Here is a 57,671-nt window from a genome sequence, read left to right as displayed (position 1 = left end):
CGATTTGTGTGAATATCACTTTATCCGAAGCTGGGATAAGACCAGCGGCTGCATTACCCGATTTGTAAAACTCATCTTCCAGATATTCGAGTGTCAAAGCATAGTTCAACACGTCAACTGCCTTTGCAGACTGCGCATATGCTTTGTTTACGATCGAGGCAAATACAGTAGGAATTGCAACCGTTGCAAGCTTACTGCCAATTCTGTTCATAAAATGACGACGTGTAGCGTACTCCAAACGGCCAGCTGCATCTCCGTCAATTTTTTGAAAGTCATCTATAATTTTGAAAATATCCATTGTTTCTGAATCGAATTTGTGTTGAAATTATTTACCTACGTTCGCTCCTGTGATCGTATCTTTCACATAACCTTTCACAGCTGCAATGAATGTCTGCAGGTGCAACAGCTTTGTCAAATCCGTCACCGTTGATGATATCATCACCAGCAAAGTCAGCGGATTTAGGATTGATCAGGTCACGGATAACTGCCGCATGACGCGCTTCCACAGAAACGATCTTTCCGGCCAAAAGCAAATAACCTCCGTCTTTGATAAGCTTGCCTGCTCCATTGTAAGCAGCAACGCCTGTATCTTCAAATAATTTTGCAGCGCCCAAAACCGCGTCGCGCTTTGTAAAGTCGATTGTTGCAAAATTTGGTGTCAGACCTTTGATAGCCTTGTCGCCCAATGCTGCTTTGAAAAAATCGCGGTGAATTACTTCGTGGTCGCGGATGTCCGTAAGAATGGTTTTCTCAGCGTCCGTCATCCCAGAATATGGTGTGGCAATAACTTGTGTATAGAATGCAGCTTCCAATTGTTCAAGCGCATATGCATAGTTCAACACGCCCACGTCTCCTGATCCCAAATCTACTGCATCACCTGTTCCAGGGATCATTGGATCCGGATCGTCATCATTACATGCAGCACTTATTACGATTGTTCCCAAAGATGTGGCCAACCCAGCAGAGCGCAAAAACAAACGTCTGTTGACTACTGACGTGATTTCCCCCTCTTTCTCTCCGGAGTTGTTTTTTGATTTCATTGTTCTGTTCATAGCAATAAAAGGTTTCTTGTGTCCCTTCCGTTTTTCGAAAGATTTAACAGACCTACGACCTTCTATTTGCTTTAGATCAATGCGGTGGAAAAAGGAGAGCAGTTTCGTGAAGGGCTTATAAACAAAAAGGAGCCTATTGCTAGACTCCTGATGTTTTCAGACTAATCGATATTTGATTAACAACGCTGAGTAAATAATATCTGCAAACGGATGTAATGTTTATGTGAATGTCGCTGTAGGAGAAACTTTTAATGTAGAATTTATTCTATTTTTTCGCTACTTAAAAGTTCTACGCAAATATAATGTAATTAGCGGGAAACGGAAAACTTCCTTCAAAAAGTTTGAAAATTTTTTTCTGCAAAAATCGGAGCTCGCTGCCTGATTTACAGACTACATAGCACTTTTACATTGACGCTTAATCGTACAAGTTGTAGAAAGTTTAGACAACGCAGCGCAAACTCACGTTTATACTGAAATTTGTTAATATCTGATTATCAACTTAATTTGTAAATGGTAATCAATGGCATTGTAATGGCTCAGTTGCCATTATGAATAACCAAAAACGTATATTGATGATCTTATGAAAAAATTGATATTATCTGCACTGCTATTAAGTGTAACGGCAATCACGAATATGCAGGCTAATCCCTTGAAAAAAATTGCATCCGTATTGCAGGATAAAGTTGCTGTAAGGCCGGATGATCTTCCGGAAGCAGTGAAAAATACATTGTCTAGCGACGCCTATGCGGGTTGGCAAGTTACCAGCGCATTTTTGATCACCAGAGAAGATAACTCCCAGTATTTTGAGATTAATGCAAAGAAAGCCGATCAGACGACGGTGATTAATCTGGACAAATACGGAAAAAAAGTTGACTAGAATTTTTTGCCAATATTTGTTGGCACAGCATGAAAAGCCGGAGATTTCTCCGGCTTTTTGGTGTTTGTTTTTATAATTTTACATTCCCCGACTCGTTAATTAGTATTTATTTTTGAAAATTGAAATCCCCATGGCTAACCTGCTCCTCGTTGAAGACGACACCACATTTTCTAAGCTGCTAAGCAATTTTCTTGGCAAGCATGGTCATCAGGTGAAAGTCTGTTCAAATATAAAAGAAGCCAGGGAAGCGCTGAGCAGCAGTGATTCCAATGAACCTTACGAAGTGCTGATGCTGGATTATCGCCTGCCTGATGGCAATTCGGTCGATTTTTTGAAAGCATTGAGAAGTGAAGGAAACAGGACCGCTGCATTTATAATGACAAGTTTTCACGATGTCCGCACTGCTGTAACGGCCATGCAAATCGGCGCTTTCGATTACATAACCAAACCCGTTAACCCGGAGGAATTGCTTATGGTCTTGAGAGAAGCACTTAATAAATCGGAAACAGGCAGCACAAAGGCAGCGCCGAAAACGAGATCTAATGCGAAGGCTGACAAGCAGGCGTTGGAGTTTATTGAAGGAAAAAGTAAAATCTCTAAACAGCTTTATGAATATGTCCGGCTGGTTTCTCCAACGGACATGTCTGTGATCATTCAGGGCGAAAGCGGCACTGGAAAAGAACATGTTGCCAAATCCATACACAGATTGAGCAAACGCAGCAGCGGGCCTTTTGTGGCCATCGATTGCGGCTCATTATCAAAAGAACTGGCTGCGAGCGAATTGTTCGGACATAAGAAAGGCGCATTTACCGGTGCATTGCAAGATAAGATCGGCCAGTTTGAGGCGGCTGACGGCGGAACATTATTTCTGGATGAAATCGGTAACCTGGGTTATGATGTCCAAATCAAGCTTTTGCGGGCTTTGCAAGAGCGGATCATTGTGCCGATCGGTGCGACGCAGCAGATCAAAGTGGATGTAAGACTTATTGCTGCAACGAATGAAGATTTAATGGTTAATGCTGCCAATGGCGATTTTCGCGAAGATCTTTATCACCGTTTAAATGAATTTAAAATTGAGGTGCCGCTGCTTCGCAAAAGAGGTGAGGACCTGGGCATATTTATTCAACATTTTGTAGAGAAAGCGAACGAAGAGCTTGGTCGTAATGTGCGCGAGCTGTCCAAGGAAGTGATGGACGTTTTCCACAAATATGATTGGCCGGGAAACTTGCGCGAGCTTAATAATGTGATCAAACGCCTTGTATTGCTGTCAAAAGAAGAAGTGGCAACGTTAAATGCATTGCCTGCGGAGATGATCACCGCCATGGAGGATCAGCAAAAGCCAACTGGCTCAGACTTGAAAGCATTGCAGGAAACGCACGAAAAAGAAATGATTGAAAAAGTGCTTCAGGAAGTGCGTTATAATAAAAGTAAAGCTGCAAAGTTGCTAAACATTGACCGTAAAACGCTTTACTATAAAATCGAAAAGTATCATATTGAGTAAGCCAGAGCTCGTTCTTCGACTTGCTCAACAACGGCAGCCGCATTTCTGACAACCTGCCTCATTTCGGCAACCGAAACCTTTGCTGGATTTTCCCGTAACGCAATTTCATATTGTCTGAACTTGGTAGAAAGTTCGCGCGCGCCGATCTGTCCCGTGCGGCCGGCCATGCGGTGCATCAGTTCCTGCACTTTGTAAAATTCATTGACATCGATATATATAGCAAGGTCAGCGACGTCTTTTCTTGAATCTTTTACAAACTGTTCCAGGATCTCACGAAGAAGACTTTCATCGCCAAATGTCATTTCATTGAGCATTGTAAAGTCCAGCGAAGGAAGGTCAATTGTTTCAATATCGGCTTGCGGAATAATGTCCGGAGACGATGCTTCCAACAGTTCAAGCAATTCATTGGAATGAAATGGTTTCATCAGGAAACCGTCAAATCCCATTCCTAGCAAGCCTTCCCGCTCTTCCGGGAGCGCCTGCGCTGTTAATACGAAGAATTTGACATCATCATTTGCATCCTGGCGAAGGCGCTTACAAAGTTCAGCACCGCTCATGCCGGGCATGCGCATATCTGTTAGTACGAATTTTACCTGCTTGTCCCAAGGTCTGCTGAGGACTTCTTCTGCCGAAGAAGAAGCAGGTGCGAGGAATGCCGTTCATTTCGAGGACCGAAGAACACCATTTAAGGATAAAGGCGTCATCATCCACCAGCCAGACTTTTCCGGCGACGTTATAATTTCTTTCGTGTGTTTCCTCTGGCGTTATTTCCAGCGTTTGTGCTTTTTTCATACGGGTGGTTACAAAAAAAGTCGTGCCCTTACCCAATATGCTCTTCACTTTAATATGGCCCGACATTCCTTCCACCAATGCCTTCACAATGCTGAGACCGAGGCCCGTGCCGCCATATTTCCGCGAAATGGATGGGTCGGCCTGCTCAAATTGGTTGAATACGCGTTGAACCTGATCTGGCGATAAGCCTATGCCGGTGTCAACAACCTGGAATTCAATTTCAATGTCATTTTCGCCTTCAAAATTATTGACACGAAGCACCACTTCACCCGTTTCGGTGAATTTGATTGCATTGGTCAGCAGGTTATAAAGGATCTGACGAAGACGGAAAGGATCGCCTTTCAAGTATAAATTTGTCGAGAGACTATTTTCAAGCGAAAGTCCGAGCCCTTTGGAGGTTGCCGTGGGACGCAGCATTTGAATCACTTCGTTAAGCAACGGCGTGATGGCAAACGTTCTTTCCTCGAATGTGAAACGGTCAGAAATAATGCGGCTGTAATCAAGCACTTCATTTACTAAATGCAATAAATGTTCTGAGGCGGAATGCAGCGTTTCAAGATCCTGCCGCTTCGGTTTTTCGTCCTTTTTTAATGCTTCCGTATAACCAATGATTGATTGCAGCGGCGTCCGGATTTCGTGGCTCATATTGGACAAAAACCGTTGTTTGGCCATGCTGTGATATTCGGCCTCTTCTTTTGCCTCTTCAAGCTGAGTGCGATATTCGTTGCTTTTTGTAATGTCGGTAAAGATCAGGTAAGCGAGCAGGGCTGTGAGGAAAAAGAAGCCCAGCATAATGTATTCCAGTTTATGGATAATGTCGTAAACCATGAATTGCGACTGGGATCCTTCCTCATTGGACTTCGTAAGCACGTCTTTTTCCACTTCCTGCATTACGCCCAGAAGCTGCTGAACGAGCGAATTGCCTGCTGATGCAAGCTCTTGCTCGCGGTCGACAAAACTGTTTGTCCTTACTTTTTGCGATTTTTCGATGGCATGCACAGCCTCGCCCACTTTTTCAATGGCACTGTCTTGCTTGGCAATGGTGATCATTGTATCCACCTGCACAGCAACTTCCTGCTTTTGGACCACCTTAGGAAGCACAACAGGCGCATTTTTCTTGGCTTTTTTCGAACCTCCGAAAACGCGGTTGAAGAAACCTTTTTTCTCCGCCGCCGCCTTTTGCATGGAATCCGGCAGCTCTGTATAAACTGTGGTGGTTGTGGTTCGTTTTTCAGTTTTGACAACGGTGCTGTCGGGTCTGAGCTCGGTCGTGATTAATCCGGAAATGGTCTTCACTTCATCTTCTAAATCCTTGTTATCGACCAGTTTGGATCGCACTTTTACATAATTTCCATAGATTTTTTCCCGCTGTTTGAGGATCGTTTTCATGGAATCAATGCGGATCATTTGCAGCGGATCGTCATAACTCATGTCACTTAATGAGTCCAGCGTCGCGACGAGTTCCTTGGATTGGGCCAAAACTTGTTCGTTTTTTTCTTCGCCTTTTAATGTGCGCGTATTTTGTAAATGATCAAGCTAAAGAATGTTTTTGAAGCATCTTATTCACCAACCTGAGCTGATCATTTGGCGCAGAGCATAACTTCCAGCTTCGTCAACATGGTCTCAAAAGCCTTTTTACTGATAATCCAGGAAGTGCCCAAAGCCAGCGACGCAAGGAAAAACGCCAGCACGACCTTACCTTTTACGGATTTCAGGAAAAACAGTTTACGAAAAGCGGACATATTGAATGTTTGTATGCAATGTCTTTAACGAATTCACAATCGCAAAAAAGGCACACAATCAGCTGCATGTGTCTGATTTATAACGTGAATATAACGCATTATCAATAATTTTTGCATCAATCCCAGAATGGAAAAAGGCTGCTCCTGATATGGGAAGCAGCCTTTTAAACTTATATTATGAAGGAACAATCGCCTCAGCGAAGTTTCTTTTTTTATTTGGCAAGAGAATTAATCCAGGCAGCAATTTTCGCAGCCTCAGCTTTTGGAACTTGCGGCATAGGAGCCATTGGCGTTGCAAAATCCGGCCAGTTTTCAGGCTTAGGGTTGTAGATCAGATCAACGATTTTCTCATTGCTGTATTTACGCTTTGCAACATCCTGGTAAGATGGGCCAACCACTTTTTTGTCAGCTGCATGGCAGGCCAGGCAAGTGTTTTTTTCCAAAAGCGGTTTCTACTTCCGCCCAGGTTGGTGCTTTTGCAACCGCAGCTTTACCCGCTGGCGCTTTGCCTTTTCCGTCAGGAGAAACGTGTTCTTTTTCAGGCGTAGTAACTGTTGCAGCAGCTGCATTTCCAGAACGGGTTGTTTTCAATTCGGAAACTTTCAGTTTTTCGCCGTCCGGACTGTTGTTCAATGTGTAGTAAGCATCCGCGTGTACAAGCGACCAGCTGTTTGTAGCAGCACGAACGCCTTCCAACTGGATCTTATGCACATAATACTGACGCATGCCATCCAAAACGATCCTTACTTTCTTCGCATCATCCGAAACTTTTACGCCCACCACTTTCACATCTTGTGTGTTGATCGGAGGACTTCCGTAAACTGGATAATGTTTGTACAAATAGCTGCTAACTTTGTAAGAATCAAGATCTTCTGCTGATTTGCGATCCACAGGCATGGTGAATTCGATTTCAAAACCGTCAGGCTGCGCTTTCACCGTGTACATTTCAAATGGCATTTTACCATTCCAAACCAAACGCTGTAAACCTTGATTCGCATCTCCGGCTGATCCCCATCCGCGGTTTGTTTCACCCACGAACATTGAACCGTCTTTGTCAAAAGCCATACGCAACACGCCTGACTGGAAACCGCTGCGGAAACCAATGCTCGCGCCCTGATACTCGCCTTTTACTTTTTCCAAAACAATGCGCATAATGTTGCTTTGTCCCTGGTCACCCACGAAAACCTGTCCGGTAAATGGTCCGAAGTTTCCTTGCGTGTTGTCCATAATCAACTCAGATGTAGAAACACCGTGAACGCCATATGGTAACCAAACAGCCGGAAGCTGCACCATATCGTATTTTTCTTTCAATTGATAAAGAAACTGAGGCGTCTCATTTCCTGTGTTTTCAGGCTTGATCGCACGGCCATTTGAATCTTTGTTCTGGCGGTTGTCACGCTCAGCGAAGAATTGCTTTTCAGTCAGCTTAACAGGAGAATTAGGCAGTCCAGCCCATTTCAAACCAGCCGGGTGGCCCATAAAGCCTCCTTTTTTAACCTGGAAAATAGCACCGGTTCCCATCCAGTCACCCTGGTTATCTGTATAAAACAATTCACCATTCAACATGCTGATTCCGGCCGGCGAGCGAACGCCTGTTGCGTAAGGCTCGAATTTGCCATCATTAGTAATGTGAAAAATCCAGCCACGACCAGGAACACGGCTTTCGCCTCTCCACCATTCTTCGTCACCAAATGCTACGTTACCACTTACAAAGAAGCTTCCGTCTGGTGCCAGTTTCGGACCAAAGAGAATATTCATGATAATGTCCTGACAAAGGCCATGCGTAAACAGTTTCGTAAACATCCGCTTTGCCATCACCGTTTTTGTCAACAAGCTTTGTAAGCTCACCGCGTTGTGCGCAATACAATGCACCTTCTTTGTAAGCAAGGCCCAGGATTTCGTGCAAGCCTGTTGCGAACTTTCTGAAATAAGGCGTGCGGCTGGTCGGGTTATCCACGATCCACACTTCACCACGGCGTGTAGAAATGGCCAGTGAACCGTTTGGCATTGTAGTCAGTCCACCCACTTCTAGGATAATTCCTTCCGGAATGGGCGGGGTAATGATTTTGTAAAAGTCTTCTTCTTTCGGGGACTCCTGCGCTTTAAGCACCGAAAGTGTTGCCAGAAGAGCAAAGGCTATGTGAGCAATTTTTTTCATTATGTATTGAATAATAGGGGATTAATCAGAATAGGATCGAATATTTAACTTCACCGTTTGTAACAGGCACCAGCAATTCCTGCATGCCGTCGGCGCTTCTGATCTCAGGTTTCACACTTTTATCAGCCAACTGAATGTAATATGACTTGTTATCAATGGCATAAAGTCCGTCCGACACTTTTTCAATGTTCGTTCCGTCTGCCAGGCGAGCTACAAGGTCCTTTGCAGGGTTGTTAACCTTAATGATCCTTTCGAAAAACTGGTTGTTAACCACTGAAATGTAATCCGTTACATTAGAGCCGAATGCCTGATATTGGAAAGTAGGCACATCCTGCTCGTCCAGAACATAGCCTTTTGGACGGTAACCGCTGCCGGTTGTGTCCGCCTGCCATTTTCCTTTGGCCGATTTGCCAAGCACCATATCATTGCCCAGCAATGTTACGCTTCCTCTCGGGCGGGAAGATCCGTCACCGCGATCGTGCCACATTGGAGTTGCGTCCAGAAATTCGCCGCGCCAAACTTGCAGAACAGCACCCTTATCCAGATCATATGTATAATGCAGATTTGTAGGGCTTCCCACAGAAACCGCATGCACTACACGCTGTCCTTTTCCTTTGCCTTTTTTGAAATCCATAAAACTCCGCGTAACATTGTTTGTTCCGGCAGAGATCAGGATCGGGTCGTTAACGCCGCCTGCCATTGCAGAGCTTTTGGTATGATAAGCCACTTCTCTGAAACCAGGGCCATTTACCCAAAGACCAAGAACCGGACGCATCCAGCCATCTTTTTTATTATTAAAGATCTCAATGGTGTGATCACCCGCTTTCAAATTTACTTTTCCTTCACGGAATTCATTGTTCGATTTCCAAGCCGCATCGATCACATATTTGCCATCGATTTTCAGGTAAGAATTGCCCGAAGCCTGTAATCTGAAATTGTAATCACCTTCCGTAGGCGCATTGTAGCGTCCTGTATATACGTAAGAGTAATTGTTGTTCTCTTTCAGGATTTCCCAGCTCAATGCTTCCGATTTTCCGGTTTCCGCAGCAGTCAGTTTGGAAAGATCTTCTGTCTCCGACAAAGCGCCGTAATATGTCTTGTAAGTAAGCTCCGATAACGTACCCGGCTTTTTATCAAAATTATTGATGATAATGTTTTTGATAGCCAATGATCCGTGGTCACCCTGGATGCGGATAGGGCCCATAGCCACATCTTCCGCAGTCAGTGAACCGCGCGTAGGACCGCTAACTTCCACATTTTCATGGATTGTAACGCCGTTCAGCACGATAGAAAGAAACACTGCATTGGAGATTTTCTTGCCATTTGCGTCAAAGCGCGGAGCTTGGTAAGAAATCTTAATGTTTTGCCACAAACCCGGTGCTTTGGCAACATTGAAACGTGGCGCATAGCCTTCGTAACCTTTTTCGCCTTCTGGTTTTGAATCGTTCCAACGCTCGTAAATTCCGCCGTTGTCATTGTATTTAGCAGATTTTTTACCCCAGCTGTCGAAAAGCTGCACTTCGTAATTGCCTTGTAAGTAGATTCCGGAGTTGGATCCTTTGGTGAGCATGTAATCCATCTCAATGTCCAGATCGCCGTGTTTGAAATTGGAGATCAGTTCATATTGGTTGCCGTATTTTCCTTTTTCGTGTGTACAGGCCAGCACGCCTTTTCCTGGCGTTGTGATCAATACATTTTCTTTGGAAATGTCAGCAGAAGCATTGCCGACGATCTTCCAATTGTCGGATTTTGTAGTAAACGCACTGAGGTCGTTAAGAGGGACAGGTTGCTGTGCATAAGCGGATTGCATCGTAAAGGCAGCAATCCCGCCCGCAAAGAGCTTGAAAAATGAACGGTTAATTTTAAACATACTTGAAGTAAGCTTATGTCGGTTTATTTGAAATGCCGCGCAGCCTGGGGCATACGCGGCTGCAAATTACGTGATAAGAATCCGAAAAATTACATTTAATTAGGTGAGAACCGCGTTTGTTAGTGCTTTTTACTTAATGTTGTGTTTTGATATTATTTCAATAGTTATTAGACTAAAAGTTAAGTTTTAAAATGAAAAAACTAATCCTGACCGCATTCAGCCTTGCAACGGCATTTGCTGCACATGCACAGTTGCAACCTGCCAAGCAAACTCCTGAATCGAGTGAATTGTGGAGCCCGGTTCCACGCGTTGTAACGCCTGGCAAACTGTCAACGGCTGTTTCTGGTTTTACCGCACCTTCTGATGCAATCGTTTTATTTGATGGAAAAAATCTGGATGCATGGGTTTCTGGCAAAGACGGCAAAGCGGCTGCGCCCTGGACTGTTGGGGACGGCGCAATGACTGTTGCTCCTAAATCCGGTGACATTCAAACCAAACAAACATTCGGAGATTACCAGCTGCATATTGAATGGCGCACACCTGCGAAAGTGGAAGGAAACAGCCAGGGACGTGGAAACAGCGGGATTTTCATGCAGGGAATTTATGAATTGCAGGTTTTGGACAGCTATAATAACCCAACTTATTCAAACGGACAAGCGGGTTCAATTTATAAGCAAACAATGCCTTTGGTAAATGCAACCGTAGGACCAGGCGAATGGCAGACTTACGATGTTGTTTACACAGCGCCGCATTTCAATAAGGATGGTCAAATGACGATTCCGCCTTACATTACCGTAATCCACAATGGTGTTTTGGTTCAAAACCACACCATGATCCAGGGAACGACTCCTTACGTGGGCCAGCCTACTATTGAGCCGCATGGAAAAGGTCCTATCAAATTGCAGGATCACAATAACACGACAAGTTTCCGTAACATCTGGATCCGCGAGCTGTAAGCAACGTGCGACCTGAATTTCGGGTACAAGGATCGAAGGGCTTAAACGGTTTAAAACATCGTTTAAGCCTTTTTTCATTTTTAAGTTATTCGTATATTAATGTAGTTATTGCCGAAAGACATTGTTGACATGCAGGAGATTGAGCCATATTACAATTGGGAAAAACATTATGTAGCCAGCCACGACGAGAAATCGCCCTTTTACGGCCGGACTTATAATCTGGATTATTACGAAAATGCGATTTACGGTTACTACATTCATCCGTTATGGGACGAAATAGGCTCAGAGACGCTGTATGTAAAGATTATTTTCGCGGATTACAACAAGCGCTATGCGGTCATTGAAATGTTTGGCGAGTGGAATGACGCGCTGCATAATGACATTATGTTGTTTAAGCGTCAGGTTGTGGATCCGCTTGTGGATGAGGGCATTAACCAGTTTATTTTAATGGGTGAAAATGTGCTGGACTTCCACGGAAGCGAAGATGATTACTATGCCGAATGGTTTGATGACATTGAAGACGGCTGGATCGCGGCGGTGAATTTCAGGGAGCACGTGGAGGAGCAGTGGAAGAAGTTCAGGCTGGATTATTATATTAATTTCGGAGGCACATTGCAGCTGAATAACTGGCGCACGATGCAACCCGAGCCGTTCTATGAATTGATTAAAAAATTGATGATTAGAAGGTTAGAGTAGGAGAAAGCTGCATTGAAACTAGGAACGTTCCGAACTCCTTTGTAGATTTCGAAATCAACTGTTACAAATTTCCCACCTAAATTCCTTTCCAATGGCTGAAAACGAAAACCCCACACCCGAGGAAGTGACCGAATCGCTTCAAAAGAAAGTTGAAGAATTGAAAGAACAAGCTGCTGAGGAGAAAGAGGAGATCGTGAATGAAGCACAGGAAATAAATGAAGATGCGGCATTGTTTGAAACGGACAAAGCAGACGAGCTCGAAGTAAAAGCAGAAGAAAAAATTGAAGAAGCCGGCGTTGCCGCTGATGGAATCAAGTCCGAAGTGTATGAAACATTGGACGATCTGAAAGCCGCCGGCGAATCGACATTCGACCAGACAAAAGACGAGGCGCTTGAACTGGAAGCGGAAGCAAGCGAAAAAGTGGACGAAGTGAAAACCTACACAGCAGATAAAATTGATGATTTCCAGGTTGCAGCGGCCGACAAGACGGAAGAAGCCAAAGAAATTGTGGCAACGATTAAAGAAGAAGCCGCAGTGAAAACGGAGGAAGTGAAAGAGGAAGTGATCGAACAGACGGAGGAAGTGAAATCGGGATTTGCTCAGAAAACGGAGCAGTTGCAAAACGAAGTTGAACTGAACATTTCAGCCGGAAGAGTGAAAGCAGAAGAGTTTATCACGGAGTTTAGCGCGAAAGCGGAAGACGTTAAAGAAGTTGCTGCTGAGAAATACGAGGATATCAAAGAGGATGTGCAAGAAAAATTCGAAGAAGCCAAGGCGATTGCAGCCGAAAAGCTTGCCGAAGCACAAATCAAAGCGGAAGAACTGAGGATCAAAGCTGCCGAAGAATTTGAGGACATCAAAGAAGTGGCAACCGAAAAATATGAAGAAACCAAAGTAAAAGCGAAGGGCTTCTGGGCGCGCTTGTTTGGTAAGTAATTAGAGAAAAATCATTTGTTGAAAACCTGTCGGCGCTCTGTCCGACAGGTTTTTTTATTTGCTCAAAAATTTAAAACAAATGGTTACAACTAAATGAATTTCAATTGGATCATGCTATTAAATGCTTACTAACCTTAACAGATAACATTATGAAAGTCTCAAAATCAGTATTAAAAGCCGTCGCTGTTGCGGTTACCGTTACAACATTGGCATCTGCGTGCACCGACGGCTTTATAAAACCAAATGGTGAGAAGACGAGTAAAAATAAAACCATAGACAATTGTCCTGGCTGTGGAATGGGTTGATTGACATTGATCTTGCTTCGTTATGTCTGAAATATTCGCTTCTATTGCCTGCAACCTCGATGCGCACATTTTACAAGCATCGCTTCCTTTATTTGAAGAAGAAAAGGTGGAGGCGATTGAATGGTCGTTCGACTCTTTGTTTAAATTCAATGAGATACCGTCCTGGTTTACCGATCTTGTCAGGGAATTTAGCGACCATAACAGGCTGATCGGACATGGCGTTTACTTTTCACTTTTTTCGGGGAAATGGTCAGCGGAGCAGCAGGAATGGCTTGATAAGCTCAGAAAACTGTCGTCGGAGTTTAATTTTGAGCACATTACTGAACATTTCGGGTTCATGACCGGAGCTGATTTTCACAAAGGCGCTCCGATCGGGATTCCATTTACGACCCGGACATTGGCGCTGGGAAAAGACAGGCTGCTCAGAATTCAGGATGCATGTCAATGTCCCGTCGGCCTTGAAAATCTGGCCTTTTCCTATTCTATTGATGAGGTCAGAAAACATGGGGACTTTCTCGACCAATTGGTAGAAAGTGTCAACGGTTTCATTATTTTGGATCTGCATAACATTTACTGTCAGGTCCATAATTTCGACATTGCATTTGATGAAATTGTTAAATTATATCCGCTGGACAAAGTCAGAGAAATTCACATTTCAGGAGGCAGCTGGGACGATGGCCACGCGAATGGAAGCAAAAAAATCCGGAGGGACACACATGACGAGTCTGTTCCGGAAGCAGTCTTTACATATTTACAAAAAGCAATATCTCTGTGTCCGAACCTGAAATTCGTTGTGATGGAGCAAATGGGCACGGCGCTCAATACGATCGAAAGCCAGCGGCTGTTTCAGCAGGATTTTTTGCGGATGAGCGACATTATCAAGGCGGCGGACAGGTTTAGGCCGGATCATGCTCCGAATGCGTTCACTCCTACTAAGCGTTTAATTTCTAGTAAAAGTCCGCTCGAAGACCTTTTCCTGCACAGCCAGCAAATGGAATTGTCCCGCATTCTGGAAACCGCCGGAAACCTGGAAGAAGCGCGTGCAATGCTCTGTGCTTCTGATCTTCGCAACAGTGCGTGGGAAGTTGAAAAGTGGGCGCCTTACATGTTGGAAACCGCAATGTCCATTGCCCAAAAATGGAAAAACGGATTTATATGAAACTGATTTTTACACTAATTGACTGATTTATAACGATTCATGGCTTGATTTTTTAACTTTATGTTTTTCACAAAAAATCAACCCATTAATGTCACAACAAACCTTCGCTCTTCCTTATAAACATCCATTTACCCCGGATACACAATTTAACAAGTCAGTCGCTTATTTTTCAATGGAGTTCGGCGTCGATCAGGCGCTCAAAATTTACTCAGGAGGGCTGGGTTTTCTGGCAGGCTCACACATGCGCAGCGTATATGCGCTGAAACAGAATTTGATAGGCATCGGAATGCTCTGGAAACATGGCTATTACGATCAGGGCCGCAAAAAGGACGGAAGCATGGAGCCGGAATTTCGCGAGAAAATGTATTCCTTTCTTGTCGACACAAACATACGTTTCCAGATCCCCGTTATGGGCAAAAGCGTGTGGGTGGCTGCTTACTATCTGCCGCCGAATGTCTTCCAATCTGCACCATTATTCCTGTTAACAACCGATACGGACGGCAATGATGACACGACACGTGCGATCAGTTATTCGCTTTATGACGCTGATGTCACTTACAAAGTTGCGCAATGCATGGTGCTGGGCATTGGCGGTGCGAGACTGCTTGAGGAGTTGAAAATACGAGCCGGAGGTTTATCATTTAAATGAAGCGCATGCGGTTTCAGCCCTTTTTCATTTATACAAAAAATATAAAAAAGTCGCTGAGGTTAAAAAACGCGTTGTCTTTACCACGCACACACCCGAAGAGGCTGGTAATGAGAAACATGACATTAACTTCCTGAATAAGCTGGGATTCTTTTCCGGGCTGGATCTGGGAACGGTCCGCAAAATTAGCGGCATCAGGGACGACACGTTCAACCATTCGCTTGCGGCATTGAGTTTGAGCAGAAAGGCCAATGGTGTATCCAAATTGCATGGCGAAGTTTCGAGAAATATGTGGAAGTCGCATGCAGGAATTGCCGAGATAGGACACATTACCAATGCGCAGAATAACACTTACTGGGTTGATAGTCAGCTAGAAAGTGCTCGCCTTGCCAAAGATTCTGCCCAGATTGTTGCCCGGAAAAAAGAGCTGAAAACGATTTTATTCAAAACAGTTGCCGATCAATGTGGTAAGATTTTCGATCCCAATGTGCTTACGATTGTATGGGCGCGGCGATTTGCGGCTTATAAAAGACCAGACATGCTGGTTTGGGACCTTGAACGTTTTCGTAAAATGATGAATAATACGGATCAGCCGATTCAGGTGATCTGGGCTGGGAAGCCGTATCCGAAAGACGAAGGCGCAATCGACACATTCAATCATTTGTTTTATCTAAGCCATCTTTTTCCAAATATGGCGGTGCTAACAGGTTATGAATTAGCACTTTCCAAGTTATTGAAGGATGGTTCCGACGTTTGGCTTAACACGCCGGTTGTAACCCGCGAAGCCTCCGGAACAAGCGGGATGACGGCTGCCATGAATGCTTCGCTTAACTTATCGACATTCGATGGCTGGATTTGTGAATTCGCAAAAGACGGTGAAAATTCATTCCTGCTGCCGGTTGCCGAAGGCGACGACATTAACAAGCAGGATTGCGATAACCTCATGCAAAAGCTGGAAACAGACGTGATCCCAACTTATTACGCCAACCAGGAAAAATGGCAGCAAATGGTTCTCAACAGCATGAACGACGTCAATGTAGACTTCAACTCCGATCGCATGGCGCGTGAGTATTATGAGACGCTTTATTAAATTATTCTGCTAGTTAGCCCCCAATCTGCTTCGCAACCAATTCGATGCCTTCCCGAAATGTATGCGGTTCGTAGCCAAGTATGTTTCGGGATTTTGTTAGGTCGAAACCGGTTTTTGGCGGACGTCTGGCGGGTTGCGTAAATGACGATGCGTCGGTTTGGAAAATGAGTGATTTGTCGAGTGAAAAGTAATCGGCAGCCATGATCGCCATTTCGTAAGGTGTTAGAAAATCCTTTCCGGAAATGTGAAAAATCCCTTTTGTGCGCTGATCAGCAATTAAAAAGCATCCCAAAGCCAGATCTTCTGCCAATGTCGGGGTGCGGAACTGATCGGTTACAACTTTGATCGCGTTGCCTTCTTCCAGTGATTTTTTAACCCAAAGAATAATGTTACTGCGGCTCATGTCGTGCGCAATGCCGTAAACGAGAACAGTCCGTGCAATAGCCCAGTCAATATCAGAACTTAACAAGGCTTGTTCAGCAGCATATTTGCTCCAGCCATAAAAACTGATGGGATTAGGTGCATCTTCTTCGATAGGGCCCCGATTTTCCATCGAAAACGAAGCCTGTAGAAACATGTTCAAGGAAAATGTTGTATTTCCGGCAAGCTTCTATCAGGATTTCGACGGCAGTCACATTCAGTTTCCAGCACGCATCTTTCTCCATTTCACATTGATCCACATTGGTCATTGCGGCAGTGTGGATAATCACATCCGGTTTTACCGAATCTAAAACTTCATCAACATTTTGCGCGTCCGTTACGTCCATCTGAACATAACGGTAACCGTCCGAAACGTCGAGCCGGTTTGCGCCTTTTGCAGTTGCTATGGTTTCAATTGCATCATTTTCCGCCAGCAGCGCGACCAGTTTCTGACCAAGCAGTCCGTTGGAGCCGGTGATGAGTATTCGTTTCTTTTTCAATGCGTTAAGCCTCGTAATTCCAGCCGTATTTCTTGGTAATTTTCTTCTTCTTCATTTTTTTGATCGAAATCTGCATCGAAACATTTCTCTCCGGACGATCGCGCTCATCTTTTTCAACAGAGCCAATTTTGTCGATCACTTCCATACCATCAATAACCTGTCCGAAAACCGTATAAGCTCCATCCAAATGCGGAGTTCCACCAATGGTTTCGTAAACTTTTCTCTGGTCGTCAGTTAATTTCCGGGCGGCGCGGGCAGCTTGTTTGTTTAGATCATTCTTGCTCCATTTCCTGCCTTGCACAATGTAAAACCGGCATCCGCTCGATTCCTTTACAGGATTGTTGTCGCGTGCGGCCGCTAATGCGCCTTTTTGGTGGAATAACTTTGGACTGAATTCGGCAGGAATTTTATAGCCGTTATCGCCTTTTCCAAGCATATCGTCTGGCTTGGCATTTCTGGAATTAGGGTCGCCGCCCTGGATCATGAAATCATCAATGACGCGGTGGAAAAGCAAGCCGTCGTAGAATTTCTCTTTTGATAATTTTAGAAAATTGGCTTTGTGTTTCGGCGCTTCGTCAAAACAGGATGATGCGCATGGTGCCTTCCTCCGTTTTGATTGTTACAACTTCGTCTTTCTTGGATTTGTTTTGGGCAAATGCGCCCACAGAAAACAGGCATAATGCTGCCAGAAGCAAAGATTTGTGGTTTTTCATAAGATTTAATTAGCCGCAAGAACATTTTTATCAGTCGGAACAAATTGGAATTTTAGTCCATAATCCTTTCCTTTTGATACATCTTCCATGTTAATGCGAATTGACTTTTTGTTCCAGGTCGCTTTATTGGGTTCCTCTTTTGGCGCATCATAATGCTCCGTAAAGTATTTCTTTCCAGCATTCCAAAGCTGTTTCGTCGCTTCCGGACTGTTGAGATATACATCAACGGTTATTTTGTTTACCTTCTTGTCCGGAGTCAGGAAATATTGCACGTCAATGGTTTCCAGCTGAGGCGTTTCGGACGTATAACCAAGGTGATCGGCTGTTTCTTCAAACATTTCGAAACTTTCAGACGCCTTCACCTTACTAACGGCATCACCAAACGAAACGCCACGCAAAACGCTGCCCTCCGCTTCATTTTCTCCCAGTATAGCTTGCAGCAGCGCCGATTGGTCACTGTTTAGTTCATTTGTGGCAGCAGGCGCTTCGGTTACTGCTGAGTCGGTTGTGGCCTCCGTTTTTTCGCTCGTTTTGGTGTCACATCCGAAGATCACCGCTGCAAAAAGCATGGCGGTAACCGAGATTTTAAGACTTTTCATGCATGTAGAGGTTCTTTTCATTCGGTTTGTTGTAAGTGATAAAATAGTCGTGCCTTCATTTCGGAAAGGGCTTTCAGATGTGCAATGTAGCCATATTTCCATTTTTCAAAAATGATTTTAAAACTCTCGCGAGACATTAAAGAAGAATCGCCGCTCACCTTTTCCGTTCAAAGTGAGATTAAACCGGGCCAATATATTGTAAAAAGTCACGATATCAAGACCGGCACCAGCGCCGTAAAGCATTGAGTTGGCAAGCCTGGTGTTGTTGAGTTCAGGATAACTGTTTTTGACATAGCCCGCATCCGCAAAAGTATTAATGTAAGCCGCCAGCGGAATGGTGTTGAATTGCTTTACGGGAATAAAGGAAAAGTGTTTCTGGAACGAGAATAGTTTGTATTTCAATTCGTTTTTAAACAATGCATAATCCTGTCCATCAACCACATACAATTCATAGCCGCGGACAAGATCATTGCGGTAACCCAATCCGATCGTTTGCAAATAAGGTTGTCTTCTTGGCAAAGAAACGTGTCCGCGCAAACCTGTGTTGAAAAACCACCGCTTCGAAATGGGAATGTATTTTCGGTAAGAACCATAGAAATACAGCATATTAACATCGTCATTGGGCAAAAGTCCGATTTTCGAAAGCTGCAACGCCAGACTTTGTCCCTGCAAAGCATATTGCACATTGTCACGCTTGTCGTAGCTGAATGTATAAGTCAGTTGAAAATAGCGCTGTAATGTGCGGCCTTTGAGCAAATAATAAGGATTAAGGTTTGCAATGGTGTCCGAAATTTTGCTGTAACTCCACCGAAGGTCGGCCGTGTGAAACGTGTAATATTTGTTGCGGCGACTAATGCTCACGTAAGAATAAAACCTTTCGCGGTTAATGTCCTCGCTGTTGAAATACTGCAATTTGTCACGCCAGGTCCTAAACGCAGTGGTTTTGTTGACAGAGTAAGAGGAACCGATAGTGATGCCCGTTTTTTGTGCTTTGTCCAGATAAGGAAGCGTGTAAGCAATTTCAAATTTTGGGATAAAACCGAATTCTGCCAGAAAACGAAGCTTATCCGCACGTCCCGTAACGTTTCCATAACTCATGTAAACGCCATAAGTTGTCCTTGACAGATCGCGTTTGCGTTCATACCACCATTCATTAAAATTGCGGTCAGCGAGCTGGAAAACGGGCACAATGATCAAATACCAGCGCTCCTTAACCATAATGCGCAATGTCCGTTCGCACCGAATCCGGATTGCTTTGCGCAACAAGGTCGACGGTGACAAACAGGTTGGTGTTGATAATCTTCCGGCGGTCAATTTCCAGTGATTCGGGCAGCAGATTGGCTGCGAGTGTGTCACCTGTTTTGATCGCCATTTCACGCAAAATAATGCTGCTTCTTGTGCGGTGATTCCCTTCAACCAAAATGTCACCGACCACAACTGTTCCGATCGTGTCTGTTTTAATGGTTTGAGCGTAAGCGGTTTGTAAAAAAAATAAAGCGAATAACGGGGAAGTAGCGCTTCTTAAAAAGTCTGATAGGGTTCATTCTTCACGGCCAGATTTCAGTACAGAAACGATACATTCGATGAATATGGTGAAATTTTGGTAAAAATAAGGTTATCTGATTTAGTTCAGGAAGCTTTCAAAAAAACATATTCCGGGCGATAGTCTTTTCACAAATCCTTCGAGTATTTCTACAAAGACTTAAACGGCTATTCCTATGTCACTTTCCCGGGCTGAAACATTGATTAATAAACTGATCAGCAACAAACTCTCCGGGGAGGAACTTTCGGAATTGCTGGCAGGCATTAACAATGCAGAAGACCAGCAAAAATACGCCGATGCACTCGAAATTTACTTCGATTATTTGCTAAAAGAAAACGAGAAAAACCATTCCGCAAACGGATATCCGCAGAACGGACAATCACCCAATGGTAAGGATAGTCCTTAATGCCGCCTCCGAAGTAATTACCCTGAAATACCCGCGCTAACGGTGCTGACACCCTCGATAAATTGGTCTCATTTACAAACCTCTTTACAGTTTTACTCCTGTTATCATGACTAATGACAATCACCTAAAATTCAAAGATTATGGATCCAATCTCTATTATTAGTATGCGACGAATACTCTGGTGTTTGCTCGCAGTAGCTTTTTTTATTGCGCCTGGAACGGCTGATGCGTTCGGTGTTCAGAATTTGGACAAAACAATTACGGGGAAGGTGTCTTCAAAAACGGATGGCACGCCCATGCCAGGTGTCAACATTATCGTAAAAGGCACGCAGGTAGGAACTTCCTCCGACGCTTCCGGGAATTACTCGATATCTGTCAATGAGCTTTCAAAACCTGTTCTTGTCTTTTCTTACATCGGACATGAAACACAGGAAATCACTGTTGGCAACCAGTCGGTGATCAATGTTGACCTGGCGGAAGGCGCAGAGACGCTTAATGAAGCCGTTGTAACTGCCTTGGGAATTTCCAGAGAAAAGCGTTCGCTAGGCTATTCTGTGGCCGAAGTGGATGGAAAAGAGATCAGCCGCGTTGCGCAGGAAAACGTTTTAAACTCGCTTTCGGGAAAAGTGCCTGGTGTTACGATCAGTTCAACGGGCGGCACGGGATCATCCGTAAGTATGGTTATCCGCGGCGCCACATCGCTGAGTAATGACAATCAGCCTTTGTTTGTTGTGGACGGTGTTCCCATCACAAATACATTGAATAACGTAAGCCAGATTGGAAATGACAACCGGGTGGATTATGGAAATGCAATTTCGAGCATTAACCCGGACGACGTTGAAAGCGTCTCGATCCTTAAAGGTCCGAATGCAGCTGCATTATATGGTTCAAGAGCTGGACACGGTGTTGTGCTTATCACCACAAAAAGTGGCAGTAAGTCCAAGAAAATGACCGTTTCAATCACTTCAAACACTGTTTTTGATAAGCCTTACAAATTCCTTGATATGCATTCTAAGTTTGCAACAGGAATTTTGCCATTTACACCGGACAACAATCCTTACCCCGGCGGCGTGTTGCAGATTGATGAAAACTCGGCCGGCGGCGTCGGTCCGGAGCTGGACAAAGGTTACAAGGCGGTGCAATGGAACAGTCCTAAGGATGAAAATGGAAATCCGATCCCAACTGAGCTGGTTTCGCACAAAGACAATGTTAAGAACTTTGTAAGAACGGGCATTACAACAACCAATGGCATCTCGGTTTCGAATAGCAGCGAACTGATCAACTATCGCATTTCGTATTCCAATATGTCAAACCGCGGGATCATTCCAAACTCAGATTTGTTCCGCAACTCCCTAAGCATCAACTCTTCATTGAAGGTTAGCAAGAAATTGACGATCGGGACGAATTTGGATTTCAGCAGAAACAATTCCAATAACCGACCTGCAACGAACCGCGGAACCAACCCATTGCAATGGGCTTACGCCGTGTCTCCGCATATCGACATTCGCGATCTACGCAATTACTGGGTTCCTGGTCAGGAAGGTCTGCAGCAATTGTCACAAGGGCCTGGGGATTATAACAATCCATATTTCATGGCTTATGAGGTCAATAACAGCTTCGTTCGCGACCGTTTGTTCGGCAATTTAAGAGCCGATTGGCAAATCACGCCTTCCCTTAGTTTAATGGGTCGCTATTCATTGGATACGTATAATGAGGATCGTGAAACGAAAATCGCTAACAGTTACACCAATGATAGCCGCGGTGCTTATGGGATCACGAATCTGTCACGATTTGAGCGCAATGCTGATTTTCTGCTTACTTACAAAAAGGACATCAGCGATTTAAGTGTTTCCATTTCTGGTGGAGGAGATGCGTTTTCAGAAAAATACGGACATTACAACAGCCACTAAAAACGGAACGGGACTAACCATTCCAGGTCTGTTTAATATTGCCAACATTGCTCCGGCCAACCTCTCTTTTTCAAGTTATCTTTCCCAACGGGCTGTTTTCAGCGTTTACGGATTGGCTAACCTGGGTTTCAAGGACATGATTTATCTGGATTTGACTGCGCGTAACGACTGGTCGAGCACGCTTCCGAAGGCAAACAGATCCTATTTTTATCCTTCTGCATCTTTGAGCCTGATCCTAAGTGAAATGTTTCATTTGACTAACCCGATCAGCTTATTAAAGGTGAGAGGCGGTGCGGCTCAGGTTGGTAATGATACAAATCCTTACAGCTTGCTTGCAACATTAGGCAATGCAGGCGCATGGGATGGAATTACCAGGCTGACAAAGTCCGGACAGATCCTTTTGCCTGATCTTAAACCTGAAATTGCAACTTCATACGAAGGTGGTCTTGACCTGAATCTGTTCAGTAACAAGCTTCGCTTTGCTGCAACTTATTATCAGGTTGAAAACAGGAACCAGATTATTCCGACTAAATTACCCGGATCAAGTGGTTTTTCTTCAAAGAACATCAATGCCGGTCTGCTGGTGAGCAAAGGACTTGAACTTTCGCTGGGAGGAACACCATTCGCGAAAAACGGCTGGAGATGGGACATAAATGCAAACTGGTCAAGAAACAGGACGACCATTAAGTCGCTTTCGGACGGTCTTGAATTTTACACATTGTGGACTGATGCGAAAGGCGGCGCCTGGACTTACGTAGGAGATCAAATTGGTGATCTGTATGATTCTGAGATCGTTACTGTGAAGGACAAGAACTCGCCTTATTATGGTTATCCGATTCTCGATGATGATGGATCATGGCAAAGCATCAATGCATCAAACACCAGAAGCAAGATTGGTAATTTCAACCCGGACTTTATTTTGGGCATGCAAACGTCGCTTAATTACAAAGGTTTCAGTCTTAACATGACTTTTGACTGGAGAAACGGCGGTGAATTCGTTTCGCAGACTTATCGATACAGCGAATCAGATCTTCGGTCTCAGCGCTTCCTCGATAACCTGATTAATCCCAATGGCCTGACGGGTGATCAGTTAAGAGATTATCTCGTTAATAATGATAAAGTAATTATCCGTGGCAACAACTTCCCGATTGTAGGCGGTCCTACTAAAGAATATGGTGGTTTCCCATTTGAATACGGCGGCAACACTTACGATTATGCAGTGTTTAATCCGGGTGTAATTGCCGAATACGATTCAGAAGGAGAGGTTACCAGTTATGTAGAGAACCTGGGCGGCCCTGGAACAAAATACATTCCGTATGGCGACAATTATCCTTGGAGCTTCTCGCGTGCAGCGACATTCGACGCGGTCTTTTATCAAAATGCGTGAAATTTCTTTCGGTTATGACCTGCCAGCCACTTTTGTAAAACGAATTGGTTTGCAAAATGCCAACGTGGCGATTTACAGCCGGAATATTATGCTATGGACAAAAGCTAAGATCGGAATCGATCCTGAAATGGCGTTCCAGCAGGAAGCAAATGCGCAGGCAGGAACCCAGTTCAAGCAAGGAATCGAGCGTTATAATGTAACGCCGTGGGTGATGCCGATTGGTTTCAAGCTTGGGCTAACGTTTTAATTTCGAGAGACATAGTTTAAAAATAGACTCATGAAAAAATTTCACATTACTTCAATTCTGTTTTCGCTCCTGCTCACTTGTCTTACATTCTCATGCAAAGACCTTAGTGAACTGAAACGAAAATCCCAACGGTGTGGGCCCGGAAAAGGTTAACCCCAATCTGATGCTGCCCACCGTGCTGACCGAAGCCGCAAAACTCTACGTAAATCTTGGTTATCAGGACATTGCGGGCGTGGTGCAGCATACGCAAAAAGATGCGTGGTCAAGCGGTCATAATGATTATGACTGGGGTGGCGACCAAAGCTGGAACGCATATTACGATGTGCTGAGAAATAATGATCTGCTGTATACAAGGTCTGTTGAATCGAATTTTGAATTTCATCAGGGCGTTGCGCTCGTTATGAAATCATTCATGTTCGGGTTGATCACGGATCTTTGGGGCGATGCGCCTTACACCGATGCATTGAAGGGAGAAAATGGCGGCACGTCCAGCATTCTGCCTGCATTTGACAGCCAAGATAAGATTTACGCTGGCATTATCGCTGATCTTGAAAAGGCAAACATCATGCTTTCTAAACCCAAAGCAGATTACAGTGGAATTGTGGAAGGTGTGGATGTGTACTACGGCGGCGATCCGGCAAAATGGAGAAAGATGGCTAATTCACTGCTGTTGCGCTATTATATGCGTCTTTCGGCTAAGCAGCCTGAAATTGCAAAGGCGGGAATTGAAAAAATCGTTGCCAATGCAGCACAGTTTCCGATTATTACGAGCAATGACGATGACGCCACCATGGCATATCCGGGAAACAGTGAAGCAGATGCATGGCCAGCCAACGCAGTAATCGATGCCAGCGGAAGCAATTACCGCCGTATAAAAATGGCCGCTACGCTTGTCGACAGATTGCAGGCTATTAAAGATCCAAGACTTGCGATCTGGGCGAAAAAGGTGGAAGTTCCGTTGGTTGTCGATGCAAAACTTCCCGCTGGAACGGATAAAATTGTGGATGGAAAAAGATATTTGTCTCCTGATAAAGTTGGAAAAACTGTGATAGACACCGATCCGGATTATGTTGGATTGCCCACAAGTTTCTCTGCATTGCCATCGGCTTATAACCTTAATCCGACTCCTGGACAAACTTCTTACAACCCGCACGTGTCGTTTTTGAATGAAATTTACAAAGCCGCAAAAGGGCCATTGCTCAAAGCAAGATTGATCTCCGCCGCAGAAGTGCATTTTATTCTGGCAGAAGCCGCTACAAAAGGCTGGGCTGCGGGCGTTGCAAAAGCGCATTACGAGGCAGGTGTAAAAGCATCGCTCAGCACATGGACAGTTGGTGATGCTTATGACAAATACATTGCACAGCCAGGCGTCGCATTTGACAAATCGGTTAAGCAAATCATTGAACAGAAATGGATTGCAAGCTGGACAGCGGCAACAGAAGCCTGGTTTGATTTCAGAAGAACGGGTTTTCCTGAGCTTAAAGCAGGGCCTGCGGCAAAAAGACAAGTGCTTCCATTGCGGTTCTATTATATGCAGGATGAGCTTAGAATAAACAAAACCAATGCTGAGGGAGCTGTGAGCAAGCTGGAAATTACAAGTTATTCTCAGGCTGATAAGGGCAATAGTCCGTGGTCAAAGCAGTGGCTTGTGCAAGGAACCGGTAAACCCTGGTAATCATTTTTGAATCTGGTGAAAAATTCCAAACCGGAGCCGTTCGTGTGATCGATGGCTCCGGTTTATTATTGGAAACCATCGAAATAACCGTCCATTACTAAATTTAAATGTATGTCATTCAGATTAGCCACTGTTTTTAAAATCATTCTGTTCCAATTCCTGCTGACAACTGCTGTTATCGCTCAAAAGATTACCCCGGAAAATGCCCTGAAAAGTTATCTCGAAAATGGTGACAAGACATTTAAATGGGAACTGAAAGAGACTTTTACGCGAGGCGATGTGACGTTTTATAACATTCTCGTAACGTCTCAAAAGTGGCGTGAATTTGTCTGGACGCATCAATTAACTGTTATGGTGCCGAAAGAAAATAAGCATGACGACGCGTTGTTGTTCATCACTGGCGGATCAAACACAAACGAACTTCCTAACTGGAACACCAAGCGTGATGACAAGCTTTATGAGCCGTTAGCCGAAATGGCAACCACAAACAAGGCCATCGTAGCTCTTTTAAAACAGACGCCAAACCAGCCGTTTTTCGATGACCTGACCGAAGACGCGCTGATTTCCTACACGCTCCACAATTTTAAAAAAGACAAAGATTACAGCTGGCCGCTGCTTTTTCCAATGGTGAAAAGTGCCGTGAAAGCCATGGATGTTGTGCAGCAATTTGCCAAACAAAAATTGAATCATGAGGTAAATAAGTTCGTCGTAACCGGCGCTTCGAAACGCGGCTGGACAACCTGGCTTACCGGTGCAAGCGATCCGCGCGTGGAAGCGATAGCGCCGATGGTGATCGATGTGTTAAATATGCCCGTCAGTCTTGATTATCAAATCAAATCCTGGGGTGAATACAGTATCCAGATCGAAGATTATGTCAAGCTGGGCATTCCGCAGTCAACCGGGTCGCCTGACGGTGAGGCCATTACAAAAATGATTGATCCGTTTTCCGTACCGTGATAAATTGACGATGCCTAAGATGATTTTCATGGGAACAAACGATGAATATTGGGTGGTGGACAATGTTAAAAATTATCTTGACAAAATTCCTGGCAAAAACATGCTCCATTATGTTCCCAACGCGGGCCACGATCTGGGCGATGGAAAGCAGGCGATGGCAGCATTAAGTGCTTTTTTTGGCGCGACGATCACAAAAACGCCTTATGCTGAATGTCAATGGACACAATCTTTGTCTAAAAAAGGTGTAAATCTGGACATTAAGGCCAGTGCAGATGCATTGGTTGACGTCATTCTATGGTCTGCCCAGTCCAAGGATCAGGATTTGCGTGATGATATTTGGACAAGTAAGAGTCTGGGCATCAAGAAGAAATCGGAGGTTTCAATCTCAGAAGCTTTCCCATCAAGCGGTTTCCGGGCCTTTTATGTGGACTTGAAATACCAGACGCCACAAGGGAAAACTTACACGGAAAGTACGAGGGTGTTTTTGACAAATGAAAAAGCGGTTTTGTAAATGCAATTGGCTGTAATGCTGTGGCTTATTAAAATTGAATGATCTTGAAAACCATTGACAAACTCCATGAGCTAGCGATCAACGGCGGCCCAAAGTCCGTTCAAAAAGAATTTCCATGGCCTATTTATGACGCAGCCGACATTGAGGCAGTTACAGCCATTGTCCAAAGCGGGAAATGGGGAAACCCGGACTGTGGGGATGAAGTCGCAAAGTTTGAAAAGGATTTTGCGGCATATTGCGGGAGTAAATACGCCGTTTCCTGCGTAAACGGCTCTGTTTCACTCAGGCTGGCTCTGATTGCTTGTGGCGTAAAGCCGGGTGACGAGGTGATCGTTCCGCCATATACATTTATTACCACAGCTTCATCGGTCATCGAATGTAACTGCGTGCCGGTGTTTGTGGACATTGATCCGGAAACTTATAACATTAGTCCCAAGGCAATCGAGGCCGCAATTACAGAACGGACGAAGGCAATCATTCCGGTGCATTTCGGTGGATTGGCCTGTGATATGGAAGCGATTCTGGACATTGCAAAACGACATGGATTAAGGGTGATTGAAGATGCCGCGCACGCGCACGGAGCTGAGTACAAAGGCAGGAAATTAGGTTCTATCGGCGATGTAGGCAGTTTTAGTTTCCAATCGTCCAAGAATCTGACGTCTGGTGAAGGCGGGATTGTGATTACGAATGATGATGACTTGTATGCAATGATGCGCTCGCTCCGCAATGTCGGGCGCGTTGAAGGCGGACAATGGTATGATCATTACAATCCTGGCTGCAATTACCGCATTACCCAAATGCAAGCCGTGTTGCTTTCGCAGCAACTCACAAGACTGGAAGCGCAAACTCAAAAGCGAAATGAGAACGGCTTGTATTTGAATCAATTACTCGCAGGCATAAATGGCATTACGCCTTTATCACGCTCCGGGGAGATCACGATGCATTGTTATCACATTTATATTTTCAAATACGATTCCAGTGCATTTGGCGGATTACCGAAAAATGACTTCGCCGCAATGCTTGCCGCAGAAGGCGTTCCCAGCTTCAAGGGTTATCCGCATCCATTGTACAAACAACCGCTTTTTCAAAATAAAAACTTCATGTGCTACGCCATCCCCGAGCAAGTCAGTTACGCAGATGTTCATTGCCACGCCGCCGAACAAGCCTGCGCCACAGACGCCATCTGGATCCTACAACACGCCATGCTTGGAGAGAAAGAAGATATGGAAACGTTTGCTAAGGCAATTTTGAAGATACAGCAGGCAGTTTCCTAAGCAAGGAAACCGCCCGCATTCATTTCCCAACCCGAATCCTGACCCCTTCGCTATGCGCGGTGAATTCTGGGGCGTACATGCATTGAATGGTCGTGATGCCGTTGCTGAAATCGCCTTCCTGGTTGATGAAAAGGGGATATTCGAAAACGTAGGTGCCTTTTTTTAATGTGTTGAAAAAGAAATTGGTGCTCGCGTCTTTGGTACTTTCGTAGTAACCGAGGCCATCCTGCCATTTGTAACTGCTCAACACATTGACCGGTTCGAGACCCGACGCGCGCATGTCCTTCATATGCACATATTCCATATCGCGGTCTGCACGTAGTTCGATCCGGACTTTTACCTTGTCGCCCACATGCAATATATCTCCCGCATTAACCGGTGTCAGCACCGGGCCTTTGTCTGAATTTTTCTCAATAAATAGCTTTTTGGACAGCTTTAAAGGCGTTTCTGAATAAGTGATCTTGTCCAGATCTTCAAAATATTGCCAGTAAACGGCGCCCCACGACGGTGCACTCGAGTTCGTTTTATCGCCTTCGATACGCACTTCAATGTTGCCCATCCCAGCAGTGACTTCTTTCCCGTCTATGGCCTTTTTAAAATAGCCGGTTCCAGCTTCCGCTTTTTCAGGCTCTATCTTCGTTTTGTCAAGATAAACGGAAACATTGCGCTCGTCTGCAAGCCAGTTACTGCCCGTCATCAGCAATGCATAGCAGGCTTCTGCGGTGGCTTTTGTGCTTTCCCAGTTATTGGTTTGTTTGTTTTTTAAAAGCCAGGTTTTTAGGTTGTCAACGGTCGCTTCGTCGTTTGCAATTTCCTGAAAAGCTTCGATTAGCAATGCCTGGCGCTCAATTGGCGCTTCAAACCACCACCAGCCACGCTGATTATTTTTCCAATACATGCCCAACTCCTCATGCACGATCGCTGTTTCTTTCAACGATTTCAGGATCGCTTCCGGCGTCGCTGAATCCTTGGCGCGGTGCAAAACAAGTGCACTCATGCCTTGCATATATTTGGTTTGTTCGGCCCATGTCAGCCTGGTCCGCTCCATAAAATACTGATACGCTTTTTGAGAGGCAGCCGCGACTGGCTGTTCTTTGAAAAAGCTGCGCATGTACAAAAACTGGATCACAAGCTGTGAGGGAATGTATTGCTTCAGGTCTTGTTTGTATTTCAAAAGGTCATTGTAATCGTCCGCAATCCTTTGTTCCAGATAAGGCAGCGCCGATTTCACAATTGCATCCAAATCACCTTCCTGACCTTTTTGAACAGCGTTTGTTTTTCGCAGATGCCCAATGCCGCTCAGAATATACTGGGTCATATAACGGTCATCCGGCCCACCTTTGAACCATGTAAAACCTCCGTTTGTGCTTTGTAACTGACGTAATTTTTGAGCAGCATTGCTGAGCTCGTTTGTCATTCTTAACAGGTCAAACAAAAGTGCAATGTTCTTCTTTTGTTCACTTTCGGTTTTTGCAGCAAGCACCCACGGCGTTTCTTCCAAAATGATCGATTTCAGCTCCGGATTTTTTTGCAGGTTGCTTAGCAACGCAGTTGTATCGCTTTTGCGCCAAGTATCAAAAACCTGCGCAATCCGCGTTGAACTTGTGACGACCGATGCCGCCATCGAATTGGCATAATATCGATTCCAGGTTTGTTCAGCACATTCATATGGATATTGCATCAGATAAGGCAGCGCCTGAATGGCATACCAAGCAGGATTACTCGTGTATTCAACGGTCAGAGACTGGGTCGTAAGCGTCTTCGAATGCTGCGAATCGAGCAATTTTTGGAATTTGAATGTCTTATTTTCGGCTTGTCGCATGGCCAATGGCATCGTTTCGGTCACCAGCATGCGGTTGGAAAGCACCGGCAAAATATTTTCCTCCGCATCCGAAAAACTGCCCGCTTTTGCGGTCATACGCCATGTAACGGTTTTTGTATAGCCTTTTGGAATTTGAAATGCAAACTGGGCAGATGTGCTTTGTCCCGCCGCAACGGTAAACTCCTTTTTAAAGACATTGTGCAGGAAAGTGTTGTCAATCGCTGCATTGATTTCTGTATCAAACAGTTGCAAAGAAACCTGTCCGCTTAATGCCTTATCCGATAGATTAGCAACTTTCGTAGAAAAAACAATCCGATCGCCTTCCCGCAAAAATCTGGGTGGATTAGGCTGCACCATCAGTTCTTTCTGCGTAACAATTTCCTTGCTGCTGTAACCAAATGCCAGCTCTTTTGTATGTGCCAACGCCTGAAATTTCCATCTCGTTAATGCTTCCGGCATGGTAAAGGAAAACGTGATTACGCCATTTTTATCCGTTTGCAGGTCGGGAAGAAGAATGCGGTTTCGTTGAAGTTTTTACGAATTCGAGCAGCTTGTGCATCGTTGTTATTTTTACCGGGAGCATTGGATGGGACACCATAGCCAACCACAACAACTTCACTCATCGCCTTGGCGTCTTCACCAATAGACATCGGTGCCGCAGCCATTTCCTCAACCATATTATTATTGTTGCCAGTCTTCTTTGCCGCCACATTACCGCGCAACTGCACCCCTCTCACCCCGCCGCGCGGAAAGTCCCGATATGAAAGGTCAATGCCAAGCAACTGATCGTAAAGTTTTTCAAAATTCTTGTAGTGATCAGGTAGATAATAGAAGACTTGCGCATCTCTTGTCGTGAAATTTCCACCGTCGTTCCAACGGGCAATGCCATTGTTAGTCGGCCAATGTGCGGGCTTTTGCCATTGATGCGGAAAAAACTGATCGAGCGACGCGTCATACATGCTGGCAAGCATTTCTGCCGCCACTTTATCCTTCTTGTAACCAGAAATCTTAACCTTCCATTGCTCCTTACTTCCCGGCAAAGCTTTATCCCTAAACGTTTCGTATTCAATGTTCAGGTCTTTGTTCGTCCAGGGAACATTCACAAATTCCTGATGCTGATGCACGCGGTTATGCTTTACGAACATATAATCAATGCTAAATCCGCCACGGTCAGATTCCTTTGCAGCAATGTCGAAAGTGCGTTTTTGATTGCTAAGTTTGAAAAAGGAAAAGTTGTCGGGATTTGCCATTTTGCCTGAACTGCTGATGACAAAAACGTCATTGGCCGACGTTCCTATTTTGACAGTCGTTTTCTCACCCGGCTCAATGGTTGCACTGCTTTCCGTAGCAATGTATTGTGGGAAAGCTGGCTTACCGGCTTTCGGATCAACTAATTCAACATATTTAACATCTTTTACTTCCGCGTTGCTTTCATCTTCTGTTGTGATCTCAATTTTATAAAATCCACCGGTCAGCTTTGTTTTATCGATAGTAAATGCCTGATTTTCGGTAATAGTGGCTGTCTTTTCAAAAACTACATCCTGCACGGGCCAGCTTTCCTTTTCAGCTTCCTTATCATATTCATCATTTGGAAAGGCCGCAATAAACTCCTCTTTTGTCATTACAAATAAATCGGGGCGCTGCCAGTAACGGGAACGGATCAATCGATTTTCGGGCATTAACCGGGAAATTTTCACAGTAACCGGTGTCGAAACGAATTTCCCGTTCATGTTTTCGGCCCTTATCTTCAAATTTGCGAGACTGTCCGCGATAGCCTTCTCAGGAATTTTCGTTTTTAGCACAACTGATTTATAACCAACAGAAACGGTCATTTGCGCACTTCTCGTTTCTCCATTGATATCCGTCACATCAGCATAAATCACAAAATCAAAAACCGGTTCAAGTTTTTTATCCCTTTTTGCATCGGGTATGGCTTCGAAAGCAATGTTGAATTTGCCGGACGCATCCGTGACGGCCTCCCCGTGTGTGATAATCTGCGGGGCAGACGGCGTATAATAATGCCACCGGCGAATCCAGGGATACAAAAACCTTTCACTTCGGATAACCCGATAACTGACCTTCGCCCCGTCGATGAAGTTTCCTGCATAAGCCGTCCCAACGCCAGTCACCTGAATGGTGTCGCCCAGCTTATAAGTGCCCCTCAAAGTGTCAAACTGGACGGCGAACTTCGGCCTTTTGTATTCTTCAACCTGAAAAGAAACTCTGTCTCCGTCCGCGTCAATCGAGAATTGTCCGTTCAAGATGCCTTGCGGCAAAACGAAGGTCCCCGAAAAGCTTCCAAATGCATTGACTTTCTTGGTGTCCCGTCCAACGACTTGGTTAGTAGCATTGTACAGTTCAATTTCAATTTCTTCGGTCTCGTCCTTTGCAATGTTGCTGCCGTCAGCAGCGATTCCTTTGTAATAAACTGTCTGGCCCGGTCGATATAAACTGCGGTCTGTGAAGACGTAAATTTTTGACTGAATGGCTTTTTCAGCGTTAGCTCCGTTGTAAAATGTGCCGAATTGTTCCTTAATGAAGAGCTTATCGTTACCATTTATAATTTCTAACATCTGGCTCCGAGACTCCGGTTTTTCTGAACTTCGTCTGTCCTTAAAATAGCCATTCTTGTCCACCGGAGTTTGGGCGCCTTTCGTCGTTTTATATTCTCTGCCTGCATAATCATATTTCGAAGTCCAGATCGTGACATTTGCGCCCGGAAGTGGTTGCCCGGTTTCTCTGTTCAGCACAAAGAAATCATTGTTTCTCTGGATAAAACTAATGTTGCTGACATAGAACAACCGCGCGCCGGATAAGGATTTGTTTTCAGCAAAACTGCCGTCCAGGCTCGCCAAAAGCACATATTCTCCCACTGGCAGCCCTTCAACTTTTAGCTCAACTGCATGTTGCTGGAAATCTTTTGTGTCCGGCAGCTTTTGCTCCCATGCCCGGACCGGCGTCATTTTGGCAATCGAACGGAAAACTTCCTGGACTTTGTAGTTCTGAAAAGACGCTTTTATCGCGTCGGTTGCCTTGAAGACTCGCAGATGCAGATTAGTTAAGTTTTTGTATTCCAAAAACATCAAAAACGGCTTTTCCGGCACATTGACTTGCTCAACTGTGAATTGTAAATTTGGCCTTTTAATCCCTTGCAGCGCATTATAAGCATTAACTCCTCCCTCACGCTCCGGATTTTCAACAACAATTTTTTCAAGAATAGTAACTGCCTTTGCTTTCTCAAAACGATAGGTCGAATCGCCTCCTGCTTTATACAAATTGCCTTTTTCTTCATGATACGCAGCTTTCAGAAACCAAGCCTGCGCGGCGGCAGGCGTTTGTTGATATTGATCGGCTAAGTGACTTATAGACATGTAATAAAGCGTGTCCGTGTCCGGGTGGACAGACTTCTGGCGGACGAATTGCAGTCGCTGAATGTCTACGTCGATCAATGCATCTGGCTGTGGATCGTTGATATGAAATGCGATCAGTTTCTGATACAATTGAAGTGCGAAAAATTCGAGGGAAGTGCTGTCTTTCGTTTCAAATTTCCTGTGAATGAAATCCGCCGCAGGGTCGAATGCAGATGCCTTGTCTATCGCGAATGCGTAAGAAGGCTTTTTAATGTCGCGCTCGTCGGAAGAAAAATATTGTAAGGCCTTGTGCGTGAGTAAATCATATAAAGTGGGGCGTAGTTTTCGGACGTTACCATTTGCGATTATCGCATCATAAGGTTCAAGTTTGGTCTGTTTTAATAATGCTTCATTTTCAATAGATTCCAGATATAATGTGCTGATTTTCTGGTGAAAATCTTCCGTTGTCCATGTGTTAATGTCCTGTTTGTTGAAACCAGTCGTCGCGGTGCGTTCGTAAAGTTTCCATCGAATGCTTTGATAATAAGCATAATACGTTGATGCAAGCAGGTTTGTAAGAATGGATTTGGATGGCTGCCGGCTTGTTGCAATCTCTTTTTCGAGCTCGGCAATCGCTATGGCACCTTGGTCTTCTCTCGTTTCCGTTTGCAGATTGACCATGTAAACCGCCGCTTTTATGATCTGGGCGTCCTGATTTTCTCTTTTAGCCAATTCATAAATTCGCTTCACTTCTTCCAATGCGGATTTTGGCAAATTCTTCTTTTGATGGCCTTCAACAATTTTCCACTGCGCATCGTAATTTTTGACCTTGTTCTGTCCGTGCGTGTGCATAGGTAAATAGCAGATTAATAATGTGAGGAAATAGCGGAGGCAACACGGAAATGCTTTCATTTTTTAGTTAAAAAGAGGAGACGATTGGCAACGAATTAATGCTTTAAAAATGTCAGGAGCAGTCGCACTAAATATAGTTGATAGCCAAAAAGATTCCGCAATTATTTACCCGGCGGTGACTTTGCGTGTACGATCGTTAACTGCAAATTAATATTGGCAAGAAGTAAAAAAGTAAGCGATTGCCACTTTGTACAATAAGAACTATCTTTAATAAGGAGTTTTGAAGAAATATAATTTATCAATATTCGAGTTGAACGAAATTTATCTAATTGATTTATGCGTACGATAATGCTGGTTGGCGGGATAATCATTGTGCTGGTGCTGGGCAAACTTTTTGTTTTTTCAAAACCAGGAAATGATAAGCCCGCGGGGACGGGAAGCAAAGGAGCAACGGCATCGGCTGGGGCGGTTGTGCCTGTTAATGTACATGTTGTGCGCAAAGAAACAATTGAAAATCAAATATTTGCATCCGGCACAGTCATTCCGAATGAGGAAGTAAATGTGATGGCGGAAGCGGCGGGGAGGCTGATCAAGCTTGACATTAAAGAAGGTGCTTACATTGAAAAAGGCCAGCTGATCGGTAAAATTAATGATCGCGAACTTAGGGCCCAGCTTCAAAAAGTGGAGTATAACCAGGAGCTGAGCAGAAAAATTGAGGCGCGTCAGAAAAAGTTGCTGAATGTAGAGGCAATCAACCTGGAAGAATACGATGTCACTTCCAATAACATCCGAATACTCGATGCAGAGCGGGAAGTGCTGGAAGCGCAACTGGCAAAAACGGAAATCCGCGCACCTTTCAGCGGAAAAATAGGATTGAAATACATTAGCGAAGGCGCTTATCTCTTGCCGGGTACGTCCATCGTGACCATTGTACAGAGCAATCCGGTCAAAGTTGACTTTACGGTTCCCGAAAAATATTCTCCGAACATTCGTGTGGGTAATGTCGTCAAATTCACGCTGGATGGCGATCAGTCGACTTATAATGCAAAAATCCTGGCTGTGGACCCGAAAGTGGATGAAAGTCTGCGGACGTTGAAAGTGCGTGCAATTGCTTCTAACCCGGGCGGTCGGTTTGTGCCGGGCATGTTCGTCAAAATCCTGGCAGATCTGGATGCAAATAAGTCAGCAATGATGATCCCGACGGAAGCCATTGTGCCTGTTTTGAAAGGTAAGAAGGTTTTTGTTGTAAAAAATGGCAAAGCGCAGGAAGCAATGGTCGTGACCGGGTTAAGGACGGATAAAAGCATTCAGGTGATCGAAGGTTTGCAGCCGGGCGACTCGCTGATAACGTCCGGAATTATTGCTATTAAGCCAAATACGGCTGTCAGAGTGAATTGAGCAGGAATATTTAGTCCCAAATGTTGTCAGCCGACACTAAACTCCCATTATGAGTATATCAACGCTCTCGATCAAAAGGCCGGTTCTGGCGATTGTCATGAACCTGCTGATCATACTTTTCGGATTTCTCGGATATAAGTTTCTGGGGATGCGGGAATTTCCTTCCATTGATCCGCCCGTGGTTTCCATCCGGACGAGTTACACCGGGGCCAATGCGGACATTATCGAATCGCAGATCACAGAACCGCTTGAAAAACAGCTTAATAGCATTGAAGGGATTAAGTCTATAAACTCTACAAGCAGCCAGGGCACAAGCCAGATCACAGTTGAATTTGACATTGGTGTGGACATGGAGCGTGCCGCCAATGACGTGCGGGATAAGGTGGGCTCGGCTTCACGCACATTGCCATTGGATATTGACGGGCCGCCGGTTGTTGCAAAAGCGGATGCCAACTCAGAGCCGATCATTGTGTTAACATTCAAAAGCGACACACGTTCGCATTTGGAAGTGAGTGATTATGCAGAGAATGTGATTGCCCAACGTTTGCAAACCATTGAAGGCGTAAGTGAAATCCGGATTTTCGGCCAGAAAATATCGCCATGCGCATCTGGATGGACCCGATTAAAATGGCTTCGCTAGGCATTACAACGCAGGATGTGAAAATTGCGCTGGATAAGGAGAATGTGGAATTGCCAAGCGGTAAACTGGCTGGTGACAATACGGAGCTTACGGTTAAAACGATCGGTCGTTTCAGGACGGAAGAGGATTTTAATGAGATGATTATTAAGAATTCGGCAACGCAAACGATTCACTTAAAGGACATTGGGCACGCAATGCTGGGTCCGGAAAATGAAGAAACGATTTTGCGGCTTGACAATGTGCCTATGATCGGCCTGGCGATTTCTCCCATGCCGGGCGCCAATTATCTGAACATTGCAGAGGAAGTTAATAAGCGGATGGCGGACATTAAAAAGGAGCTGCCCAAGGATTATGAGCTTGATACACTGATTGATAACACAATTTTCGTAGAGCGCTCCATAGAAGAAGTAGGCGAGACGCTGCTGATCGCAATCGTGCTGGTTGTGATTATTATTTATCTCTTTTTCAGGGATTGGCTTATCGCATTTCGCCCGCTGATCGACATTCCGGTGTCGCTGATCGGGACGTTTTTTGTAATGTACATCATGGGCTTTTCCATCAATGTGCTCACTTTGCTGGCCATCGTTTTGGCGACTGGACTTGTGGTGGATGATGGAATTGTCGTCACGGAGAACATTTTCAAGAAGATAGAGCAGGGGATGGGGCCGATTGAGGCGGCAATAAAGGGCGCTAATGAGATCATTTTTGCAGTTTTGTCGACTTCTATTACGTTGGCGTCAGTGTTTCTTCCGGTAATTTTTATGGAAGGCTTTGTCGGAAACCGTTTCGGGAGTTTGGGATTGTAATCTCCGCTGCGGTGCTTATTTCAGCCTTTGTTTCGCTTACATTAACCCCGATGCTGAATGCATATCTGGTTCGTAAGACGCACAAGAAGAGCTGGTTCTATGAAAAAACGGAGCCTTTCTTTCGAAAGCATTACCAATAATTATGGCACCGCTTTGGTAAATTCCTGAAAATGCGCTGGGTTGCGATTCCAATCGTGGCCGCCACGGTGGGCATGATCTGGTTTTTCGGAAAAGGGCTGCAATCCGAACTTGCACCTTTGGATGACCGCAATTGGTTCAGGATCAATATGACCGCGCCGGAAGGCTCGTCATTTGAATTTACAGATCGTTATGTCCAGCAAGTGGGGCAAATGCTGATGGATTCAATGCCGGGTAAAAAAGGCCTGATGCTCATCACTTCACCTGGAAATTCCGGACTTGGCGCAGCGAACACAGGAAGCGGCAGAATTGCTTTGGTTGATAAAAAAGAAAGAAAGGAAACGCAGCAGGAAATAGCAGACTACATTAATCAGAAGTTGAAACAAATGCCTGATGCAAAGTCATTTGTGGTGCAGCAGCAAAACGTTTCTGTGGACTCGCGCGGCGGCTTGCCGATCCAATATGTGATTCAGGCGCCGGACTTTGAGAAGTTGCGTTCCTATCTTCCAAAATTCATGGAAGAAGTTTCCAATGACCCGACATTCGCCATTACGGACGTCAATTTGAAGTTTAGCAAGCCTGAAATACAGATTACGATTGACCGGGAAAAAGCAAAATCACTGGGTGTGACCGTTCAGGATGTGGCGCAGACGATGCAGCTCGCATTTGCGGGTCAGCGTTTTGGCTATTTTACAATGAATGGGCGTCAGTATCAGGTGATTGGACAATATGACCGTGTAAACCGGGACGAGCCGCTGGATTTGAAAAGTATGTTTGTCAAAACAGCAAATGGCAGCCTTGTCCAACTCGACAACATTGTTAAAGCGGAGGAAGAAAGCAGTCCGCCGCAGCTGTTTCACTACAATCGCTATATGAGCGCGACCGTGCAGGCTGCATTAGCGCCCGGGAAAACGATCGGCGACGGCATTGCTGCTATGGACCGCATCCGGGACCGGTTGAAAGATGAGGCCATTCAAACTTCATTAAGTGGCTCATCACGGGATTATGCGGAGAGTTCTTCCAACACGATGTTCTCTTTCTTTCTAGCACTTGTGTTGATCTATTTCATTCTTGCAGCGCAATTTGAAAGTTTCGTGGATCCGTTTATCATTATGTTCACCGTGCCGCTGGCCATTGGCGGAGCCGTATTTTCGCTTTGGTTTTTTGATCAAACATTAAACATTTTCAGCCAAATCGGAATGATTATGCTGATTGGTTTGGTAACCAAAAACGGAATTTTGATTGTTGAATTTGCAAACCAGCTTCGGGAGAAAGGGCTTGGCATTCAGGAAGCAGTGCTCGAAGCAGCAACATTGCGTTTCAGGCCAATCTTGATGACGAGCCTTGCAACGATCCTGGGTGCGTTGCCAATTGCGATGGCGCTTGGCTCAGCCGGTAAGAGCCGGATGTCGATGGGAATTGTGATTATGGGCGGATTGCTGTTCTCGCTGGTGCTCACATTATACGTGATTCCCGCCATTTACACATTCTTCTCACGACCAAAGAATTTCGAAAAAATGAGGATGATTGATCAGGTCGCCCGCGAAAGTGAATTGGTGGACCCTGCGTGATCAGGCTCTGCCCATGCTTTTTAACATTCTCACATGAGAACCCAATGCGTTGGCAAAGTTAGCCTTCGCATTGTAATCCAATCCGAATTCCAACGCCGTTGCCTGCACAATCGGCGACAGTGCGTGATAATGGATGTGGGAAATAGAAGGAAACAAATGGTGCTCGATCTGATAATCCAAACCGCCGATATACCAGGATAAAAAGCGGTTCCGACCAGCGAAGTTGGATGTGGTTTGCAACTGATGTACAGCCCATGCATTCTCAACGCAGCCTGTATTAGTTGGTTCTGGCTGGTGAACACCTTCGACAACGTGCGCCATTTGGAACACGGTGCTCAGGATCATGCCGGCCGTGCAATGCATAGCCATAAATCCAATAAACCATTCTCCAAAAGTAAGTGAAGTAAAGTAAAGCGGAATCACGCAGATAAACAGGACGTAAGCCACTTTGGTGATAATAAGCTTTATCAATTCCTTGCGTGGAAAAGGCTTTGTCATTCCAGATTCAGACATTTTGTTAAAAAGTGAAATCTCTTTGAAGTCTTTCCAAAGAAATGACAATGTCATCAGGCTGTATAAAAAGAATGCGTAAATGTGCTGGAAACGGTGGATTTGCTTCTGCTTTTCCTGAAAAGATAATCTTAGCAAAAACTTTCCCGTAATGTCTTCGTCAACCTCGTGAATGTTGGTGTATGTGTGATGAAGCCTGTTATGCTGCACTTCCCAATTGTATGCGTTGCCGCCAAGCAGGTAAATAGAAGCGCCAAAAATCTTATTCAGCACATTGGATGTTGCCAGCGAACCGTGTATCGCATCGTGCATAACCGACATGCCAACGCCCGCAACACCAAATCCCATAACGATCGTCAGTAAGAACATGGTCAGGTTGGAAAACCCGCCAGTAAGTATCAAAATGTAAGGGATCAGATACAAACTCAGCATAAACAACGCCTTGTAAATGATCTGCTTACCTCCCGATTTACAAATATTATTGGTTGAAAAATATTGATCGACACGTTGGCGAAGCGTAGGAAAGAACGTGCTTTTGCCAGCGTTGGTAAACTTTATTTTTTGGTATTGCATAAAGAAAGGGGACGGAATTAGCTCTAACAGAATAGTTTGCCCAGCCCCTTAGGAACGGAAATATCCTGGTATTATTAGTTAAAGGTAGATATTAATTGGAGAATCAATAAAATATTCTGCAAATGTCCATTCTTCAAAATATCCTGAAAGTGGGGTTTTGGGCAAAAAATAAGGCCGACAATTAGCCGGCCCTATCACTATCATTTATATATGCTTACAATGCGAACTTCTCTTTGATCGCATCGACGAAGTCAAGTTTTTCCCAAGTGAAAAGTTCTACTTCCACTTCTTTCTCTTCGCCATTTGCGCCTTTGAATGATTTGGTAACCACCTCATTCTTGCGGCCCATGTGTCCATAAGCGGCTGTTTCCGAGTAAATCGGATTACGAAGTTTCAAGCGCTGCTCGATTGCATAAGGACGAAGGTCGAAGATCTCGCCTATTTTCGAAGCGATATCGCCGTCGTGATCAGATACTTTGGCAGTTCCGTAAGTGTTGATATACAAACCACAAGGCTCAGCCACACCGATCGCGTAAGAAACCTGAACAAGCACTTCGTCACAAAGTCCTGACGCCACCATGTTTTTCGCAATGTGACGGGTTGCATATGCAGCCGAACGGTCTACTTTGGAAGGATCTTTTCCAGAGAAAGCACCGCCACCATGCGCACCTTTGCCACCGTAAGTATCAACAATGATTTTACGTCCTGTAAGTCCTGTATCGCCGTGCGGGCCGCCGATTACAAACTTTCCGGTTGGGTTAATGTGGAAAGTAATGTCACCTGTAAACAGCTTTTGCAATTCCGGAGTAAGTTTCGCTTTCACGCGTGGAATTACAATGTTGATAACATCGGATTTGATTTTGGCAAGCATTGCAGCTTCCGCGTCGAAATCATCATGCTGTGTTGAAACAACGATTGTATCGATACGCAATGGCACATTTTCATCACTGTATTCAATCGTCACCTGAGATTTTGCATCCGGGCGAAGATATGGGATCAGGCTGGATTCGTTATTTCTGATCGCTGACATTTCCTGCAAAATCTTGTGTGCAAGATCCAATGCAAGTGGCATGTAATTCTCCGTTTCGCGTGTTGCGTAACCAAACATCATTCCCTGGTCACCTGCACCTTGCGCGTTCGCTTTTTCTTCAAAGCTTTCGGAAGCAACTGCGCGGTCAACGCCTTGGTTAATGTCTGCACTCTGATCGTGGATAGCAGATAAAATACCGCACGAATTGGCTTCAAACATGTATTCACTCTTCGTATATCCGATTTTCCTGATCACCTCACGAGTGATTTTCTGAACATCCAGATAAGTGTTGGTTTTCACTTCGCCAGCCAGAACCACCTGTCCTGTCGTTACCAAAGTTTCGCAGGCTACTTTACTGTTAGTATCCCAAGCCAAGAAATTGTCAATTAAAGCATCTGATATTTGATCGGCGACCTTGTCAGAGGATGTCCTTCAGATACGGACTCCGAGGTGAATAAGTATGGCATAAATTGAAATTGTTAATTCAGCAAACAATGTGAAGTTAGTGTATGGATTAAAAAACAAAATTGAACTTTTTTGGGACATTAACCAAATATAATCACCTTAAAAACACGCGTGAACCATGCCCGTTAGTAAACAAGAAAAGCCTGCTTTTTCACCAAAAGCAGGCTTTCAATTATCTTGTTAGAATGTATTGATTTCAAATCGGCACATTAACATGCCGCTCTGCATGGTGACTTGATCTTACCAGCGGGCCGGACTCGACGTATTTGAGTCCGCGTTTTAGGCCTTCTTCTCTGTAATTATCAAACATTTCCGGCGTGATCCATTCGATCACTTCGTGGTGCATTTTGGTTGGCTGTAGATATTGTCCTAATGTGAGAATGTCAAGACCGTTTGCTGCCAGGTCATCCATTGCTTTGTAGACTTCATCCTGCGTTTCGCCAAGTCCAAGCATAATGCCTGATTTGGTGCGCTGGCCAAATGCCTTTGTTCTTCTGATCTGCTCCAGACTGCGCTCATACTTCGCTTGCGGACGCACTGCACGGTATAAACGTTCAACAGTTTCCATGTTGTGCGAAACCACTTCCTGGCCCGCTTCAATCATGTGGATCAATGCATCCCAGTTGTTTTTTACGTCTGGAATAAGCGTTTCTATCGTTGTTTCAGGCGTATTTTCCTTCACTTGTCTAACCGTCTGATACCAGATTTCGGCACCGCGATCTTTCAATTCGTCCCGGTTTACAGACGTAAGCACCGCATGTTTCACCTGCATCAGCTTAATAGCTTCCGCAACGCGTCTTGGCTCGTCGGTGTCATATTCATTAGGTCGTCCGGTTGCCACTGCGCAAAAGCTACAGCTTTCTTGTACAAACATTGCCCAGGATCATAAAAGTAGCCGTTCCTGCACCCCAGCACTCGCCCATATTCGGGCAGCTGCCACTTTCGCAGATCGTGTGCAGTTTATAATTATCAACCAGCTGCCTTACTTTCCGGAATTCAGGCCCTGCCGGAAGCTTCACTCTCAACCAATCCGGTCTTTTCTTACGCTCCGAGGGAATAACAGGTAATTCAATCATATTTATTGGTAATCTCTGGCAATGTGACCTCAGCCAGCATTGTCAATGGGTAATTTATTATCTCTTTTTACTCCCAAAATATAGGGTTAAATAGCCGGAAGTGAAAAAACTTCTGTTTTCCGCAAAGGCCATAATCTCCACTTTTCTGGTAAATGCCTCAGCAATAAAACCAATTTCAACACCAGTTACATTTTCACGAAAAGCACTTAGTTCAAAGCTCATTGCCGTCTTAACGTGCAATCCCGGAACAATTTTAGTTTGTCCGAATCCTTGAAAGAAACTTCCTGCGCCTACAATGCCAGTCGTTTGCGTGCTTCCTGCATGTTTTACAGGATCAAACGGTTCAGTCACAACCTGGCCGTCAGAACTTTGAAATTGCACCATATAAGGCTTTTCCAAGCCAAGCGACGGTCCGGCGGCGACTATTCCGCTGATAGAAATTCCTTCATCATCCTGTCTGCTGAACAATGTCAGCTCACGCCCGTATTCCGGTCTTAACACGAAAAGATAATTTTGCTTTCCGTAAACCAAGCGCGCGCCCGTTACAAAATCTTGTTGCGAAAGTTCTTTCGGATGCTTTACATTGACAAGTTCAAGCGCAAGATAGCGATATTGATTTTTGCCAAAAAGCTTTGAACCGAGTGCAGACGATTGTCTGAAAACGGCGCCTCCCAAAATCCCTGAATTTGTATTTGTAGTTACGCCAAAGGAAGTAAAAGATTTATAGCTCTCTTCATTGTCCTCAAGCTTAGCCCGACGCTGCGCATATATGTCTGTCGATAGTGCAAACAGAATAGATACTGATAGTAAAAATTTTACACGCATCATATATTTAGATCTAATTCTCCTGTTACAGAAAGTGTCGTATGAACAGTGAAAGTACAAAATAATAGTGTGAAAGCAGCTGCATATCGACACCACATTAACGGTTTTTTGTACTTTTATGTTCTTTGAAAGAAAAAAGAAATAAAAAAGCCTGCCAGAGAATCCTCGCTCTTGCCATTTTTTTAAATTAATTTTTCGCTAATCTCCTACTAATCAGAATCATTTGTCCGAATTCATCTATCAAAGCGCAATCAGTACAGTCGCCTCTTTGATGAAGGTTGCGGCAATGTTCAATGGCAAAATCAAGCTGGGTGTTGAGGGTAGAAATGGCTTGCTGGACAAGATGGAACAGTCGTTCCAAAAGCTGGTAAACGGCCGTCCGGTTGCTTGGTTTCATGCGGCTTCCCTGGGCGAGTTTGAGCAGGGCCGGCCCGTCATTGAAACTTACAAAACGCAATTTCCTGATCATTTCATTTTACTGACATTCTTCTCGCCCTCTGGTTATGAGGTCAGGAAAAATTATGCTGGCGCGGATTACATTTGCTATCTCCCGCTTGACACAGCTGCCAATGCAAAGCGATTTGTCAACATTGTAAAGCCTCACATTGCCTTCTTTATCAAATACGAGTTTTGGCATAATTATCTGAAAGCGCTGAAAAAGAACGGGACTTACATTATCTCTTTTTCCACGATCTTTCGCCCAGGTCAGGCTTTTTTCAAAAAAAGCGGCTCATTTTTCAGGCAAATGCTTACCGCATTTGACCACATTTTTGTTCAAAACGAGCAGTCGCTCAAATTGCTGAAAAGCATTGACATTCAGCAATGCAGCATTGCCGGGGATACACGGTTCGACCGGGTGGCCGCCATTGCTTCCAATACAAGAGATTTTCCGGAAATAGCAAAGTTTCGTGACGGCCAAACCTGTCTGATCGCAGGTTCCGTTTGGGAGGCCGATATGCAGGTTCTGATCCCGGTTTTGAACCATTTTAAGGGTAAATTAAAAGCCATTATTGCGCCGCACGAAATCCATAAGGAGCAAATCGAACAATGGAGAAAAGCGCTGACAGGAAAAACAATATTGTATTCTGAACTGGCAACGCGCGACGACAGCAGCGAAAATGATTATCTGGTGATCGATAACATTGGAATGCTATCGGCTTTGTATCAATATGGCGATCTGTCATTCATAGGCGGTGCTTTCGGATCCGGATTGCATAACATTCTGGAAGCCGCAACTTTTGGCATTCCGGTTGCTTTTGGAAATAAGCGTTATCACAAGTTTCAGGAAGCGCTGGACTTGATTGAGCAGGGTGGGGCAGTGGCGGTTGCCAATCAAGATGCGCTCACGGCAACGATTGGTCAATGGCTGGCTGAGCCTGAAACAAGAAAAACGGCCGGGGTCGTTAATAAGCGATACATTGCCGCGGGAATGGGATCGACAGAAATGATTCTCAGCGAAGTGAAAAAATTACAGAGCTGAGCATTGCTTACATCAGCAAACACTCAGCCCTGTGTGCTATCAAGAGAATTCTTTTACGATCAAATGTTCAAACAAATGCGCTTGCGTGCCTAATAACCTGGCTTTTGCGCCTAATTTGGAAATGTGAATCGACAGTGAATTTTTGAAATCGGATAAGCAATATTTATTAATCGCCTGCTCTATCGGATTGGAAATGAAGGGTCCGGCCTCTGCAAGCAAACCGCCCACAATGATGACTTCCGGATTGAAAAGGTGAACGGCCGTTGCCAGACCTTTCCCAAGTTCCGTCCCCACTGTGCTTAGCAAATCAATCGAAAACTCATCACCCGCATGCACGGCTTCGATGATGTGAGAAGTGTCCAGCAAATCCAGATTGTTATTGACGATTTGAGACAAAATAGTTGCTTTCCCGCTGTTGATGCCTTCTTTCGCCCTTCTGATTAATGCAATTGCCGAAGTTATAGTGTCTAGACAGCCGACTTTTCCGCAATGGCACAAAAGTCCGTCCGGTTTTACCTGAATGTGGCCGAGCTCACCTGCAAATCCGGATGCGCCGTTGAAAACTTCACCATTGATAATGATTCCCAAACCAACGCCCCAGTCAATGTTAATGGTCAAAACCTGCGTTTTTTCCATCGCAAAGCCAAATCTGTGCTCACCGATCGTTGTCGCTTTTGTATCATTAAATAAGCAAACCGGCAATTTGAAATGCTTTTTCAAATGCGTAACAAGCGGAACGCCGGGCGGTGTCAGATTAAGATAAGTCAGGTTAATGCCTTGGGAAGAATTGATCAGGCCAGGCATGGAAACGCCGATGCCCCAGAGCTTGCTTACATTAATGTTGTTGGAAGTCAGGAAGTCGTCCGTTGCAGCGAAAAGCTGTTCCAGAAAAGTTGCCGAATCATCGAGTCTGATATCGACTTTTCGTTTCATTATCAGCTGATTATGCAAGTCGAAAACGACAAGCTGCGTGTCATGGCGATTGATGTCCATGATCAGCGTCAGATATTTCTTCGCATTCAGGCCGTAAAGCACAGGCGGTCGACCGGCTCGGGCCGGGCCGGTGCCGGTCTCAGTAATCCATCCCTCGCGGATAAGCTCATTGACAATGCCTGTCGCTGACGGAATGCTGGCATGGAATAACCTTGCCATTTTGTTGATTGAAGTGTCTCCGGATTGATATAAATGAAGCAATAAGTTACTCCTAATGCGGTTTTTTCTAATATCAATAACCGAATTGGCTTCTTCTACAACTAAGTCCATTTGTGGAGTGTAAATGTTGGGTAATACAGATCTTATTTAAAATTCTTTATAATAGATGCCTACTAATGTATGCAAAAAGCGCTTAACTCTGGGGTAATATTAAAAAATATTATAATCAAGCTTCAAAAGTTACTTAAGAAAACATATGACTGCTAAAAAACTACTTAATATTATTCAAGTGATTTTTTTGCGGTCTGTTATAATCTTTTCAACGGTTGCAGAAACTTCTGTTAAATTCGCTACTTGCAAAAAAAACAACGAATGGAATTAGTGAGAGGGTTGGTGTTGCGTTCGACAGGGTCGTGGTATGATGTACGCGACAGCCGCGATGGTCATATCTGGCAATGCAGGCTAAAAGGTAAGTTTAAGGCGCTGGGTTTAAAGGTGACAAACCCCATTGCCGTGGGTGATTATGTGCATTTTGAAGCAGAGGATGAAACTCAGAATTTCGGGATCATCCACGAAATCCTGCCCAGAGAAAATTATGTGGTGCGGCGATCGGTGCATAAAACGGCGCACGCACATTTGATAGCGGCCAATGTGGATCAGGCCATTCTGATCGCGACGCTTGTTTTTCCAAGAACTTCATTGGGTTTTATCGACCGTTTTTTAGTGGCGATTGAGTCGTTCAGAATTCCGGGTGTGGTGATTTTCAATAAGCAGGATTTGTTGAATGATGATATGAAGGATTTTCAGTCCGAGCTGATGGAGTTATATGAAAGCCTGGGTTACACTTGCATGGCGACCACCGCTGTAAGTGCGCAAGGACTCGAAGATTTCGCCGGGTTACTGAAAGGCAAAGTCTCGCTGTTATCCGGACATTCTGGTGTAGGAAAATCAACATTGGTTAATGCTATTGCGCCGAGCCTGGACATTAAAACGCAGGAAGTTTCCACTTTCGCCAATAAAGGCGTGCATACAACGACATTTGCCGAAATGTTTGAATTGGAGCCGGGAACATTCATTATTGATTCACCCGGAATAAAGGAATTAGGACTTTCGGATATGAAGCCCGAGGAAATAAGCCATTATTTTCCTGAAATGCGTGAGCTTTTAAACCAATGTCGCTTCAACAACTGCCAGCACATCAATGAACCCGGTTGCGCTGTGAAAGACGGGGTTTCGGATGGCCTGATCGCCATCAGCCGTTATGAAAGTTATCTGAGTATGGTAGGCGGCGCGGACAACCGGAAATAAATCATGAAAAATGTAGAGCACATTGGCATTGCGGTAAAAGAACTTGAAGCAGCTGAAAAATTGTTTTCCAGTCTTTTTCAAACCAATCCATACAAGCGTGAAACGGTAGAATCCGAAGGCGTTTCCACTTCATTTTTCCAAGTTAACCAAACCAAAATTGAGCTGCTGCAGTCCATTTCCAGTGATGGCGTTATTGCAAAATTTATAGAGAAGAAAGGCGAAGGTTTTCACCACGTGGCATTCGAAGTTGAAGACATTGTTGCTGAAATGGCGAGGTTAAAAAAAGAGGGTTTCACCTTGTTAAGTGAAACCCCCAAATTGGGCGCTGACAATAAGCTGGTTTGTTTTCTGCATCCAAAAACGACAAATGGAATGCTAATTGAGCTTTGTCAGGAAATAAAACCGTAATCGCTAAAAAGGCAATCCAACGGCAATGTTGAGGATCAGGTTTTCCCTTCTCCACGCCCTGCTCCTGAAATTGACCTCATTAAAGACCCAAGGATTTTTATAAGTAACCTGGCCTTCCGGTGTTTCCGATGCTATTTGTTTTGTATACCAGGGTTTGCGGAATGGTGTTGCAAGGTCGAGTCTGAATACGAGATAAGAAAAATCGAGACGCAAGCCTATTCCACCGCCAACAGCAATTTGCTTGATGAAATCCTTGCTTATAATGGCCGACGAATCATAACCGGACCTTTCTGGACTTCCGAATGACCAGATGTTGCCTGCATCGACAAACACAGCACCGTTAATAATGTTGGTAAATTTCATACGCAACTCGGTGTTGAACTCCATGCGAATGTCTGCAAAATTCTGATATCCCAAGAGCGCGATTGAAAGTGTGTCTGGCTCATATGCACCGGGTCCGAGTGCGCGTGCACGGAATGCTCTGATGCCTGTGCTTCCTCCTCCAAAATATTGCTTAAACTGTGGTGTCGTCATATTCCGGGAAACACCGTAAGGTTTTATAGCACCCAGTAAAAGTCTGTTTGCCCATTTTATACCCGGAGTTATCGTGCGATAATATCGAACATCCCCATCCAACTTTACATATTGAAAAACAGGCACACTCAGGAATTCACGCATACCCAGAGAGTCATCCGCTGGTTTTTTTGCAAACAGGCTTAGTAAATTTCCGCCATAGTCAATTCCTCCTGTTAAGGCGAATTGATTTTTGCTAAAAGGCCGAGGCGTTGGGCGGTAGGAAACAGAATAATTTGATCCTGCAATAAAATATTTAGTTTCTACAAGCTTTAAATATCTTACAACATCAACCGGATTTGTGTTTGAACTAAAAAGAACATCTAAAAGTCGTTCCCATTGCACATTTGTGGGTTGAATAAAGTTGATAGATATCGGAGTAAGGGTATGTTCAACTTCCGAATTTTTTCTCCAAATGTATGACCAGTCGCCACGAATCGACGTCGTGGTAAAGAAACCTCTCTGAACACGGTTTTCGTAGTTAACAGAAAGGACAGTTTTGGGAAGTACCTGGCTTTTCTCAGGTCGGATGCGGACAAATGGAATGATGAATCTTGGGAATGAAAGATCGCCTCCGATACCATAACGAATGTATTCATTTCCGATCCTGTTTGGATTGTCCTCTTTATTGCCCCGGTTTCCGCCCAGCTGCACGTCAAATCCAAAGAATGCTTTAATAGCAAGCATTTCTGCGCCTTTAAATGTATTTCTGTTGCGCCACGCAACGTCTAGCTGCGAACCACCGAGGTTATTGGATTTCGTACTTGCACTGATACTCGCCTGAAGCGACTTTTTTTTCAGCGGTTCCAAATCGTAATGCACATCCAGCAATGCAGAATCGGAACGCGGAACAAGATCAAAACTATTTTTTACAAACTTGAAATTTTGCAGATTGATCAATCTTTGCAGTGAAATGTCATGCATTGTATTTGTATACATGACACCTCTACGGAAGCCAATCGCATCATAAAATATCCTGCGCTTATATAAATTGCCCGGGTCTTTGATGTTAAGGCCTCTCCTAAGTGGCTCACGTGCTGCGGTTGTGTCAGACAAAAGACTTTCCTGACTTCCGGTGTTGACGTAAATCTTGTTGATAAAATATTGTTTCAGCGAAGTCTGAGCGGTTTCTGATTTTACTTCCAGAAATACATTAACCTGCTGAGGCGCCAATGTAGAATCAAGCTTACCGATTGTAGAGTCTACTTTAATGATCAGATAATCGGGATTAAAGAAGTAGTAACCTTTTCCTTTTAATTCAAGATCAATCCGGTTTCTTTCGGTTGCAATAACATCCAGGCGAGGCGGTTCACCCTTTTTTAGTAATGTTTTCTGTTTGGCCAATACGAGATCGCGATTGAACAGCGAACTGTCCCTAACCACATAATTTATCTCATTCATGACGTAACGCGGCATTACGTAAACGTCAAAATCATAAATGGCCGTTCTGCGCTTTTCTTTTTTATCACGAACTAGCTTTCCAGTGGCTTTCGAACGATAATAGGCTTCATTGTCTAAATAAGAAACCATATTGGAAGCATTAATATCGGCGACACGCTGCGTCGCAAACTTGGGCGCTTCTCCTAATTTGTTACGAAACCAGCTGCGTAAGCCACCTTCATCCTTTGGTTCACCAATAAAATACCACCACCATACTTTCCATGGAAAGCCGAGCAGCGTTTTGTTTGGCGGCGGCTTGACGATTGCTTCCAACTCAGAAGCTAACCCGGAAACCTTTGGCTTCGTAAGGGTGTCGGGTTGGACGCTCACTTTGCTACCTACATAGAGACTTTGGCCTTCGGGTATGTATTTATTCACTGAACAGCTGCTCAGCGTTACCAGAAAGACCAATATGCCTAATACACTTTTTCTCATTGTTTTTGCCTTTCAAAAAATTCACGCAACAGATCGTAGTCTGCCGTTACAATAAAACTTACGCCTGTTTCGATAATAAAACCTTCGAGAATGGACTGATACTGGTTTTTACGATAACCGCGGAATAAATACCGGCCGTCTTTTGTAATCGCGTAATCCAACGCAATGTTGTCAAACACTTCAGTCGAGTTCGCCGAGTTGGTTTGGCTTTCCAGCTCAAAATTCTTTCCTACCGAGATTTTCAGACGGTCATTCAGGAATGCTTTGCTCAAACCAAGATTTAAGTCGGTGCGCGCACCGGTTGTCTGATCCGCGGTTGAGTTGAGGCCAATGTTCAAGTCGACGCCTTTTACAAGGTCGGATGCCAGATTGTTGAGCTGATCACTGAGCAATTGGCTGACGCTTTGACGAGCCACCGCTTCTGCACTGGAACCCAGATTAAAGCCCGGTGAAGATTGATTTGTAATAAATTTATTGGTAATCAAAAGTGCAAACGCCTGCTTATTCATCTCAGACGGGTTTCCCTGCATTTCTTGCCAAAATATCTGGTTAGTAATGTCGCTTTTAATCTGCTCATCTATTTGCGTACCTGGAACAATGTTGAATGCAATGTTCGGCTTTGTCAAATTTCCCGTGATGAGCACCTGCACCTGGATCGGAATTTTGCTTGCGCCCTGGAATTTCTCTGCAATAGATCCCGGATCAACCTCTACGGTGTAACCTGCCGTGATGTTCAGATCTGCCTGCATTACATCGCCCGTCCAGATCAGGTTGCTTCCTTTGAGAATATCGAATTTCCTTTTCAGGATCTGCAATGTAATGTCATAGGAACCTTCGGTCAGGTCATATGAGCCAAGCATGAACAATTGTCCGTTCGGGGCGATTCCCGTGTTCAATTGTGCATTTCCTTTCAGCTTAATGTTGTCTCCGTTCAATTCATCAATGACAACTGTGAACTGAGATTCATCATCGACTTCAACATCGAGTGAAATTTGTGATGCAAAACCAACTTCTACGGCTTTGTCGGCAGAATCGACTTTCGCAACCTGTGTGGAATCGCTCATGTCCACAAATTCAATGATCCCTTTCGAGGCGTCTCCAGCTTCCGTCGCGTCATTTGGCACAACGAATGTGATATTGCTTTCCGGATCCACTTTCACCCTTCCGTCGATGACAGAGTTGCTGCCCTGGCCTTTTACGGTCAGATCTGCATCAATATTTGCCTTTCCGTAGAACAGCTCGTTTTGTTTTTGGGTGGAGTTAAGCACATTAAAGTTTTTGGCATTAATGGCAAGATCATAGCTCACATTCGGAATGTTAGCGATGTCCACTTTTCCATTGATCTTCATTTGCTGATTAGTGGAATCGGCAATGATGAAATCGTTGAAATTGATATTCTGACCATTAAAATTGATCTTTTGATTGGCCAGCGAATAACGGGAACCAAGCTGCGTAGCATTAAAAGCGACTTCGTTGAAATTAACCGCTCCGTTCAATCTCGGGCTGGTCGTTGCGCCGGTGATTGCAATGTCTCCGGTGAGATTTCCGGTTGCATTTTTTAGCTCACCAAAACTGAATGCTTCAATCGTCTGTGCACTAAGGTTTTTCAGGTTCAGATTGAAATCCATCGGTGTTTCGGATTTCAGATTATAGCTTCCGTTCAGGCTCATATCATTCTGCCCGTTCACGAGCGTCATGGCAACGCGGATCAGATTTTCTGTTTCATTGGTCGATTTTAGCGCGAGGTTACCAACCGGGATTTGCGTTACGGCCAGACTATCGATCGTAAGCTCGCCTGTGTAAACCGGAGCTTTCATATAATCGCTCAAAAGTATTTTTCCATTCAAAATTCCCGTCGCCAATGTCGAGTCCCGCGTTGCGATGGCGATCATGGGGCCGATTGAAATATTGGCGATCTGAATGTCCAGCGGACTATTCGGTGCCTCGGCTGTTGAATTAATGGTTAAGGATTGATCTTTGCTTTTGATCACAAAGTTTTTTACAAAAACACTGTCCGGAGCATATTGGATATAACCAGATGTGTCGGTTTCCCAGGTCAGATAATCCAGCAAAAGATCTTCTCTCAAATTGAGCTTATAACGGTTGCCTGCAATGGCAAGATCGCCCTTAATGGCGTGGCGGTCCGTGTTAACTGAGTCTTTAACAATGAAATCGAACTTCACATCATTGTTTACAATCTTGCTGTTCAATGACGCATTCTGAATCCTGAAACTGCCGGTGTTAACGAGGCCCACATTGGCGTTCAATGCTGCATTTTCCTTCGTAGTGCTGAAATCCACCGAAACGCGTTCCGTTTGAATGCTGTCGTAGTTGACCATTGGAATGCTCAGCCGCGCCACAATTGATGAATCCTGCTGATTGTCCATTTTAGCACGGAAATCAATGTTATTCATCTCTTTCAGCTGCGGAACGAACATATTAATGGCGGGGTGATTGCTCAGCGTCGCATCAAGTGTGAAGTTAACGGGCTTTGTTACCGGAGTGTAAGTCAGGTCCGGTGATTTGAAGTGTTTACCAACTTCGGTCAAAAGTGCGTCCGCGATCTCCGTATACACAAAATCACCTTTCATTTGTGCTTTCAAAAATGGCGATTTAATGTTGGCCTGGCGCATTCCGCTTGAATCGGTTAGCTGCACATTGATCGAATCCAGCTTGATCGGTTTGCCATGATGCGTAAGTGTCACCGTGTTAATGTCCACCGTTCCCAAAGGATTCGCAGGATTTGTAGAAGGCATATCCACCTTGATATCACCCTCGATCTGCAATGAATCCGCATACAAATTCAATGCAGTCAAATCCAGCTTATCAATAGAAACATCGGCTTTTACGGAAGGGAATTCTTTTGAAAGATCGGCTTGGGCGGTGAGGTCAACATCAATGTTCCTGTCATTCATGGTGGCGGATACATTAGCCAATCCATTATCCACATCTCCTTTTAATGTCAAATTGTTGTATACATAACCCTTAATGTCCGCACTTGCCACAGTTCCGTCGAGGCGTGCTTTCATTGTTTCAGGTGCGTAACCCACGCCTTCGAGGTCTGTGCGTAATGTCAGCTTGCCCATTTCCGCAGGCGGCTGCTTCATTAGTTTGCCCAAATCAAAATCATTGAAAGCAAGCGTGCCATTATATTGAGCCCTGATGCTGTCAGTTATATTTTTCAGATTTCCCGAGAATGTGCCGATCCCGAATGATGTGTTAATAGTCGTTGTAAGCGTCAGGTCCTCCATCGAGCCGTTCACTTTGCCGGTTATTTTAATGTTTTCAGGAAGTTCAATTGATGCGGGAACTGCGCTGTCGGGCAGCATTTTCATGAGGTCTTGCTTCGTGGAAGACAGCTCATTAATGTTCATATCCAGTGCCAGTTTATTGGCATCAGGCAACCCACGAACACGTCCGTCCAGGCTGAGAACAGTCCCATTAAGCATGCTGAAACGGGCTTTCGAAATAAGCATATCGTCGACTGAGCCGCTGATTACGCCCGTGCCTTGCAAACTTCCGTTGGGTTCTTTGTTGAAAGGAGGCGTTTTTGCAAGATCCGGCACCAGTAAAAGAATGTCCGCAAATGCTACGCGGCTGTCAGTAAGCCGTAAGTTGATTTTTACATTTGCAATGTCTTTCGCAAGGTCATCCAGGCTTTTGTAGCGCAGGCTGAGCTCGTCCCGCAATGTGGTTTTTGGTGTTCTTACGAGCAGGTTTCTCAGGTAAGTCTCCTGTTCGCCGTATTTGAAGTTTGTTCTGAATTCAACCAGCTTAAAGCCGCTTTTCTCCTCAAATGAGCCAGATTTAAGCGAGCCGGCAATGTTTTCGGGAGAGAATATGAAGTCCTGTAAATTAATGTTCAGGTTTTTGATATCGAGGTGCGCAAAATCCAGTCCTTTTGGTTGTTTTGCCGTGTTGAAATCGTCGTAGCGAATGTCATTGTCGGCCAGCTTGATTTCACCGACTTTCACATTCCATCCCGGTGTTTCGGGTTCGGCAGAAGTTGTGTCTTTTTTCGCTTCAGTCTTCGCTTTTTTGGCAAATTCAGCATAAAGCGTCATTTTTTCCAAATTCAGGTTACGCACGTCCACGCGCTGACTGCCCATGTAAATGTTGTTGATATGGCCTTGCAGCTTACCGACATCCACACCGTTCTTCAATCCTGCAATCTCGTCTTCAAACACCCATTTAAACTGCTGAATGTCAATGTCGCCCACTTTAATGTCCAATGAATCGGCAGGATCGGGGACATTAGCAGGGGTGGTTTCCGTTTTGAGCGGCTGATACATTCTCAACTTCACCTGGCTGTTCAGCAAGGCAAGTTTAGAAGGATGATATTGGGAAATGGTGGGGTTGAATTTATCAAAACGAACCAACGCGGAATCAATGTTTGCAATGGCGTCTGTTCCGGTTACGGCGTCGCGGTAAGATAACCTTACATCTTTCAGCGAAATCTGGTCGAGACGCATTTCCAATGGCTTGGAAGTGGTGTCAACCTGTGAAGTTGTGTCCGCACTGGCAAACGCATCTACAATAAATTGAAAGTTGAAAACGGTGTCCGGCAAAACCCTGTTAATGTTTGCATTAATGCCTTCGACTTCGACTTTATTGATGCCAACATTGCCTTTAATGAGGCTGTACATGTCCAGATCCACATACAATCTTTTGCCCGACACGAGCGTGTCGCCTTGCTGGTCTTCAAAATAAACGCCTTCTAATAAGATCCAGTCCGGGACGTCGAAGCGCACTTTTTCAATATTGACCTTTGTTTTAAGCTTCTTGCGCAGATATGAGTTGGCCTGTGATGTCAGAAAGTTTTGTCCAAATGGCGTCTGAATGCCCCAAACCAAAACCCCAACCAGAATCAATATCGCCAGAATTACAATTGCTAATACTTTTAATGCTTTCTTCATCCTTGTCTTTTATTCCCTGTTTATACGGATCCAGGTGATGAGTAATCGGGTGCGCTTGTTATAAAAAATCTGGATAGTTATTCCAATTAACCATCCAGATATAAATTTCAGGCCAGCAGTTTAGCGCTTATCGTTTAAACAGCTCTGGGCTCACAGCTCCGTTGATGACGGCAGTGGATACAATTGTCACCGGTTTTTTATCTAAACTATTGACTTCGACCAATTTGCTAGGATAGGAGATGCCGTAAGCCGATTTTGTGTAATTAGACATGTCTGTGGTTGTTTCCACACCGCCTACATTTTTTCTTACACGCCATAGCAAATTGGTTTTTGTGTCAAAATAAAGGTTGTATTTCACACCTTTTCCTTGCAGCTCAACCTGCATTACGGGAATGCCGTTAATGGTTTCAATGCCAACGGTTGTCGCAATCAAGCCTCTATTTTTATAATCAATAAAAGGCAAAAGCGCGTCATACATTTCCAGTCGCATGTTTTGCTGTTCTGCCTGGCTCAGGTCTTTCACGTCTATCTTTTGACCGATAGGGACTTTAATCCAACCCTGATCTCCCTTAACCGTGTATACGAAGCTGCGTTTCATGATCGTCTTCGACTTGTAGATGGATTGATCAGGAATAGAAACCGTCACATTGGCGTCATAAGGCGCAGCGGAAGGAGCAGAGTAACTTCTTTTCAGACTGTATGATTTAACGCCGTCCCAAAGTGCTTTTCCGCCAGTGGCTTTAATATAATTGTTGAAAATAGAATCAACAGGCACTTTCTGGCCGAAGGAATATACGGATACAAGCAGCAGTGCAATTATAATGTTCAATGATCTTTTCATGTCAATTGTTTTTTTATGTAGTTACCCGGTTCCGGATGATTTGAAAAAACGCTTTGTCTTTTCTTTAATGTTAGATCCGATATCGGGTTAAGAGTTTAATTAAGGCAAATAAATTCACTACTGCACTCGGTTGCGTGCAAAAACCATTCCATTTGAAAAAGAAATACGCAGAATTGGACCGTTTGCGGAACCGATTAGGAAGAATTCACTGAAAAGTTTAAAAAGAAAAGGGAAGAGTAAAAAGTTACCCTTCCCTTTCAGATGTCCCGGGGACATTATCATCAGGCATCGTCGCCTCCGCTTGCGGAAATCTTGCCAAACCTGTATTGAAAGGTCAGATTAACGAGGCGGTTGGTTTGCTGCCAAAGTGAATGCTGTGCGTATGTGGCCGTATTAAGCTGGCTTTTGTACGCGCGGGAAAGGAAAATATCCTGCACATTAAAGGAAAGCGTTGCCTTTTTTTCCAGCAGATCTTTCCGGATTCCCATATTGGCTACAAACACACCTTCGCGGGTTCCCTGCGCAATGGCTCGCGGGCCTTCATAATTGATGTAGGCCGACGCGCGGAAATCCGCAGGCAAGGTGACGAATGCATTCAAGTTGCCCGAATAACTCCATGTGCGGTTATCAATTTGCGCAATTTGTGAAACAACTTCGCTTCTGTAAATGCGGCCGCTTCCATTAATTTTAAGCACTTCCCAGATCGTTTGTGAGAAATCCGTTTCAACGCCGTAAGACAGCTCCCGGCCGACATTGGCAAAACGGGTTAGTGAAATACCACTTTCATCAATGGTGCGAATGCGGGTGATGGCATTGTTGGAGTAATCCATAAATAAAGAAGGTCCCCATCCGCCGGATGCCTCATAATTGGAATAGCCCAGTTCTGCTTTATGTGTAAATTCCGGTTTTAGCGAAGGATTTCCCGATTGGATATTGCGCGGGTCAGAAACGTCTGTGTAAGGGTTGAGCCAATCTGCTTCCGGGCGTTGTACGCGGCGGCTGTAATTGAGCTTCACCTGTGCTGTTTCGCCTAGTTTGCGGGTAAGCGCCAAGCTGGGCACCAATGTTAGAAAGTGAACGCTGAAAGCCCTGTTAATGCTGATCTGGTTAATGTCCTGGTTATAATCCGTCACGCGAAGTCCTGCGCGCATGCCCCAAAGATCTGTTTTTTGAGAAAAGGTCATGAAGCCCGTGTAAGTCGCATCTTTATAGCCAAACACATTGCTGATGTTCGGGTCAAAAACGTAGCTGCCCGTTTCTTTTGACATATTATAAAAGGCATTGGTGTTGTCATTAGAGCTCATCCGCGACCGCAGTCCGACTTCCAATGTCGATTTTGGCGTGATAGGCCAGGTGTAATCTGTGTTCAAAAAAGAGTGAATGACGTTTGTTATCGCGCAGGTTTTGCTGGTTGCGCATTAAGCTGTCAATTTCACTTTCCTGATTGTAATAAGATTCTCCGTCCGAAGCGCCTAAGGAATAACTGCTTGTGAAATTGAACTGGTGGTCTTTGTCTGCAAATTTCTTCCGGTAATCGAGGCTTAGGTTTAAATTATCCCCATTTCCCTTGCTGTTATTGAGCCTTGTAAATCTTTCGGTAACGATACCGGAAGCAATGCTGGTTTCATTGAGCAGGCTGCTATTATTACGGCTTTGGTCGCGTGAATAATTCGCACCGAATTCAACCGAGTTTTTTTCATTGAAATCGTAATTAACCCCAATGCGTCCGAAAGCATTCTTACCCTTATTTGCACCCGTTCCCGACTGCTCTAAAAAGGAAAGGTGTTTCAGAAATAAAATTTTCGCGGCTTAATGTTCTTTTCCAGGTCATGTTGCGTGTTTGTCCGCTTAGCGAAGCATTTACACCAAGCTTTCCGGCGCGATAACTTAAATTTCCTGAGGCGTTATAATTGTTTTTATTACCCAAACTCGCACGCAAGCCGCCGTTGGTGCCCCGGATTTTTGTCTTTTTTGTAATGATGTCGATCACACCCGAAGCGCCCTCACCTTCGTATTTTGCCGAAGGCGTCGTCATTACGTCAATGCGTTCGATGAGGTTGGCCGGGAAGGATTGGAGAATAGTAGGAAGGTCACTTCCATACAAATTGGAAGGTTTTCCGTCGATCAGCACGACCACAT

34 protein-coding genes and 11 pseudogenes (2 of these 45 cut by a window edge) are annotated in these 57,671 nt (G+C 44.6%); 20 read left to right on the top strand and 25 right to left on the bottom strand.

Features of this window, described 5'->3' with window-relative positions; all coding sequences use genetic code 11:
- Together AC0IYG_RS30295 and AC0IYG_RS30290 are read right to left on the bottom strand one after the other, a co-directional pair.
- Positions 1-298: pseudogene (locus tag AC0IYG_RS30295) on the bottom strand (ferritin-like domain-containing protein) (it extends 495 nt beyond the left edge of the window).
- Positions 299-325: 27 nt separating this feature from the next.
- A pseudogene (locus AC0IYG_RS30290) lies at positions 326-1,040 on the bottom strand (ferritin-like domain-containing protein).
- 592 nt (positions 1,041-1,632) lie between these two features.
- Between AC0IYG_RS30290 and AC0IYG_RS30285 the strand changes: the two are divergent.
- On the top strand, positions 1,633-1,929 hold the full coding sequence (locus tag AC0IYG_RS30285) for a hypothetical protein (protein ID WP_471714750.1): 297 nt from the start codon (positions 1,633-1,635) through the stop codon (positions 1,927-1,929).
- A gap of 130 nt (positions 1,930-2,059) precedes the next feature.
- Positions 2,060-3,430, top strand: coding sequence for a sigma-54-dependent transcriptional regulator (locus AC0IYG_RS30280; protein WP_471714809.1), 1,371 nt, complete (start codon positions 2,060-2,062; stop codon positions 3,428-3,430).
- On the opposite strand, the gene AC0IYG_RS30275 is transcribed toward AC0IYG_RS30280, so the two are convergent.
- From AC0IYG_RS30275 to AC0IYG_RS30255, 5 genes and pseudogenes are all read right to left on the bottom strand, one after another.
- Positions 3,418-4,002: a response regulator gene (locus AC0IYG_RS30275; protein ID WP_471714749.1), complete on the bottom strand. Its 585-nt coding sequence runs from the start codon at positions 4,000-4,002 to the stop codon at positions 3,418-3,420. The two genes, AC0IYG_RS30280 and AC0IYG_RS30275, sit on opposite strands and share 13 nt — an antisense overlap.
- Positions 3,974-5,701: a sensor histidine kinase gene (locus AC0IYG_RS30270; RefSeq protein ID WP_471714748.1), complete on the bottom strand. Its 1,728-nt coding sequence runs from the start codon at positions 5,699-5,701 to the stop codon at positions 3,974-3,976. Before AC0IYG_RS30270 ends, AC0IYG_RS30275 begins: the two co-directional genes overlap by 29 nt.
- Positions 5,702-5,802: 101 nt before the next feature.
- Positions 5,803-5,964: a hypothetical protein gene (locus AC0IYG_RS30265; RefSeq protein ID WP_471714747.1), complete on the bottom strand. Its 162-nt coding sequence runs from the start codon at positions 5,962-5,964 to the stop codon at positions 5,803-5,805.
- 212 nt (positions 5,965-6,176) lie between these two features.
- Positions 6,177-8,122, bottom strand: a pseudogene (locus tag AC0IYG_RS30260) (c-type cytochrome).
- A 25-nt stretch (positions 8,123-8,147) separates the two neighbouring features.
- On the bottom strand, positions 8,148-9,992 hold the full coding sequence (locus tag AC0IYG_RS30255) for a 3-keto-alpha-glucoside-1,2-lyase-like domain-containing protein (RefSeq protein ID WP_471714746.1): 1,845 nt from the start codon (positions 9,990-9,992) through the stop codon (positions 8,148-8,150).
- Positions 9,993-10,183: 191 nt separating this feature from the next.
- On the opposite strand from AC0IYG_RS30255, the gene AC0IYG_RS30250 reads away from it, so the two are divergent.
- From AC0IYG_RS30250 to glgP, 6 genes and pseudogenes are all read left to right on the top strand, one after another.
- Positions 10,184-10,948: a 3-keto-disaccharide hydrolase gene (locus tag AC0IYG_RS30250; RefSeq protein WP_471714745.1), complete on the top strand. Its 765-nt coding sequence runs from the start codon at positions 10,184-10,186 to the stop codon at positions 10,946-10,948.
- Between the two features lie 129 nt (positions 10,949-11,077).
- A complete protein-coding gene (locus AC0IYG_RS30245) occupies positions 11,078-11,644 on the top strand; it encodes a hypothetical protein (protein WP_471714744.1) in 567 nt (188 codons plus the stop codon).
- A gap of 91 nt (positions 11,645-11,735) precedes the next feature.
- A complete protein-coding gene (locus AC0IYG_RS30240; protein ID WP_471714743.1) occupies positions 11,736-12,581 on the top strand; it encodes a hypothetical protein in 846 nt (281 codons plus the stop codon).
- 149 nt (positions 12,582-12,730) lie between these two features.
- Positions 12,731-12,886 carry a chryseobasin-related MNIO class RiPP peptide gene (locus AC0IYG_RS30235; protein ID WP_471714742.1) on the top strand — a complete coding sequence of 52 codons (156 nt, stop codon included), beginning with the start codon at positions 12,731-12,733 and terminating at the stop codon, positions 12,884-12,886.
- 22 nt (positions 12,887-12,908) lie between these two features.
- Positions 12,909-14,045, top strand: a complete 1,137-nt coding sequence (locus tag AC0IYG_RS30230; RefSeq protein ID WP_471714741.1) for a multinuclear nonheme iron-dependent oxidase — start codon at positions 12,909-12,911, stop codon at positions 14,043-14,045.
- An 88-nt stretch (positions 14,046-14,133) separates the two neighbouring features.
- Positions 14,134-15,781, top strand: a pseudogene (glgP, locus tag AC0IYG_RS30225) (alpha-glucan family phosphorylase).
- A gap of 13 nt (positions 15,782-15,794) precedes the next feature.
- On the opposite strand, the pseudogene AC0IYG_RS30220 reads toward glgP, so the two are convergent.
- The 6 genes and pseudogenes from AC0IYG_RS30220 to AC0IYG_RS30195 all read right to left on the bottom strand — a co-directional run bounded on the left by AC0IYG_RS30220 (position 15,795) and on the right by AC0IYG_RS30195 (position 19,448).
- Positions 15,795-16,701 (bottom strand): annotated as a pseudogene (locus AC0IYG_RS30220) (SDR family oxidoreductase).
- 4 nt (positions 16,702-16,705) lie between these two features.
- A pseudogene (locus AC0IYG_RS30215) lies at positions 16,706-17,218 on the bottom strand (peptidylprolyl isomerase); the annotation flags it as partial.
- Between the two features lie 58 nt (positions 17,219-17,276).
- Positions 17,277-17,414: a hypothetical protein gene (locus tag AC0IYG_RS30210; RefSeq protein ID WP_471714740.1), complete on the bottom strand. Its 138-nt coding sequence runs from the start codon at positions 17,412-17,414 to the stop codon at positions 17,277-17,279.
- A 5-nt stretch (positions 17,415-17,419) separates the two neighbouring features.
- Positions 17,420-18,013 carry a hypothetical protein gene (locus AC0IYG_RS30205; RefSeq protein ID WP_471714739.1) on the bottom strand — a complete coding sequence of 198 codons (594 nt, stop codon included), beginning with the start codon at positions 18,011-18,013 and terminating at the stop codon, positions 17,420-17,422.
- A gap of 117 nt (positions 18,014-18,130) precedes the next feature.
- Positions 18,131-19,276, bottom strand: coding sequence for a BamA/TamA family outer membrane protein (locus AC0IYG_RS30200; RefSeq protein ID WP_471714738.1), 1,146 nt, complete (start codon positions 19,274-19,276; stop codon positions 18,131-18,133).
- Positions 19,224-19,448 (bottom strand): POTRA domain-containing protein, encoded by a 225-nt coding sequence (locus AC0IYG_RS30195; protein ID WP_471714737.1) that lies wholly within the window; start codon positions 19,446-19,448, stop codon positions 19,224-19,226. Before AC0IYG_RS30195 ends, AC0IYG_RS30200 begins: the two co-directional genes overlap by 53 nt.
- Before the next feature lie 283 nt (positions 19,449-19,731).
- Between AC0IYG_RS30195 and AC0IYG_RS30190 the strand changes: the two genes are divergently transcribed.
- The 6 genes and pseudogenes from AC0IYG_RS30190 (at position 19,732) to AC0IYG_RS30165 (ending at position 27,923) form a co-directional block, all read left to right on the top strand.
- Entirely contained in the window at positions 19,732-19,962 is a 231-nt protein-coding gene (locus AC0IYG_RS30190) for a hypothetical protein (protein WP_471714736.1), read from the top strand.
- A gap of 164 nt (positions 19,963-20,126) precedes the next feature.
- A pseudogene (locus AC0IYG_RS30185) lies at positions 20,127-23,506 on the top strand (SusC/RagA family TonB-linked outer membrane protein).
- A 30-nt stretch (positions 23,507-23,536) separates the two neighbouring features.
- Positions 23,537-25,181: pseudogene (locus tag AC0IYG_RS30180) on the top strand (SusD/RagB family nutrient-binding outer membrane lipoprotein).
- Between the two features lie 111 nt (positions 25,182-25,292).
- Positions 25,293-26,138, top strand: coding sequence for a PhoPQ-activated pathogenicity-related family protein (locus tag AC0IYG_RS30175; RefSeq protein ID WP_471714735.1), 846 nt, complete (start codon positions 25,293-25,295; stop codon positions 26,136-26,138).
- A gap of 28 nt (positions 26,139-26,166) precedes the next feature.
- Positions 26,167-26,649, top strand: a complete 483-nt coding sequence (locus AC0IYG_RS30170; RefSeq protein ID WP_471714734.1) for a PhoPQ-activated protein PqaA family protein — start codon at positions 26,167-26,169, stop codon at positions 26,647-26,649.
- Positions 26,650-26,693: 44 nt separating this feature from the next.
- Entirely contained in the window at positions 26,694-27,923 is a 1,230-nt protein-coding gene (locus AC0IYG_RS30165; RefSeq protein ID WP_471714733.1) for a DegT/DnrJ/EryC1/StrS family aminotransferase, read from the top strand.
- 19 nt (positions 27,924-27,942) lie between these two features.
- Here the strand turns inward: AC0IYG_RS30165 and AC0IYG_RS30160 are convergent, their stop codons facing one another.
- Together AC0IYG_RS30160 and AC0IYG_RS30155 are read right to left on the bottom strand one after the other, a co-directional pair.
- Entirely contained in the window at positions 27,943-30,204 is a 2,262-nt protein-coding gene (locus tag AC0IYG_RS30160; RefSeq protein WP_471714732.1) for an alpha-2-macroglobulin family protein, read from the bottom strand.
- Between the two features lie 17 nt (positions 30,205-30,221).
- Complete coding sequence (locus AC0IYG_RS30155) at positions 30,222-33,947, bottom strand: MG2 domain-containing protein (protein ID WP_471714731.1); 3,726 nt, start codon at positions 33,945-33,947, stop codon at positions 30,222-30,224.
- Positions 33,948-34,283: 336 nt separating this feature from the next.
- Between AC0IYG_RS30155 and AC0IYG_RS30150 the strand changes: the two genes are divergently transcribed.
- The 3 genes and pseudogenes from AC0IYG_RS30150 (at position 34,284) to AC0IYG_RS30140 (ending at position 38,500) form a co-directional block, all read left to right on the top strand.
- Complete coding sequence (locus tag AC0IYG_RS30150; RefSeq protein ID WP_471714730.1) at positions 34,284-35,345, top strand: efflux RND transporter periplasmic adaptor subunit; 1,062 nt, start codon at positions 34,284-34,286, stop codon at positions 35,343-35,345.
- A 49-nt stretch (positions 35,346-35,394) separates the two neighbouring features.
- Positions 35,395-35,985: an efflux RND transporter permease subunit gene (locus tag AC0IYG_RS30145; protein WP_471714729.1), complete on the top strand. Its 591-nt coding sequence runs from the start codon at positions 35,395-35,397 to the stop codon at positions 35,983-35,985.
- Positions 35,946-38,500 (top strand): annotated as a pseudogene (locus AC0IYG_RS30140) (efflux RND transporter permease subunit). Before AC0IYG_RS30145 ends, AC0IYG_RS30140 begins: the two are co-directional and overlap by 40 nt.
- Here AC0IYG_RS30140 and AC0IYG_RS30135 read toward each other — a convergent pair.
- The 4 genes and pseudogenes from AC0IYG_RS30135 to AC0IYG_RS30120 form a co-directional block, all read right to left on the bottom strand.
- The gene (locus tag AC0IYG_RS30135; protein ID WP_471714728.1) at positions 38,501-39,583 is read right to left on the bottom strand and encodes a fatty acid desaturase family protein; all 1,083 of its coding nucleotides are present in this window, start codon (positions 39,581-39,583) and stop codon (positions 38,501-38,503) included.
- Positions 39,584-39,797: 214 nt separating this feature from the next.
- Positions 39,798-41,080: pseudogene (metK, locus tag AC0IYG_RS30130) on the bottom strand (methionine adenosyltransferase).
- A gap of 194 nt (positions 41,081-41,274) precedes the next feature.
- A pseudogene (gene lipA, locus AC0IYG_RS30125) lies at positions 41,275-42,154 on the bottom strand (lipoyl synthase).
- Between the two features lie 57 nt (positions 42,155-42,211).
- Positions 42,212-42,982 (bottom strand): hypothetical protein, encoded by a 771-nt coding sequence (locus AC0IYG_RS30120; protein ID WP_471714727.1) that lies wholly within the window; start codon positions 42,980-42,982, stop codon positions 42,212-42,214.
- A gap of 220 nt (positions 42,983-43,202) precedes the next feature.
- On the opposite strand from AC0IYG_RS30120, the gene AC0IYG_RS30115 reads away from it, so the two are divergent.
- On the top strand, positions 43,203-44,459 hold the full coding sequence (locus tag AC0IYG_RS30115) for a 3-deoxy-D-manno-octulosonic acid transferase (protein ID WP_471714726.1): 1,257 nt from the start codon (positions 43,203-43,205) through the stop codon (positions 44,457-44,459).
- Positions 44,460-44,498: 39 nt separating this feature from the next.
- Here AC0IYG_RS30115 and AC0IYG_RS30110 read toward each other — a convergent pair whose 3' ends face one another.
- Positions 44,499-45,722 carry an ROK family transcriptional regulator gene (locus AC0IYG_RS30110; protein WP_471714725.1) on the bottom strand — a complete coding sequence of 408 codons (1,224 nt, stop codon included), beginning with the start codon at positions 45,720-45,722 and terminating at the stop codon, positions 44,499-44,501.
- Positions 45,723-45,983: 261 nt separating this feature from the next.
- On the opposite strand from AC0IYG_RS30110, the gene rsgA reads away from it, so the two are divergent.
- Both rsgA and mce read left to right on the top strand, forming a co-directional pair.
- On the top strand, positions 45,984-46,919 hold the full coding sequence (gene rsgA, locus AC0IYG_RS30105) for a ribosome small subunit-dependent GTPase A (RefSeq protein ID WP_471714724.1): 936 nt from the start codon (positions 45,984-45,986) through the stop codon (positions 46,917-46,919).
- Positions 46,920-47,327 (top strand): methylmalonyl-CoA epimerase, encoded by a 408-nt coding sequence (gene mce, locus AC0IYG_RS30100; RefSeq protein ID WP_471714808.1) that lies wholly within the window; start codon positions 46,920-46,922, stop codon positions 47,325-47,327.
- 3 nt (positions 47,328-47,330) lie between these two features.
- Here mce and tamL read toward each other — a convergent pair whose 3' ends face one another.
- The 5 genes from tamL to AC0IYG_RS30075 all read right to left on the bottom strand — a co-directional run.
- Entirely contained in the window at positions 47,331-49,775 is a 2,445-nt protein-coding gene (gene tamL / locus AC0IYG_RS30095) for a translocation and assembly module lipoprotein TamL (RefSeq protein ID WP_471714723.1), read from the bottom strand.
- On the bottom strand, positions 49,772-54,691 hold the full coding sequence (locus tag AC0IYG_RS30090) for a translocation/assembly module TamB domain-containing protein (protein WP_471714722.1): 4,920 nt from the start codon (positions 54,689-54,691) through the stop codon (positions 49,772-49,774). The genes tamL and AC0IYG_RS30090 overlap by 4 nt, the downstream gene beginning before the upstream one ends.
- A 127-nt stretch (positions 54,692-54,818) precedes the next feature.
- Positions 54,819-55,532 carry a hypothetical protein gene (locus AC0IYG_RS30085; RefSeq protein ID WP_471714721.1) on the bottom strand — a complete coding sequence of 238 codons (714 nt, stop codon included), beginning with the start codon at positions 55,530-55,532 and terminating at the stop codon, positions 54,819-54,821.
- Positions 55,533-55,813: 281 nt separating this feature from the next.
- Positions 55,814-56,902: an outer membrane beta-barrel family protein gene (locus tag AC0IYG_RS30080; protein ID WP_471714720.1), complete on the bottom strand. Its 1,089-nt coding sequence runs from the start codon at positions 56,900-56,902 to the stop codon at positions 55,814-55,816.
- 374 nt (positions 56,903-57,276) lie between these two features.
- Positions 57,277-57,671: the final stretch of a TonB-dependent receptor gene (locus AC0IYG_RS30075; protein ID WP_471714719.1), read on the bottom strand. It continues 574 nt past the right edge of the window; only the last 395 of its 969 coding nucleotides appear in the window; the start codon falls outside the window, past its right edge; the stop codon is at positions 57,277-57,279.

Source organism: Dyadobacter sp. AC419 (genome assembly GCF_979253085.1).
This window is presented reverse-complemented; position numbering and strand designations above follow the sequence as displayed.

Coding starts and splice junctions, on each gene's coding strand:
- AC0IYG_RS30275 (WP_471714749.1), bottom strand. CDS start 4,002: ATGCGCATGCCCGGCATGAGCGGTGCTGAACTTTGTAAGCGCCTTCGC.
- AC0IYG_RS30150 (WP_471714730.1), top strand. CDS start 34,284: ATGCGTACGATAATGCTGGTTGGCGGGATAATCATTGTGCTGGTGCTG.
- AC0IYG_RS30230 (WP_471714741.1), top strand. CDS start 12,909: ATGTCTGAAATATTCGCTTCTATTGCCTGCAACCTCGATGCGCACATT.
- AC0IYG_RS30085 (WP_471714721.1), bottom strand. CDS start 55,532: ATGAAAAGATCATTGAACATTATAATTGCACTGCTGCTTGTATCCGTA.
- AC0IYG_RS30245 (WP_471714744.1), top strand. CDS start 11,078: ATGCAGGAGATTGAGCCATATTACAATTGGGAAAAACATTATGTAGCC.
- tamL (WP_471714723.1), bottom strand. CDS start 49,775: ATGAGAAAAAGTGTATTAGGCATATTGGTCTTTCTGGTAACGCTGAGC.
- AC0IYG_RS30235 (WP_471714742.1), top strand. CDS start 12,731: ATGAAAGTCTCAAAATCAGTATTAAAAGCCGTCGCTGTTGCGGTTACC.
- AC0IYG_RS30145 (WP_471714729.1), top strand. CDS start 35,395: ATGAGTATATCAACGCTCTCGATCAAAAGGCCGGTTCTGGCGATTGTC.
- rsgA (WP_471714724.1), top strand. CDS start 45,984: ATGGAATTAGTGAGAGGGTTGGTGTTGCGTTCGACAGGGTCGTGGTAT.
- AC0IYG_RS30265 (WP_471714747.1), bottom strand. CDS start 5,964: ATGTCCGCTTTTCGTAAACTGTTTTTCCTGAAATCCGTAAAAGGTAAG.
- AC0IYG_RS30255 (WP_471714746.1), bottom strand. CDS start 9,992: ATGTTTAAAATTAACCGTTCATTTTTCAAGCTCTTTGCGGGCGGGATT.
- AC0IYG_RS30175 (WP_471714735.1), top strand. CDS start 25,293: ATGTCATTCAGATTAGCCACTGTTTTTAAAATCATTCTGTTCCAATTC.
- AC0IYG_RS30135 (WP_471714728.1), bottom strand. CDS start 39,583: ATGCAATACCAAAAAATAAAGTTTACCAACGCTGGCAAAAGCACGTTC.
- AC0IYG_RS30240 (WP_471714743.1), top strand. CDS start 11,736: ATGGCTGAAAACGAAAACCCCACACCCGAGGAAGTGACCGAATCGCTT.
- AC0IYG_RS30160 (WP_471714732.1), bottom strand. CDS start 30,204: ATGCCGGAAGCATTAACGAGATGGAAATTTCAGGCGTTGGCACATACA.
- AC0IYG_RS30120 (WP_471714727.1), bottom strand. CDS start 42,982: ATGATGCGTGTAAAATTTTTACTATCAGTATCTATTCTGTTTGCACTA.
- AC0IYG_RS30170 (WP_471714734.1), top strand. CDS start 26,167: ATGGGAACAAACGATGAATATTGGGTGGTGGACAATGTTAAAAATTAT.
- AC0IYG_RS30280 (WP_471714809.1), top strand. CDS start 2,060: ATGGCTAACCTGCTCCTCGTTGAAGACGACACCACATTTTCTAAGCTG.
- AC0IYG_RS30155 (WP_471714731.1), bottom strand. CDS start 33,947: ATGCACACGCACGGACAGAACAAGGTCAAAAATTACGATGCGCAGTGG.
- AC0IYG_RS30250 (WP_471714745.1), top strand. CDS start 10,184: ATGAAAAAACTAATCCTGACCGCATTCAGCCTTGCAACGGCATTTGCT.
- AC0IYG_RS30190 (WP_471714736.1), top strand. CDS start 19,732: ATGTCACTTTCCCGGGCTGAAACATTGATTAATAAACTGATCAGCAAC.
- AC0IYG_RS30205 (WP_471714739.1), bottom strand. CDS start 18,013: ATGAAAAGTCTTAAAATCTCGGTTACCGCCATGCTTTTTGCAGCGGTG.
- AC0IYG_RS30285 (WP_471714750.1), top strand. CDS start 1,633: ATGAAAAAATTGATATTATCTGCACTGCTATTAAGTGTAACGGCAATC.
- AC0IYG_RS30090 (WP_471714722.1), bottom strand. CDS start 54,691: ATGAAGAAAGCATTAAAAGTATTAGCAATTGTAATTCTGGCGATATTG.
- AC0IYG_RS30210 (WP_471714740.1), bottom strand. CDS start 17,414: ATGAAAAACCACAAATCTTTGCTTCTGGCAGCATTATGCCTGTTTTCT.
- AC0IYG_RS30110 (WP_471714725.1), bottom strand. CDS start 45,722: ATGGACTTAGTTGTAGAAGAAGCCAATTCGGTTATTGATATTAGAAAA.